This is a genomic window from Streptomyces panacea (genome assembly GCF_040560175.1).
In the GTDB taxonomy this organism is placed as follows: Bacteria; Actinomycetota; Actinomycetes; order Streptomycetales; family Streptomycetaceae; genus Streptomyces; species Streptomyces panacea.
On record NZ_JARJHW010000018.1, the window covers coordinates 1 to 57,671 of the forward strand.

Genomic DNA, 57,671 nt, shown 5'->3' on the forward strand with positions numbered 1-57,671 from the left:
GTCGGGGCGAGGCGGCCAGCTCCTCCAGCGTCATCGGCCGGGGCCCCCCCCCGGCGGCCGGGGGTGGGCCCCCGCCGTGATCGTGTGCGGACGTCTACTTGCCGAGGGGCAGCGTGCCGACCGGGAGGCCGCCCAGCAGGCCCGTGAGGGGGTTGGCGGCCGTGAGGGCGGAGAGGGCCGTGGGGGCGGTCTGCCGGACCGTACCGACGCCGCTGCCGACCGCGGCGCGGGCCTGCGTCAGGCCCTCGGAGGTCCCCTCGGGAAGGTTCTTGGTCAGGGACTCGGTCGGCAGGTTCTTGGTGACGCTGTCCAGAGCGCCGCCGGCGTCCGGAAGGGCGGGCGCGGCGGCGGATGCGCTGCCGGCGGCGGTGGCGGCGAAGGCGGCACCGAGGGCGGCGACGCCGAGAGTCTTGGCAGCGGACTGCTTCATGAGGAGTTACGTCCCTTGGGGAATGGGGAATACGAGCGGCCCTGCAAGTTAGCCACCGCCGCGCACCACCCGCAAACACCCGGAAGCGGGCCGGACGGCGTGTCCCGGCCCGCTTCCGTGGAGCGGTGATCTCTCCGCTCAGCCCAGAGACTCGCTGGTCGTGGCGGTTTGCGTGAACAGCCATTCGGATTTCAATTCGGCGTATCCGGGCTTGATCACGTCGTTGATCATGGCCAGTCGTTCATCGAAAGGAATGAATGCTGATTTCATCGCATTGACCGAGAACCACTGCATGTCGTCGAGCGTGTAGTCGAACGCCTCGGTCAGCAGCTCGAATTCACGGCTCATGCTCGTGCCGCTCATGAGCCGGTTGTCCGTGTTCACGGTCGCCCGGAAGTGCAGTTTGCGGAGCAGACCGATGGGGTGTTCGGCGATCGACGCGGCGGCGCCCGTCTGGAGGTTGGAGCTGGGGCAGAGCTCCAGCGGGATGCGCTTGTCGCGTACGTAGGAGGCGAGCCGGCCCAGGGTGACCGAGCCGTCGCCGGCGACCTCGATGTCGTCGATGATGCGCACGCCGTGGCCGAGCCGGTCGGCGCCGCACCACTGGAGGGCCTGCCAGATCGACGGGAGGCCGAAGGCCTCGCCCGCGTGGATGGTGAAGTGGTTGTTCTCGCGCTTCAGGAACTCGAACGCGTCGAGGTGGCGGGTGGGCGGGAAGCCCGCCTCCGCGCCGGCGATGTCGAAGCCGACGACGCCCGAGTCCCGGTAGCGGTTGGCCAGTTCGGCGATCTCCAGGGCGCGGGCCGCGTGCCGCATCGCGGTCAGCAGGGCGCCGACGCGGATCCGGCGGCCGGCTTGGCGGGCGCGGCGCTCGCCCTCCTTGAAGCCCTCGTTGACGGCCTCCACGACCTCTTCGAGGCTGAGGCCGCCCTCCAGGTGCTGCTCGGGGGCGTATCGCACCTCCGCGTAGACGACACCGTCCCCCGCCAGGTCCTCGGCGCACTCGGCGGCGACGCGGAAGAGGGCGTCGCGGGTCTGCATGACGGCGCAGGTGTGCGCGAAGGTCTCCAGATACCGCTCCAGCGAACCCGAGTCGGCCGCTTCGCGGAACCAGAGGCCGAGCTTGTCGGGCTCGGTCTCGGGAAGGCCCTCGTAGCCCGTCTCGCGGGCGAGTTCCACGATCGTGCCGGGGCGCAGGCCGCCGTCGAGATGGTCGTGGAGGAGCACCTTGGGGGCGCGGCGGATCTGGTCGGCCGTAGGCGGTCGGTAGGTCTGGCTCGTCATCTCCGCACCCTACTGCCTACGCGCGTAGAGCACCCCTCGCCGATACGTAACAGTGACCGTGCGTACGGGTGGCGTACACCTCACCTTCTGAGACTGTTCTGCTATGGGACAGCGGGCAGTTCCCGGCCCCGGCGGGCGCACGCCGGGGCGTGGCGCGGGGGTGCGTGGGCGTCGTACGGAGTCACAGGCACGGCTGGGGCGGGCGGTCTCCGCGCCCGCCTCCCCATCGGGGGTGAGCGGGGTGGTTCTCGTACTGCCGCCCGGCGAGCCCGTATCCGCACGTGGGCCCTCGACCGTCGCCTACGCGTCGATGCTGCCGCTGGCACGGACGCTGGCCCGCGCGGGCGCGGGCGAGGGGCTGCTGGTGCACATGGTGCGCTACCGCTCGCGCGGCTGGAACGGCGCCGACGCGCAGCTCTCGGCGGACGCCGGGTGGGCGGTGGAGGAGGTCGTACGGCGCTACGGCGACGTGCCGGTCTGTCTGGCCGGGCACGGCATGGGCGGACGCGCCGCGCTGCGTGCCGCCGGGCATCCGGCCGTCAACTCGGTGCTGGCGATGGCGCCCTGGCTCCCCGACGGGTCGGCGGGCGGCGAGCCGGAGCCGGTGACCCAGCTGGCGGGCCGGCAGGTGCTGATCGTGCACGGCACCAACGACGAGCGCAGCGACCCCCGGCTGTCCCTCCGGCTGGCGGAGCGCGCCAGGAAGGCCAACCGGCACACCTGCCGCTTCGAGGTCCACTCCGACGGGCACGCGCTTCGCCAGCATCACAGTGAAGTCCTGGCGCTGGCGGCGGACTTCGTCCTGGGCGCGCTGCTCTCCCGTACGTACTCACGGCCCGTCGCCGACGCGCTGGCCGCGCCGCCGCCGCTGGGGCTGCGGATGCCGCTCGCGGCGGGCTTCGGGCGGTCCCTGCGGCCGTAGGAGCCGCCCGTTTCCGGCGGCGACCGGCCTCAGTCGGGCAGCAGATGGCCCCGGCGGGAGAGCAGGAAGCGTTTGAAGGCCGCCACCGGCGGGGTGTCGGGGTGGCCGTCGAGCCAGGCGACGCCGACCTCGCGTACGGCGCGGGGCGCGGTGACCGTCAGCTCCACGACGCCGGGGCGGGCCACCGCCGGGGGCGGCAGCAGCGCGACGCCGAGGCCCGCCGCGACCAGTCCGCGCAGGGTCTCGGCCTCCTCGCCCTCGAAGGCGACGCGGGGCCGGAACCCGGCGGCCTCGCAGAGGGCGTCGGTGATCCGGCGGAGCCCGTAACCCGGTTCGAGGGTCACGAACGTCTCGTCGGCCGCCTCGGCGAGGCGGATCCGCCGGCGGCCGGCGAGGCGGTGGTCGTCGGGGACGACGAGACGCAGCCGCTGTTCGTCCAGGCGGCGGGCCACCAGGTCGGGGGCCTCGGGGATCGGGGAGGTGAGGCAGAGGTCCAGCTCGCCCGCGCGCAGGCCTTCCAGCATCGCCTCGCCGTAGTTCTGGACGAGTTGGAAGCGGACGCGGGGATGGTCGGCGCGGAAGGCGCGGATCAGTTCGGGGACGGTCTCGGAGCCCATCGTGTGCAGAAAGCCGAAGGCGACCTTGCCGGACGCGGGGTCGGCGTCGGCCCGCACGGATTCGGCCGCCCTCTCCACCTCGGCGAGCGCGCCTTCCACGGAGGTGAGGAAGGCACGGCCGGCGGGGGTGAGCGAGACGGTACGGCCCTTGCGGGCGAACAGGGCGACGCCCAGGTCCTGTTCGAGCCGGACCATCGCGCGCGAGAGCGTGGACTGCGGGACGTTCATGTCCTGCGCGGCGCGGGTGACGTGCTCGTGGCGGGCGACGCCGGCGAACTGGGCGAGGCGGGGGGCCAGCAGCGCGGACCAGGAATCGGGGTCGAGATCGGCGGTGGGCGGTGTGCCCGGCGGGCCGGCCGCTGCCGCGTTCGACGGTGCGATGTCCTGCGCGTAACTACTTGATGACAGCCGGGGCCTGGGCCTGCGTTGATGCGCCATGGGAACGATTATGACGATTCCATGCATTGGACGCATGAGATCGGCGTCCGTACGTTCGTCGTATGCCCCACGTCAGTACAGAGGCGCCCGTCGTGACGGGCGCCCTCGCCTCCGCGCCCGTAGAACCTCCGACCGTCGAATCCCTGGCACCCGGCCGCCCCGGCTACCGCCGTATGAGCTTCGCTCTCTTCGCCGCCGGGGTCGCGGCCTTCGCGCTGCTGTACTCCACCCAGGCGCTGCTGCCCGCCATCACCGCCGATCTCGGTGTGACGGCGGGACAGGCCAGTTGGACGGTGTCGGCGGCGACGGGCGCGCTGGCGCTGTTCGTCCTGCCGCTCAGCGCGCTGTCCGAGCGCTTCGGGCGGCGCACGCTGATGACCGTCTCGCTGACGGTCGCGGTGCTCGTCGGACTGCTCGTACCGTTCGCGCCGAACCTGGAGTGGCTGATCGCGCTGCGCGCGGTCCAGGGCGCGGCGCTGGCCGGGCTGCCCGCCTCCGCGATGGCGTATCTCGCGGAGGAGGTACGGCCCAAGGCGCTGGTCGGCGCGATCGGGCTGTTCGTCGCGGGCAACAGCATCGGCGGCATGAGCGGGCGCGTCGTGGCCGGCTGGATCAGCCAGCTGTGGGGATGGCGGGCCGCGCTCGCGGCGGTCGGGCTGATCGCCCTGGTGTGCGCGGTGGTCTTCCGCGTACTGCTCCCCAAGGCCCGCCACTTCCACCCGGGGACGCTGAATCCCCGCGCGCTGGCGAAGACGGTCGGCGGTCATCTGGCCGATCCGCTGCTGCGCAGGCTGTACGCGATCGGCGCGCTGTTCATGACCGTGTTCGGCGCGGTCTACACCGCGATCGGATTCCGGCTCGTGGAGGCGCCGTTCAACCTCCCGCAGGGCGTCATCGGTTCGATCTTCCTGGTCTATCTCGTCGGTACGGTCTCCTCGGCGGCGGCCGGGCAGCTGGTGGCCCGGCTCGGACGGCGCGGCGCGCTGTATCTGGCGGTCGGGACGACGGCGGCGGGTCTGCTGCTGTCGCTGGCGGATTCGCTCGGCGCCGTGCTGCTCGGTCTGGTCCTGATCACGGCGGGCTTCTTCGCCGGTCACGCGGTCGCCTCGTCGGCGGTGAGCCGGACGGCGAAGACGGGCCGCGCGCAGGCGTCGGCGCTCTACCAGAGCGCGTACTACCTGGGCAGCAGCGCGGGCGGCACGCTGGGCGCGGTGGCGTTCCACACGGGCGGCTGGGGCGCGACGGTGACGCTCGGACTGCTCGCGGTGCTCGGTGTGGTCTCGGTGACGCTGTACGGGACGCACGCGGCCCGCGTGGAGCGCCGGACCCTCGCGGCGGCGGCGGGGCGGTAGAGCCCGGCCGGTCGCACACCGTGGGCGGGACCAGGCAGTTTTCCCCGGAGCGCTTCGATTGTCAGTGGGCTGCGGTAGCTTCCGGTGGACTGGTTCCATAGGGGGCGACTGGGGTGACCCGATGAGTGATCTGGCGACAACACAGGATCTTGATTCCCGGCTGGAGAAGCACCGGACGGAGCTGACCGGCTACTGCTACCGGATGCTGGGCTCCGCCTTCGAGGCCGAGGACGCCGTGCAGGACACGATGGTGCGTGCCTGGCGGAGTTTCGAGAAGTTCGAGGGCCGGTCCTCGCTGCGCTCGTGGCTCTACCGCATCGCGACGAACGTGTGCCTCGACATGCTGAACGCGGGCAATCGACGGGCCAGGCCGATGGATCTCACGGAGGCGACCCCGGTGTCGCAGGCGAAGCTGAACGCACGTCCGGAGGTCACCTGGCTGGAGCCGGTCCCCGACGGCCGCGTGCTGCCTTCGGTGGTCGACCCGGCGGAGACGGCGGTCGAGCGGGAGACGATCCGGCTCGCCTTCGTCGCCGCGCTCCAGCATCTGCCACCGAAGCAGCGCGCCGTGCTGATCCTGCGCGAGGTGCTGGCGTGGAAGGCGAGCGAGGTCGCCGAGCTGCTGGAGACGACGGTCGCGTCGGTCAACAGCGCGCTCCAGCGGGCCCGCGCGACGATCGCGGAGTCGGAACCGGCTTCGACCGACGCGTCGAACGCGCTCGACGAGGAGCAGAAAGCCCTCCTGGAGCGGTATGTGGCCGCGTTCGAGGGCTATGACATGAAGGCGCTGACCGCTCTCCTCCATGAGGACGCGACGCTCTCCATGCCCCCGTACGACCTGTGGCTGCGCGGGCACGACGACATCGTGGGCTGGATGCTCGGTGTCGGCGAGGTCTGCCGCGGTTCCCGGCTGGTGCCGACGGTCGCCAACGGCACGCCCGCGTTCGCGCACTACCACCCGAGCCCCGACGGCGACGGGTACGTGCCGTGGGCGCTCATGGTCATCGAGATCGAGAAGGGCAAGGTCACGGGCATCACCTCGTTCCTGGACACCGAGCGGTGGTTCCCGCTGTTCGATCTCCCCGCCCGTCTGGGGAAGGACGGGAAGGACGGGAGCTGAGGCCCCGGCCGGAAGGGAGCCGGTCTCTCCGGCGGGCTCGGCGCCGCTTGCTCCTCGCCTCACCTCGGCCCATGGTGGAAGAATTGGGGGAAGGGACGGAAGGGGACGACGACGCGACCTGAACCCGTCGAAGACGACGAGCGGACGCCGAGGCCGGAGGATCCCGCCGCGGGCTCCCGGACGGACACGGCCCCGGGCGGCGCCCCGGCACACCCGTCGGCGCCTTCCGAGGACGACGAGCTGGTGCAGTGGGCGTTCGCCCAGTCCCCGGCCACGGCCGCGCTCTACGACACCCGGCTGCGGCTGCGGCTGGCGACCACACGCATGGAACAGGTCATCGGCCGGTCCGAGAAGGCGATGCGGGGGCTGCGGGTCTCGGAGATCCTGATCGACCCGCAGAGCGAGCGGACGGAAGAGGGCATGCGCCGGGTGCTGGCGACCGGTGAGGACGAGCAGTTGCAGGTGACCCTGCGGCTGCCGGGCCACGATCGCGAGAGCGTCTGGACGATCTCCCTCGTCCCCGTACGGGACAGCGTGGGGACGATACGGGGAGTGCTCCTCTCCGCGCAGGACGTGACCACCGAGCACCTGGCCCGGGAGCGGCTGGCCCTGCTCAACGAGGCCAGCCTCCGCATCGGCAGCACCCTGGACGTGGTCCGCTCCGCGCAGGAGCTGGCCGACGTGGCGGTCCCGCAGCTCGCCGATTTCATCACCGTCGACCTGCTCCCCTCCATCGAAAGCGGCGAAGACCCCCGCGCCGGACCGCCGAGCAGGCCCATCACGCTGCGCCGGGTCGCGTCCCGGTCCGTTCTGGAAGGCAGTCCCGAGGCCGTGGTCGCGCACGGCTCGCTGGCCACCTACCCGGACGCCTCCCCCGCGGCCGAGTGCCTGGCCACGGGCCGGCCGCTGATCCGGAAGGTGACCCCCGCCTCGATGGTCGCCTGGGAGCGGGACGCCCCGGACCGGGCCGCGCGGGTGCGGAAGTTCGGCTTCCACTCGGTGCTCGCGGTTCCGATGCGGGCCCGCGGCATCACCCTCGGCGTGGTCACCTGCTCCCGCCACCAGCGCCCCGAGCAGTTCGTACAGGACGATCTGCTCCTCGCCGAGGAGATCACCGCCAGGGCCGCGGTGTGCATCGACAACGCCCGCCGCTACAGCCGCGAGCGCCGCGTCTCCCTGGCCCTCCAGAGCAGTCTCCTGCCGGGCCGGCCGCCCCGGCAGGCAGCCGTCGAGATCGCCTCCCGCTATCTGCCCGCGAGCGCGCGGGCCGGCGTCGGCGGTGACTGGTTCGACGTGATCCCGCTCTCCGGCGCCCGCGTCGCCCTGGTCGTGGGCGACGTGGTCGGCCACGGCATCCAGGCGTCGGCCGCCATGGGACGGCTGCGTACCGCCGTCCGCACCCTGGCCGACGTCGACCTGCGGCCCGACGAACTGCTGACCCATCTGGACGATCTCGTCATCCATCTGTCCGCCGAGGCCGACAGCACGCAGGCCCCGTCCGGCGACATCGGCGCCACCTGCCTGTACGCGGTGTACGACCCGGTCTCCCGGCGCTGCACCCTGGCGCGTGCCGGGCATCCGGTACCCGCCCTGGCGACTCCCGACGGCGCCGTGGAGTTCCTCGACGTCCCGGCGGGCCCGCCGCTGGGGCTCGGCGGGCTGCCCTTCGAGTCCACCGAGCTGGAGCTGCCCGAGGGAAGCGTCCTCACGCTCTACACGGACGGTCTGGTCGGCTCCCGCGAGCAGGGCATCGACGAAGGTCTCCAGACGCTGCGCGAGGTGCTGGCCCGGCCCGCCGCGTCCCTGGAGGCCGACTGCGACGCCGTGCTGGGGGCGCTGCTCCCGAACCGCCAGGCCGACGACGTGGCGTTGCTGATGGCTCGTACCCGTGTGCTGGACACGGCCCATGTCGCCACCTGGGACGTACCGCTCGAAGCCAGCGCCGTCGCCAGGACCCGCAAGGAGGCGTGTGAGCAGCTGGACGTCTGGGGCCTGGACGAGGCGGCGTTCGTCACCGAACTGGTGGTCAGCGAACTGATCACCAATGCGATCCGATACGGCGACGCCCCCATCCGCCTGCGGCTGATCCGCGACAAGAAGCTCATCATCGAGGTCTCCGACGCCAGCAGCACCGCCCCGCATCTGCGCCGGGCCCGCAGCTCCGACGAAGGCGGCCGGGGGCTGCTCCTGGTCGCCCAGCTCACGCAGGGGTGGGGGACCCGCCAGACGTACACCGGCAAGACGATCTGGGCCGAGCAGAGCCTGGTCCCCGGCTGACGCGCGTACCGCTCACCGCGCGTGCGCCCGAAGCCCGAAGCCCGAAGCCTGAAGCCCGGCGACACAGCCCGGAGACACAGCCCGGAGTCACCGGCGGTACGGGGAGCGGGACCGGGAGGGTCGGGGCCCGTTTCGACGGGGCCGCCGCGGGACTCGTCGTGCCGGAAGATGTCCGTCAGGCCGAGGAGGTCCAGCAGCAGGAGCAGCTCGGGCCCCGCGCCCCGCAGCCGGATCCGGCACCCGCGCCCGCGGGCGACGAGTTGCAGCCTGGCCAGGGCGTTGACGGTGGCCGCGGTCGGCCGGCCGAGCGCGCCGACGTCGCAGATCGCGTCGGTGGCGTCGGTGGCGTCGCTGCCCGCCAGCCGTGCGGCCAACTGGTCGCAGAGCTGGGGGACATCGGCCGCGGTGATCGGTCCGCGCAGGGCGAGGAGGATCGTCTTGGTGGCTTCCACATCCGATGAGACCGGCGCGAGGTCCGGAACTCATCGGGGCCCCCGAACGCGGTGCGTCCGGTGGCCGGTCCGTCCTCGATCGCCGGGCGGGCTCGGTTGAGCCCGCCCGGCGATCGACGGCACGGCACGCGGTCCGTCAGGCGATACGGTCCAGCACGATCGGGGGCGCCGTGAACGCCGTTCCCGCCGGGGCGATGTCGTACGCCGCCGTCAGCGATTCCAGCGCGTAGTCGAACTTCGCGGGGGTGTCGGTGTGCAGCGTGAGCAGCGGCTGCCCCGCCGTCACGGTGTCCCCCGGCTTGGCGTGCAGCTCGACGCCGGCGCCCGCCTGCACCACGTCCTCCTTGCGGGCACGGCCCGCGCCCAGGCGCCAGGCGGCGACGCCGATGTCGTACGCGTCGAGCCGGGTCAGCACTCCGGAGGACGGCGCGGTGATCACCTGGCGCTCGCGCGCCACCGGGAGCGCCGCGTCAGGGTCGCCGCCCTGGGCCGCGATCATCCGGCGCCAGACGTCCATGGCCGAGCCGTCGGCCAGGGCCTTGGCCGGGTCGGCGTCCGGCAGACCCGCGGCGTCGAGCATCTCGCGCGCCAGGGCCAGCGTCAGCTCGACCACGTCGGCCGGGCCGCCGCCCGCGAGAACCTCGACGGACTCGCGTACCTCCAGGGCGTTGCCCGCGGTGAGACCGAGCGGGGTGGCCATGTCGGTGAGCAGCGCCACGGTGCGCACACCGTGGTCGGTGCCGAGCCCGACCATCGTCGAGGCCAGTTCGCGCGCGTCCTCGACGGTCTTCATGAAGGCGCCGGAGCCGACCTTGACGTCCAGGACCAGTGAGCCGGTGCCCTCGGCGATCTTCTTGGACATGATCGAGGAGGCGATGAGCGGGATCGCCTCGACGGTGCCGGTGACGTCGCGGAGCGCGTACAGCTTCTTGTCGGCCGGAGCGAGTCCGTCGCCGGCGGCGCAGATCACGGCGCCGACGGACTCCAGCACGTTCAGCATCTCCGCGTTGGAGATCCGGGCGCGCCAGCCGGGGATGGACTCCAGCTTGTCGAGGGTGCCGCCGGTGTGGCCGAGGCCGCGCCCGCTGAGCTGCGGAACGGCCGCGCCGCACGCGGCGACCAGCGGTGCGAGCGGCAGCGTGATCTTGTCGCCGACGCCGCCCGTGGAGTGCTTGTCGGCGGTGGGGCGGGAGAGCGACGAGAAGTCCATGCGCTCGCCGGAGGCGATCATGGCGGCGGTCCAGCGGGCGATCTCCGTGCGGTTCATGCCGTTCAGCAGGATCGCCATGGCGAGGGCCGACATCTGCTCGTCGGCGACGTCACCGCGGGTGTAGGCGTCGATGACCCAGTCGATCTGCTCGGGGCTCAGCTCACCGCGGTCCCGCTTGGTGCGGATGACGGAGATGACGTCCATGGGTTTCCTCACAGCAGGTGCGAATAGGTGGTGCGAGTGCGTGGTGTGCGTGGTGTGCGTGGGCGTTACGAGAGGTGCTGCGGGCCGAAGGCCTGGGGCAGCATCTCGGAGAGCGGGAGGACCCCCGCCGGGGTGTCGAGAAGGAGCCCGGGGCCGCCGAATTCGTACAGCAGCTGGCGGCACCGGCCGCACGGCACCAGGAGCGCGCCCGCGCCGTCCACGCAGGTGAAGTGCGTGAGCCTGCCGCCGCCCGTCGCGTGCAGCTCGGAGACGAGCCCGCACTCGGCGCACAGGCCGAGGCCGTACGAGGCGTTCTCGACGTTGCAGCCGGTGACGGTGCGGCCGTCGTCCGCCAGGGCGGCGGCGCCGACCGGGTAGCCCGAATACGGCGCGTAGGCACGGGACATGGCGTCCCGGGCCGCCGTACGCAGGGTCTCCCAGTCGACGCCGCCGCCACCGGCCGACGGCGTCACTTGCCTTGGCCCTTCCGGTAGCGCATGCCGTCCGCCTTGGGCATGCGCAGCCGCTGGGCGGACAGCGAGAGCACGAGAAGCGTGACCACGTACGGGGTGGCGCTCACGAACTCGGTGGGCACGGTGTCCGTGGCGAGGTACCAGACCAGTACGCCGACGGCGATGACCGCGCTGACGACCGCCGGGACATAGCTCTTGCGGTAGAACTTCCACAGCGCCAGACCTGCCAGCAGGACCACGAGAAGCAGCAGCAGCGCGTGCACCGACTGTCCGCCGTTGCGCAGTTGGAGCGCGTCGGCGAAGCCGAAGAGCCCCGCGCCCATGGCGAGTCCGCCGGGCCGCCAGTTACCGAAGATCATCGCGGCGAGACCGATGTAGCCCCGGCCGCCGGTCTGTCCCTCGTTGTAGATGTGCGAGGTGACCAGGGAGAGGAAGGCTCCGCCGAGGCCCGCCATACCGCCGGAGATGATGACGGCCACGTACTTGTAGCGGTAGACGTTCACACCCAGCGATTCGGCGGCGATCGGGTTCTCGCCGCAGGAGCGCAGTCGCAGTCCGAAAGACGTCTTCCAGAGGATCCAGAACGTCAGGACGAACAGCGCCACGGCCACGACGGTCAGCAGCGAGACGTTGGAGACGAGTCCGCCGAGGACCCCGGCCAGGTCCGAGAGGAAGAACCAGTGGTGTTTCTCGATCGATTGCAGCCAGTCGGACAGCCCCGGCACGGAGAACGACCCGATGTCCTCGGCCGGTGGTGACTGTTTGGGGCTGCCGCCGCGCTGGGCGGCCTCGCCCGTGTTGAACCACAGCTTGGCGAAGTAGGTGGTGAAACCGAGCGCCAGGATGTTGATCGCGATACCGGAGATGATGTGGTCGACACCGAAGGTGACCGTGGCGACCGCGTGCAGCAGGCCACCGAGCATGCCGCCCAGCACTCCGGCGAGGACGCCGAGCCAGGGATTGGTCTGCCAGCCGGCCCAGGCACCGAAGAACGTGCCCAGGATCATCATGCCTTCGAGGCCGATGTTGACCACGCCGGCCCGCTCGGCCCAGAGGCCGCCGAGTCCGGCCAGGCCGATCGGGACGGCCATGGACAGTGCGGCACTGATCTGTCCGGCCGCGGTGATGTCCTGCGCGCCGGTGATGATCCGCACCGCCGACAGGGCCACCAGCGCGCCCGCGATGATCAGCAGAACGACGGGGAACGAGAGGCGGATGCGCCCGCCCTTGCCACCGCTCACCCTGGGGGCGGCGGGCGGCGGAGTGGAAGTCGCCGTGGCGCTCACGCCGACACCTCCTGCTGGTCGGAGTGACGGGCTTGGGCGGCGAGTTTCTCGCCGACCTGTCGCTGCTGGCGCTTGAGGCCGTAGCGGCGGACCACTTCGTAGGCGATGACGACGCACAGGACGATCACGCCTTGGATCACGCCGACGATCTCCTTGTCGTAGCCCTCGAATTCGAGCTGGCCTCCGCCGCGTTCCAGGAAGGCCCAGAGGATGGCGCCGAGGGCGATCCCGATGGGGTGGTTGCGGCCGAGCAGTGCGATGGCGATACCCGTGAAGCCGATGCCGACGGGGAAGTCACCGCTGTACTCGAAGCTGTCGTTGAGCAGGGTAGGCATGCCGATGAGGCCGGCCATGCCGCCGGAGACGAGCATCGAGGTGACGACCATGCGCCGGACGTTGACGCCGCCGGCCTCGGCCGCCGAGCCGGACTGTCCGACGGTACGCAGGTCGAAGCCGAACCGGGTGCGGGCGAGTACGAACCAGTACCCCACGCCCGCGATGACGGCGATGACGATGAAGCCCCAGACCGGAGTGGGCTGGGTGGGGAACTCGAAGAAGCGTGAGGACTCGGGGAGCGGCTTGGTCGAGATCTTCGTACCGGCGGAGTCGAGGTGACCGAGGCGGCCCTCCTGGAGGAGGTAGCCGATGATCGCGGTCGCGATCGAGTTCAGCATGATCGTCGAGACGACCTCGCTGACGCCGCGGGTCACCTTGAGCACACCGGCGATCCCGGCCCACATCGCGCCGACCAGCATCGCCGCGATCATGATGAGCGGGATCTGGAGGAAGCCGGGCAGGGTCAGGGCGCCGCCGAGCGCCGCGGCGAAGAAGGCCGCGAGGCGGTACTGGCCGTCGACCCCGATGTTGAACAGGTTCATCCGGAAGCCGACAGCGACGGCGAGACCGGCGAGGTAGTACGTGGTGCCCTTGTTGAGGATGTAGACCTGGCTGTCGGACTTCAGCCCGTAGTCGAACATGATGCTGAAGGCGTCGAACGGCTGCTTCCCGGTGGCGGCCAGCACCAGCGCGGTGACCAGGAAGGCGGCCACGATGGCGAGCAGCGGGGCCGCGAGCCCGAGGAGTACCCGCTCCTTGTCGAACTTCTTCATCGGTCCTCTCCCTGGCCGGTCCCGGCGCCTGTCATGGCCGTGCCCAGCTCCTCCGGGGTGATCGTGCCAGGGTCGGCCTCGGCGACCAGACGGCCGCGGTACATGACGCGCAGCGTGTCGGAGAGGCCGATCAGCTCGTCCAGGTCGGCGGAGATCAGCAGTACGGCGAGCCCTTCACGGCGCGCCTCGTGGATCTGGTCCCAGATCTGCGCCTGCGCGCCGACATCCACGCCTCGCGTGGGGTGCGCGGCGATCAGCAGCCGCGGCAGGTGGCTCATCTCCCGGCCGACGATCAGCTTCTGCTGGTTGCCGCCGGACAGGGACGCCGCGGTCACCTCGATGCCCGGTGTACGGACGTCGTACTCGCGCACGATCCGCTCGGTGTCGGCACGAGCGGCTTTCAGGGTGAGGAACGTGCCGTTGCTGTTGGGCTTCTCGGTGACGTGGCCGAGCATGCGGTTCTCCCACAGCGGCGCTTCCAGCAGCAGGCCGTGGCGGTGGCGGTCCTCGGGGATGACGCCCATGCCGCCCTCGCGCCGTTTGCGCGTCGACTCGTGGGTGATGTCGACCGTGTCCAGGGTGAGCGTGCCGGTGTCGAGGTCGCGCATGCCCATGATCGCCTCGACCAGTTCCGACTGGCCGTTGCCCTCCACGCCCGCGATGCCCAGCACCTCACCCTTGTGGATGGTGAAGTTGATGCCGTCCAGTACGGCGCGCACGACGCCGTCGGGGTCGGTCGCGGTCAGCCGCAGGTCCGCCACCGTGAGCATGGGCGTGTCCGTGACGGTCGACTCGCGCGTCTCGGGGGACGGCAGTTCGCTGCCCACCATGAGTTCGGCGAGCTGCTTCGGCGAGGTGGCGGACGGCAGGACCGTACCCACGGTCGTGCCCCGGCGGATCACCGTGATCTCGTCGGCGACCGACAGCACCTCGCCCAGCTTGTGGGAGATGAAGATGACCGTCAGGCCCTCGGCCTTCAGCTCGCGCAGGTTGTCGAAGAGCGCGTCGACCTCCTGCGGTACGAGGACGGCGGTGGGCTCGTCGAGGATCAGGATCCGGGCGCCGCGGTAGAGGACCTTGAGGATCTCCACGCGCTGGCGGTCGGCGACACCGAGGTCCTCGACGTGGGCGTCGGGACGGACGCCGAGTCCGTAGGCGTCGGAGATCTCCTGGATCCTGGTGCGCGCCCGGTCGCCGATGCCGTGCAGCTTCTCGGAGCCGAGGACGACGTTCTCAAGGACGGTCAGGTAGTCGGCGAGCATGAAGTGCTGGTGCACCATGCCGATTCCCCGTGCGATGGCGTCGCCGGGGTTGTTGAACGAGACCTGTTCGCCGTTCACCGCGATGGTGCCCTCGTCGGGCTTCTGCATCCCGTAAAGGATCTTCATCAGGGTGGACTTGCCGGCGCCGTTCTCACCCACGAGCGCGTGGACGGTGCCCGAGCGTACGGAGACGTCGATGTCGTGGTTGGCGACCACGCCGGGAAATCGTTTGGTGATGCCGTGAAGCTCCACGGCATGGGGGCTGCTGGACGCTTTGATGACGCACTCTCCAGGACAGGAGCGGAAGAGCAGGGGCAGTGATGGCCATCGAAACTACAGTGCGTCGCTGAACGCTACGCGCGTAGTGTCGACTTGAGATCGGACTGCCCCGAGGCTGATGCGGGCCGGGGCCCGGTGAGCGGCCGAAGCCGCTCACCGGGCCCGCGGGGATCGAGGAACCAGGGCACGATCCAAACGAGGACCTTTCGGTCCTACAGGGTGGACTTCACCTTGATCGAGCCGTCCACGATCTTCTTCTTCGCCTCGTCGATCTTCGCCTGCACGTCCGTGAGGTGGTCGCCCGTGGTGGTCAGGCTGACACCGTCCTCGGCGAGCGAGTAGGCGTGGGTGCCGGTCAGCGGCTTGCCGTCGGCGACGGACTTGGCCAGGTCGTAGACACCGGTGTCGACGTTCTTCACGACGGAGGTGAGGATCGACGCCTTGTACTTCGCGAGAGCCGGGTCGAGCGCCTGGTCGGAGTCGACGCCGATGGCCCACGCGCCCGTCTGGGCGGACACGGCCTCGATCGCGCCGGCGCCGGAACCGCCGGCCGCCGCGAAGATGACGTCGATGCCCTTGTCGAGCATGCCCTTGGCCGCCGCCTTGCCCTTGTCCGGGCTGCCGAAGCCGGAGAGGTCGGAACCGGAGGAGAGGTACTGGATCTGCACGGAGGCGCTCGGCTCGGTGTCCTTGACACCCTGCTGGAAGCCGGCCGCGAACTTCTTGATCAGCGGAAGGTCCACACCGCCGATGAAGCCGATCTTGCCGTCCTTCGACTTCAACGCGGCGGCCACACCGGCGAGATAGGAGCCCTGCTCCTCGGTGAAGATGATGCTGTCGACGTTCTTCGCCTCCGAGACGGAGTCGATGAGGCCGAAGGTGGTCTCCGGGAACTTGGCCGCGACCTTGTCGATCGCGTCCTTGTAGGCGAAGCCCACGCCGATGACCGGGTTGAAGCCGCCCTCGGCGAGCGAGGCGAGACGGGTCTCGCGGTCCGCGGGGGTCTCGCCGTTCTTGGCCGTGAGTTCCTTCGTCGTGGCCTTCAGGTCGGCCTTGGCCTTGTCGAGTCCGCGGGCGGCGGAGTCGTTGAAGGAGTTGTCACCCCGGCCACCGACGTCGTATGCCATACCGATCTTGAGCTCGTCCTTGTCGGAGCCGGAACTCTCGGTGGACGACTCGCCACACGCGGTGGCGGTGAGCGCGAGTGCCACGGTGGCGGCGCTCACGGCGGCGAATTTCTGTACGCGGCGCAAGGGAGGCTCCTTCAAAAGCGACCTAGGGCGCCTCTTCCGGCGCTGGTTTCGCCGCGATCGTAACGCGCGTAGATGTCAGTTAAAGCCCTGTACGGAAGCCGTTATCGGATCGTCGCGAACAGGAGCTGCGACGTCCGATTACGAGAAGGGGCACGGCCGGTTACGAACGGTCGCCGTCGATCAGCGCAGCGGCGGTGAAAAGCTCTACACCGACCTGAATCGCCCGTTCGTCCGCGTCGAAATCCCCCCGGTGCAGATCGCGCCGGGAGGTGTCGCCCGGAGTCCGTACGCCGAGTCGCGCCATCGCGCCGGGGACCTGCTCCAGATACCAGGAGAAGTCCTCGCCGCCGAGGCTCTGCTCGGTGTCCTCGATCGACTGGGCGCCCCGGCGCGCGGTCTGCGCGTCGCGCAGCAGCTCGGCCATCACCAGGTCGTTGACGACCGGCGGCACCCCGCGCACGTAGTTGATCTGCGACTTGGCGTGGTAGAGCGCGGAGATCTCGTCGATCGCTGCGTGCACCAGGTCCGGTGCCTCGCGCCAGGCCTTCAGGTCCAGGCAGCGGACGGTGCCGGACAGTTCGGCGTGCTGCGGGATGACGTTGCAGGCGTGGCCGGCGGCGATACGGCCCCAGGTGAGCGCGAGCCCGGACCGGGCGTCGACGCGGCGGGCCAGCAGCGCGGGCACCTCGGTGGCGACCTTCGCGGCGGCGGTGACCAGGTCGGTGGTCAGGTGCGGGCGGGCGGTGTGGCCGCCGGGGCCGTCGAGGGAGACTTCCAGCCGGTCGCAGGCGGAGGTGATCGGGCCGGTGCGCAGGCCGATGGTGCCGACGTCCACGCGCGGGTCGCAGTGCACCGCGATGATCCTGCCGACGCCCTCCAGGACACCGGACTCGATCGCGTCGAGCGCGCCGCCGGGCAGCACCTCCTCGGCGGGCTGGAAGATCAGCCGCACCGGCTGGGGCAGCAGGCCCTGGCGGTCGAGTTCGGCCAGGACCAGGCCGGCGCCGAGGACGGCGGTGGTGTGGACGTCGTGGCCGCAGGCGTGCGCGCGGTCGGGCACGGTCGAGCGGTAGGCCACACCGGCCTTGGTGTCCGGGATGGGGAGGGCGTCGATGTCCGCGCGGAGGGCGAGCATGGGCCTGGCGGGCGCGACGCCCTCACGTACGCCGATGTCACAGAAGAGTCCGGTGCCGGTGTTGAGTACCTGCGGCGCGAGGCCGGCCGCCTCCAGGCGGTGCTTGAGCGCCGCGGTGGTACGGAACTCCTGGTTGCCGAGCTCCGGGTGCATGTGCATGTCTCTGCGGAAGGCGATCAGCTCGGTACGCAGCGTTTCGGGCAGCGTGCCGGGCAGCGCGGAGGCGCTGGGCTCACCGGAGAGGTCGGCTTCGGACTCGCGGGACATCAACTGGTTCACCTGTTGAAGGGTAGGCCCCCGGAGGGGGCAACTGCCCGACGATCAACAAAACCTAGGCCCGAAAGGCGTAAGAAAGTGGGCCGGGAGGCGAGTGACGTATCGCCGTGGCGGGTAAACTCGCCGATCCGTCGCGCTGAGGTGACGGAGAGTGTCGAATCCGTCCAGAATCCGGACGCCCTTCGCTCAGGGGTGCACGCCCTCGGAGCGGGCTCCCCCACTCCGGTGAACCACCGCATCGCGTCCTGCGGCTTCGGCGACGCCCTGCCCGCGCACGGACCGCGTCCCGGCCCCCCACGCACACGGAGCACCGCGCACCCGCCGACCGGCGCCGATGCCAACTGCCGCCCAGGCGCAGGCACTTGTCTGCGACGGGGTCGATACACTGTGTGAGCGCGTGGCCGGTCCAGTTCGGAGGGTCGGCCGAGACAGGTACGGGGGATTTCATGTCGTTCGACGAGGAATGGGCCCAGCTCCGTGACGCGGCGGCCCAGCGTCACTCGATGCGGCTCAACAGCCTTCCGGCCGAGGGCGGCGGCGGGAATCTTGTCGTCAACCGGGACGACCTCGGCCGTATCGGGAACGACGCGTACGACCTGCGGGACCGGCTCTCAAAGGACGGCGACCACGCGCGTCCCGCCACCCACGACGCGGCGATCGCGCTGACCAACGGGCAGTTCACCAGCGGTTCCGCGCTGCTCAAGGTGAACGACCGGTGGCAGACCCATCTCAAGACGCTGCTGGACTCCTGCGCGCGGATCTCGAACCATCTGGACTTCACCAAGGCGCAGCATGCCAAGGACGACGTGAAGATCGAGGGTGACATCGCCCCGATCTCGGCACTGACGGATTACATGAAGTAGCGCACCACACGCGGGGAACGACGGGGGAGGTTCGGCATGCTGACGTACGAGGACATCATCAACGCCCCGGTGGCGAAGCTGAGGGCCGCCGCCGACCGCTGGTCGGAGATGACGCGCAGCGCAAAGACGCCGGGCAGTCTGTTCCAACTGGCGCAGGACGCCCAGGACATGAAGACCGCGGCGGACAAGGCCGCGTGGCAGGGCGTCAACGCGGGCGTCACGAAAGAGTTCATCGCCAAGACGGCCAGGGAGTTCACGGACGCCGCCGCCGAGGCCAAGGGCGTGATGCAGATCCTTGAGGACGGCTACGCCGCCATCAAGAAGGCCAGGGACGACCTGCTGAACATCCGCGATCACGAAGGGCCGGCGGCCGGCATCCACGTGGACGCCAAGGGCAAGGTCACCGCCCGGAACTCGATCCAGGAGCTCACGCCGTACCAGCGCGCCCATGAACCGGACTACGCCGCCATTCTCCAACAGGAGAACAAGAACGTGGCCGCCTGGCAGGCGAAGATCGACCGCATCGTCGACAACTGCGACGACACCGACGTGGCGTTCAAGAACGCCCTTGAGGCCAACGTCACCGACCGCAAGGACTTCAGCGGGCCGACGTACACCACGCTGGACCAGGAGGAGGCCGCACGGGCCGCGGCCCTGGCCGGCAAGGGCCGTGACCTCACCCACACCGAACTCCAGGCTCTCAACGCACTGCTGAAGGACAACAGCAAGTCCGTCGAGTTCTCCAAGAACTTCTACGAGAAGCTCGGCCCGGAGAAGTCCCTCGCATTCTTCGGCCAGCTCTCCACCGACACGTCCAACTTCGGCGGCGAGGTCGACAAGCAACGGCTCAAGGACGTACAGGAACTCCAGCGAAACCTGGGGCTCAACCTGGCCAACGCCTCCCACGACTCGAAGTTCACCGCCGAGTGGGGCCCGGAGCTCCGCAAGGCGGGCACGGAACGCATCCCGTTGTACAAGGGCGACTACAACGGGGCCTTCGGGTACCAACTCCTCGGCGGCATCATGCGGAGCGGGAACTACGACCCGAAGTTCCTCAACCCGATGGCCGAACACGTGGCACAGCTCCACCAGAAGGACCCGACCCTGTTCAGTTCCAGGGGAGCGGGCACGTTCACGAACCCGTTCAACCCCTCCGGCGTCAACGGCGCGGGCTACGACCCGATGACCGCCATGCTGGAGGCCCTCGGCAACAGCCCGGACGCGGCGAAGCAGTTCTTCACCGACCCGCCGACCGCGTACAACGAGGACGGCACGGTCAAGGGCGGCGCGACGGCCGACCTCGGGAAGACCGATGGCACCGCGATCGGCAACTACCTCGACTTCTTCGGCAACGAGAAGTGGGAAGGCTTCCCCGACACCAACGAGCACAACGCGGGTGACGACTCCAAGGCGCGCAATCACATGCCCGACGCCCTGGGCAGGGCACTGGAGGCCGCGACCCTCGGCTACCCGGCGGGACATCCGGACGGCGATGTCGTCCGGGACGCGGACAACGCGGCGATCATGCGGCAGGTCATGGAGAAGTACGGCTCTGACCCGGAACTGCTCAAGGAGCAGGAGGCGCTGGCGGACAGCCTCGGCACCATGGGCGCGGGGTACATCAACGACATCAACTGGGCCCTGGCCGGCACCGGCCCGGGCAGTGTCTTCAGCGGGGGGCCGACGGAAGGCCGCATCGACTTCGACAATGCCCCCGGCGGCGACGGCGAGAGCACCGTCCGCGATTTCCTCAGCGCCGTGGGTCAGCACCCCGACGCTTATGCCACGCTCTCCACCGCCGAGCAGGTCTACACCCGCAGCGTGCTGGAGGCTCAGGTCGGACAGGACGGCACGGTCGATGAAGGAGGTGCCAGGACCGCCATCCGTGTCGGCTCCGAGGTACAGGGCATGCTCGACCAGACACGCGCCGACCAGGTGATAGCCGACAACCTCGACAGCCATGAGGAATTCGAGAAAGCGGTTGCCAAACGCGCTGGTTCGATCGAATTCGCGACGGCTGTCGGGGCGGGCGCTGCTGTCGCCTTCCTGCCCGCCGCTCCAGCGGTGGGCGCGGCTGCGGTCCTCATCCCGCTCGCGTCGGACGTCGGCCCACCCCTGGTCGAAGGGACCGTCAGCCAGATCGTCGGTGCGATCTCCGAGAAATCGGTGGACGAGAACGAGGACAAGGTCAAGGAATTGAACGAAGACGAAAGGCGCACGATCTATGCCTCCGGTGAAGGTCGGGCCATGGCGCCGATGGACGAATTCTTGGCACGGAATGAAATAAACCCCGAGGGCAAGTTCGGCGCTGATCTCATTGAATCCCAACTGGCCGGCTACCAAAAGGGCAACAGTCGCGCCAAACAGCAGGGCCACGACCCGGATACCGGCTGAAGGCACCCGTCCACCGTCCCCACTACGTCCACGGAGAAAGATGCTGATGATGACCACCCGCCGGAGGACGTACGGGCTCCTCTGTGTGGCCGTGGCCGTTTCCCTGGGATTCGGGGCCGTGGGCTGCGGCGGATCCGACGTCACGGACACGAACGCGGCCGACGCGTCCGTGACGGCCGACAAACTGTGCGCCGTGGGAGCCGTGAACAAGGCCGCGGTCGGAGCACTCGAAGTCATCACCGGTGCAACCTTGTTCGCTCCCACCGGCGGGGAATCCGCCGTCGCCGCCGCAGCCGTGGAGTTGACCCGCGAGGCCGCACCCGTGGGCTCCGGAACCGGAGATGTCTGCAGCATTTATCCGCGTCCCGAATCCGGTGGCCCGGCCGATGAGATTCGCGTCGTCTGGAGACTGAGCAGCACCCCTCCGAAGGAAGACACCGCCCGGAAATTCACCAGGCTTACCATGGGCGAGAAAGCCGGTGCGGCTCACGATTCCGCGTTCGTCACGTTCCCTTGCTCGCCGAAGGACGAGCCTCTCGCATCGCCCGACCATGTCAGTGTCTGGGCGCAATCACGGGCACTGCCCACGGAGGCCGAGGGGGATGTGCGACCCCTCAAGAACGCTTATGCCACCCTCGCCCACTCCTTCGCCCTGGCCATGGCCAAGGAGCTCAAGTGCGACGACGGCGGCGGGCTCAAGCCCGAGCCGGCCCAGATCCCCGCCACGTAGGACCTGACACACCGCTGCGGCCCGCACCCTCAGGGGCTCGGGCCGCAGCGGTGTGTCAGGTCCTAAGCCGACGCCGCCACGCTCGGCAGCCGGTGTACGTCCCTGGCCGTGCCCGTGACGCCCGACAGGAAGCCGTGCGCGCGCGGCGAGGCGTTGTCCTTCAGCCATTCCGGGGCGATGTCCCAGACCGCCACCCGTACCCCCGTGCCGGCGAGTGCGAGTGGCAGCGTGTGGACGACCGTCGAGGGGAAGCTCAGCACGGTCGAGCCGATCGGGCCGCGGCGGGCGATCAGTTCCAGCGGGAGGTCGGGGCGGACGATCTCCAGACCCGTCTCCGTGGCGAGCCGGTGCAGCTTCTCCACGCTCTCCCTGCGGTGCGCGAAGTACCGCTTCGCGCCGTGGCTGCGGGCGAGCGAGCCGACCGCCGTCACGTACTGCTCCAGGTCGACCACGCCCGTCTCGACGAGCGAGGTGCCGACCATGTCGGCGCCCTTGGCGATCCGGGGCGGCCCGAAGGTGGCCTTGGTCCACTCGAACGTGTTGGCCGTGACCGTGATGCCCGGCGGCGCCTCCACGGGCATCGAGGTGAAGACCTCGACGCTGCGGGTGCGCGAGGGCGTGAGCCGGCGCCGCGCGACGGCGGAGACCGGCGCGAGCACCAGCTCGCGCGGCCCGCGCCTGCCGCCCCGCCGGTGCCAGCGCACCAGCGGTTCACCGTGCACGAGCTGCGCGATGAACTCCATCGTCGCCGTCCCGTCGTCCACGACGGTCAGCTCCTTGCTGCTGACGAGGGTCAGCAGCAGCTGTACGTAGCGGGAGAACGGGTCGCCGATGACGATCCGCTCCGCCTTGCGCAGCATCGGAGCCAGCTCCCGTATCGTCCGCAGCGGCGCGCTCGCGCCGCCGCGGGCCTCCTGCCAGCGCACGGTGAAGCCCGCGTCGCGGGCCAGCTCGGCCATCCGCCGGAGCTGGCCGCGCGACATGGGGTCGGTGGGCGACAGGACGACCACGGTGAGTTCCGCACCGGTCACGCTCGCCCGCGCCCACTCCAGCACGTTCAGGAGTTGGACCGGGCTCTCCACGAATGCGATGGCGCGAGGGGACGGGGTGCGCACCCCGGAGGGACGGCTCATGGCTGTCAGACCGCCACGGGCTGTGCGCCGTCCGCGGCCTCGGCGACGACACCGGTGACGCGGCGGAGCTTCTTCATCGGGCCCAGCTCCGACTCGTACACCTTCTTGACGCCGTCACCGAGGGAGGCCTCGATGGTGCGGATGTCGCGGACGAGACGGGTCAGGCCGCCGGGCTCGACGGAGGCGGCCTGGTCGGAGCCCCACATGGCGCGGTCGAGGGTGATGTGACGCTCGACGAAGGCGGCGCCGAGGGCGACGGCGGCGAGGGTGGTCTGGAGACCGGTCTCGTGGCCGCTGTAGCCGATCGGCACGTTCGGGAACTCGGCCTGGAGGGTGTTGATGACCCGCAGGTTCAGCTCCTCGGCCTTGGCCGGGTACGTCGAAGTGGCGTGGCAGAGAAGGATGTTCTCGCTGCCGAGCACCTCGACCGCGTGGCGGATCTGCTTCGGCGTCGACATGCCCGTCGAGAGGATGACGGTGCGGCCGGTGGCGCGCAGGGAGCGCAGCAGCTCGTCGTCGGTGAGGGAGGCGGAGGCCACCTTGTGGGCGGGCACGTCGAACTTCTCCAGGAACGCGACGGCCTCGGTGTCCCACGGGGAGGCGAACCAGTCGATGCCGCGCTTCTTGCAGTGCGCGTCGATCGTGGCGTACTCGGCCTCGCCGAACTCCACGCGGTGGCGGTAGTCGATGTACGTCATCCGGCCCCAGGGGGTGTCCCGCTCGATGTCCCACTGGTCGCGCGGGGTGCAGATCTCGGGGGTGCGCTTCTGGAACTTGACGGCGTCGCAGCCGGCCTCGGCGGCGGCGTCGACCAGCGCGAGCGCGTTGTCGATGTCGCCGTTGTGGTTGATGCCGATCTCACCGGTCACGTAGACCGGGCGGCCGGGGCCGGCGGTACGGGTGCCGAGGGTACGCAGGCGGGAGTTGGTGCTCATGGGAGGGTTCCTAACTGGTCGAGATGTCGGCGGTGGTGCCGTGGGGGGTCGAGGGGGTGTTGACGTCCAGAGCGGGACCGAGGAGCCAGGTGGCGATCTCGCGGATCGCGCCGGCGCCGCCGGGGGTCGTCGTGACGGCGCGCGCCGCCGCGCGTACCGCGTCGTGGGCGCTCGCGACGGCCACCGGCCAGCCCGCGAGCGCGAAGCACGGAAGGTCGTTGACGTCGTTGCCGACGTACAGCACCCGCTCGGGTGTGACCCCGTGCTCGTCGCACCACTGCTTCAGTGCGAGGTCCTTGCGGTCGATGCCGTGGAGCACCGGCACGCGCAACTTGCGGGCGCGTGCGGCGACGACCGGGTTCTGCTCGGTGGAGAGGATGAGCAGTTCCAGGCCGGCGCGGCGGAGGGCGGCGATGCCGAGGCCGTCACCGCGGTGTACGGCGACGGTCTCGCGGCCCTCCGAGTCGACGAGCACCCGGTCGTCGGTCTGGGTGCCGTCGAAGTCCAGGACGACCGCGTCGATGTCGGCGCGGCCGGGGAGCGCGGGGGTGTCCAGGAGCGGCGCGAGGGCGCGGGCCCGCTCCAGGTCGTGCGGGTCGTCGATCTCCAGCACGCGCTCGGGGTCGGTGCTCACCAGTTCGGTGCGCCCGAAGAATCGGTGTCCGGCCTCGCGGAAGCCGTCGGCGCGCATCGCGTAGGCGGCGCCGGTCTCCAGGAACTCCTGGGGCCGGTCCTGCCTGCGGGGCCGGTTCGACTTGTCGTGGTTGACGCCGAAGCCGTCGTTCTCGGAGCGCCAGATGAAGCCGTGGGTCGGCGCGACGGTCAGCGCGCTGTCGGCGCCGCCCTCGGTGACGGCGGACACGACGCCGTCGAGGTCGCCGGGGGTGATGAAGGGGCTGGTGCACTGCACGAGCAGGACCACGTCGGTGTGGTGCGTGGCGCCGCGCATCGCGCCGTAGGCGTCCATCGCGTGCAGGACGGCGGCCTCGCTGGTCGCGGTGTCGCCCGCGATGGCGGCCGGGCGAAGTACGACCTCGGCCCCGGCGGCGCGGGCGGCGTCGGCGATGGCCGCGTCGTCCGTGGAGACGACGACGTCGGTCACCTGCCGGGCGGCCCGGCAGGCGAGCACGGCGCGTACGACGAGCGGGACACCGCCGACCTGGGCGAGGTTCTTGGCGGGGACGCCCTTGGATCCACCGCGGGCGGGGATCACGGCGAGGACGGTCATGGACGGGTCTCCTTGGTTCACTGCGTGCTGCTGCTGCCGCGCCGGGTGGTCGGCCACCGCGCCGTGCGGCGCGGGCGCGGCGGCCGGCGGGGGCGGCGTCACAGGTCGCCCATCCGGCGGATGACCGGGGCCACGCGCTGGACCCCGTGGCGGTAGGCGCCGCGGGCCGCCGCGCGGACGGTGTCGCGGACCACGCGTCGGACGCCGGTCGCGCCGGCCGTCGTGGTGCGGTTCGACGCCGTCAGCGGGTGGCCGTCGGGCGCCAGGTGGTAGCGGGCGAGGAGGCCCGGCAGATAGCCGGGCGCGGTGGTCGCCGTGTAGTACGGGGTGATGGGCGGCAGGTCGCCGTCGGCCAGCAGCTTCTCGACGCGCTCACGGGCCGCGTCGAAGGCGGAGGCGTAACCGCCGTCGGCGGCGACGCCCTGCCGGTCCGCCCAGACGGGGTCGGCCTTCGGCCGCTGTCCGCCGTCGAGCCGGTCCCAGGAGGCGAGGCAGCCGGAGCCGATGAAGTGGTGGTTGCCGAGCGGTTCGCGGATCCCGAGGTCGGTGAGGATCGCGGTGGGGATGCGGCGGTGCAGGGACTCCAGCGCGGCCGTGGAGGAGACGGTGACCAGCAGGTCGGTGCCGTCCAGGATCTCGCCCATGTTCCCGTACACGAGGCGGAAGTTGGGCGGCAGGCCGCCGGGTACCTTCTCGGCGAGGCGCTGGTACGGAAACTCCTCGACGTGCGTGGTCTGCTCCCCCACGCGGCTGCGCAGCTTGAGCAGGACCTCGCGGCGCGGGTGCAGCCTCGCGTGCTCGATCAGCCGCCGCAGCAGGTACGCGCGGTCGGCGCGGGTCAGCGGGACGGACGGCTGGGCCGCGAAGACGACCGTGTCCCTGCCCTCTTCGGGGGTGTACCGCGCGCCGCCGAGGAAGGGCAGCGCGGCCTCGGTCACCGAGTCGGACCCGGCGCCCACGCCCTCGTACACCGCGCGGAAACGCTGGGCGTCGTGGCGGGAGTTGGCGAGGACGATGTCCGCGCCGTGGCGCAGCAGGAGTCCGTCGGAGAGCTTCTCGTAGACGACACCGACGTAGCCGGTGACGAGCACCGGCCGGTCGGGCAGGTCCAGCGCGGATATCCCGTGCAGCATCGCCTGGACGGCGCCGCCGACCAGGGCGAGGACGACGACGTCGTACGTCTCCTCGCGCAGGACGTCCAGGAACTCCGTGCCGGTCATCTCGCGCAGCGCGTCGGCCTCGGCCCCCACCTCCTCCAGCTGACGGGCGGTGGGCGTCGCTCGTCCGCGCAGCAGGAATCCGCTGAGCTCGATGTCGCGGTCGTCGGGTGCGATGCGGCGCGCGGTCAGCGCGCCCCACTTCCACCGTGTGTCGGAGTCGGCGAGCACGGCGACCCGGACCGCTTTGCTGGTACGTGATGGCACGTGTTGGACGTTAGGAAGGCATTCCGTTTGGCGGCCCAACGCAACAGCAATAAAGGGTTAACAGAGGGTCGACAGAGAGCGAAATGGCCCGGGAACGGCCTGGGAATGGTCTGGGTTAACCATTCCGCCATCCGTCGTTCACCTCTCATCCTCGCGGATGTCGGAACGAATGACGGGCCGCCGCCTAGCGTCACCGGGGTGGTCAAGCTCTCTGTCGTCGTGCCGTTCTTCAACGTGCAGACATACGTCCCCGAAACCCTTCGAAGCCTCGCCGCGAACACCCGGGAGGATTTCGAGTTCCTGCTCGTCGACGACTGCTCGACCGACGGGACCCCGGAACTCCTGCGGCACGCGGAGCGCGAGCTGCCCGGCGCGGTCCTGCTGAGACACGAGAAGAACGGCGGACTGGCCACCGCGCGCAACACCGGCCTCGACGCCGCCCGCGGTGAGTACATCACCTATCTCGACGGCGACGACTGGGTGGTGCCGGGCTACTACGAGCAGTTGCTGGCCACCATCGAGGGGCTGGGCTGCGACTTCGTCCGCACCGACCATGTCCAGTTCACGGGCCGGGCCCGGACGGTGCACCGCGTCCCGGTCGGCCCCCGCGGCGAGGTCCTGAAGCCGCGCGGGACGATCCTGCCCGCCGACAGGACGACGTCGGTGGACTACGCGTACGCCTGGGCCGGCATCTACCACCAGCGCCTCAAAGACCGGGGGCTGCTGCACTTCACGGACGGGCTGCGGACCGCCGAGGACCGCCCGTGGATCTGGCGGCTGCACCGCGAGGCCGAGTCCTTCGCCGCCGTGGGACTGCTCGGGATCTTCTACCGGCGCGGCGTCGCCTCCTCGCTCACGCAGATCGGTGACGTACGCCAGCTGGACTTCATCCGCGCATTCGACCAGGTGATCGAGGAAACAGCGGCGGATCCCGAGGGCGAGCGTTTTCTCCTGAAGGCCGTAAGGACCTATCTGGCCATCATTTCGCACCACCTGGGGGCGAAGGAACGGTTCGAACCGGCCGTGGCGAAGAAATTGCGCACGATGAGCGCCGCCGCCATGAAACGGCTGCCGCAGGACGTACTGAAAGAAGCGCTGAACTCGATGGACCTGGACCGCTCGACCCAATTGCGCAGGCTGCGCAGGCGCCAGGGCGCGACCGGGAAGGCGGCGGCCTGATGACGACTCCCTCCCCCGGCCGTACGACGCGCGTCTTCTACGCCTCCACCCTGTACGGCGCCGCCACCCTGGCCGCCGCGCTCGACGCCGGGCTGTTCCCGGCCGTCGACCGGACCGTCCTGGTCGTGAGCAACAACGCCGGTACGCCCGAACTGACCCCGGCCGTCCACGAGATGCCCGGATTCGCGCGGCTGCGCCACCGCTTCGACGACGTGCTGTCGTGGAACGAGACCATCGCGCCGTTCCATCCCGGCGGCTGGGTCCCCCGCGAGGACGACCTGCCGATCTGGGAGCGCCATCTGCGGCTCGCCTGGGGTCTGGGCGACGACACGGTCGAGCTGGTCCTCGAATCGATCCAGGTCAGCCCCGCGCTCACGCTCGCGGAGATCTTCACGGCCGCCCGGATCGAGGTGTACGCGGACGGGCTGATGAGCTACGGCCCCACCCGCAACCGGCTCGACCTCCAGGTCGGCGCGCGCGTACGCAGGCTGCTGCACCTCGATCTCGTACCGGGTCTGGTGCCGCTGCTGCTCACCGAGTTCGGCGTCCCGTCCCGGACGGTGCCGACGGCGGACTTCCTGCGGGTCCTGGACCAGCTCGCCGACGCGGCGGAGGAGTTCGAGGCTCCGGACGAACCGCCCGCGCTGCTGCTCGGGCAGTACCTCTCCACGCTCGGCCTCATCACCGAGCGCGAGGAGGAGGAACTGCACCTGCGGATGGTGCGGGGCGTGGTCGAACTCGGTCACACGCGGGTGGTGTTCAAGCCGCACCCCACCGCTCCGGCCGTCCGGTCGCGGCGGCTGGAGGAGGAGGCGGCGAGGCTCGGCGCCCGACTGACCGTGCTGGACAGCCCGGTACTCGCCGAGGTGCTGTACCGGCGGCTGAAGCCCGCCCTGGTCGTCGGCTGCTTCTCGACGGCGCTGTTCACGGCGTCGGCGTTCTTCGGCATCCCGGTGGCCCGCACCGGCACCGGCCTGCTGCTCGACCGGCTCACCCCGTTCCAGAACAGCAACCGGGTGCCGGTCACGCTCGTGGACGCGCTCGTCCCGCCGCTGGACGACGACGGTACCTACCGGCCCGAGCCGCACCCCGCCGAGCTGGTCACGGCCGTCGGTTTCACGATGCAGCCGCAGATGCACCCGGAACTGCGCCCGGCAGCCGAGAGTTTCCTGGCCGCGCGCCTGGACCCGCACACGCTGCGGTACTTCAAGCGGCGCCGGCTGACCACGCTCGGACTGCCCGGCGCGGTCGGCCCGCAGCTCGTCCGCATCCCGCAGAACGCGGCGGCGCAGCGCGTGGTGCGCCGCGCGAGGCGGCTGCGGCGTGCGGTGCTGCGGCTGCGCGCGTAGGTGTCCCCGGTCGCCGGACGGGCCGAGGGCTGCCCGGCAACCGATGCTCAAGTCATCCTTTCAGGCGATAGTGACCCTTTGGTCCATTTGGCGGAAATTATCGTAACGTGGCGTGCGCTTCGGCCTCGCGCGCGTTGAAGTTCACGTGGAACCACGTGAACTCTGGGACAGGAACAGCGTGCTCGCCGAAGCCTTCTGCGCCAGCGACGAGCAGGTGCGGCAGGCCCAGGCCGTACTGGACGAGGCACAGGCGGAGCGGAGCCGGACGCTCGCCGCGTTCGCCGTCACCGTCGGCAACGACGGGGCCGTCGCGGACCTGATGGGGCTGAACGAGCGCGAGGTGCGGCTGGCGCGGCGCACCGTCGGCAAGAGCGACGCGCGCAACGTCGCCGAAGGACTGCTGGAGCGTTACCCGCAGGCGAGCACGCAGCCGATCCCGCACGCGCAGACGCCCGCCGCGACGCCACCCGCACAGCCGTCGGAGGAGCCCTTCTCCGAGCAGGCGTACCAGCAGCAGGCACCCCAGGCCGTTCCGGCGGAGGTGCACGTGCCGCACCCCCGCGGCGAGAGCGCCCCGTACCAGGAGATGGCACAGCACCAGGACGCCGCCCCGGTGCTCCACACCACCGAGGCCGAGGCCAACCCGGTGGTCTGGTCCTCCAGCATGGACTCGGTGCTGGTCTGGAGCTGGCAGTCCGGCCTCGACCTCCAGACGGTGGCGGGCGAACTGGGCCTGGACATCAGGACGTTGCTACTGCGCGTCCAGGCCCTGGCGGACAACGGGATGCTGACCCCGTCGTCCACCTCGACCACCGACGCGAACCGGGCGGGCCGGCACCGCAGACATCACGAAGAGGCGTACGCGGCGCTGTTCAGCCCCACGGCCACGTTCCCCACGCAGGTCCACTACTGACGGGTGCCGGCCCGCGCCGGACGGGCTTCCCGACCCGTCCGGCGCGGGCCGGCGAGCCGGTCAGTTCCCCAGGATCGCCCGCAGGTCGGCCGCGTTCGACTGGGTCACCTTCCACAGCTCCTGCTGCCTGCCGTGCACATCGGCCACCGACCCGGCGTGGTCGTCCAGCAGCCCCAGCGCCCGCTCCGTGAGCAGCGCCCCGAGGTTCTTGTCGTGGACCGAGACACCCCACTCGGGGCGGTCGATGTCGCTGAGGAAGTACGCCATCTTCGGGTGCGAGATCAGCGAGATGATCGGCGTGCCGCAACCGAACGGGATCATCCCCGCGTGGCCGCGCATCCCGATGACCAGCTTCGTACGGGCGTAGGTGTCCCTGATCGCGTCGTTGTCGAAGTCGTACATCGGGATGACCGGCAGCGAGACATTGTGCTCGCGCCGCAGGTCGAACGCGATCTTCTCGTCGTCCAGCGAGTGCGCGACGCACTGGACCTCGGTGTGCGCGCCCAGCGCCCGGACCGCCTTCGCCATCTCGGCGAGGAAGTGGTCGTAGTCGTGGCCGAAGCGCAGGCCCGCCCGGTCGTAGGCGGCGTTGATCATGACGGTGTTCTCGCGCTGCCCGGGGGCGGGGTCGGTCCAGCCGTCGACCAGTTGTCGGGTGACCGTGGTCGGGCAGGGCTGGAAGCGCACCTTGTCGTGGAGCGAGGCCGGCAGCAGGGCGCGGACCTTCTGGATGGAGCCGTGGTTGCGGAGCGCGAAGAAGGCGCTGCGCTCCACCAGTTGGCGCAGGGAGGAGTTGAAACGCCCGGCCCGGTAGGACTGGCCGTCGAAGGCGTTGAAGCCGACCGCGTAGACGACGATCGGTACGTCGATGCCGTTCAGGTGCTCGTCGGGGACGTTCCACTGCCAGGCGCTGTTGCCGTTCGGCGCGGTGTCCGGGATGAAGAGTCCGCCGCCGCCGATGACCAGGCCGCGCCGCTCGTTGACGCGCTGAAGCGCGGCCTTGTCGAAGAGGCGGTGGGCGTGGATCGAGTGCCAGCGGGCCGGGCCCGTCTCGGTGTCGGCCCCGCCGTTCGCGCCGGTGCTGGTGCCCACCGCGAGCCGTACGGACTCGGGCAGCAGCTTGTCGCCCGCGTTGCCCTGCTGCGGCATGTAGAAGGCCACGTGGGCCAGTTGGTCCTCGGGCGCGCCCTCGCGCGGCGCCGGCAGGTCGTCGCCCCGCGTCCGCAGCCGCATCAGCCGGTTGGGCCGGTGCGTGGGGTCGACGGCCAGGCCCCGCATCGCGAACTCGTGCGCCGCCGTGTCGTCGCCGTGGATCCAGGCGATCTGCGCCAGCCGCCCGAAGGACGTCGCGGCGCGGGCAGGCGAGCCCGCCGCGAGATGCAGCTGGATCTTGGCCTCCTCGTAGCGGGAGACACTCATCAGGGCGTGTCCCAGCACCTCGTGCGGCCAGGTGTCGTCGACCGGGATGTGCACGCTGCCGAGGATGTCGGCGGCTTCCTGGAACCCGCCCGCGTTGATGTGCGCGTGGGCGACCTTGCGGGCGCTCTCGACGTCCCCGGTGAGCGCGACGTGCTCGGTGCCGTACTTGACGACCAGATCGTGGTGCATGGAGCCGGACACGGCCATGTACGCGGCGTAGAACTCCGCGTCCGTCAGCTCGAATTCACGCCAGCGGTCCTCGGCCTGCGTGTATCCGGCCTCGCCGCCCTGCCACGGCTTGTGGCGGCCGGTGAAGTGCAGGATCGCGGTGTCGTCGGGGACGGGCTTGTCGCCGGAGAGCCGCCGCTTGACGAAGTTGTAGCGCGAGTCGAGCTGTACGAAGTCGCCGTCGAGCACGGAGTTGAGGATGCCCTGGTCGTGCTTGTCCAGCTCGTAGTCGCCGCTGCGTCCGGTGGCGTCGATCCGCGCGCAGAACTCGTCGCTCAGATACTCGCGCTGGATGACCAGCAGTCCGCTGTTGAGCTTGTGCTGCCCGTAGAAGAACTGCGGTACGGCGGCGAGTCCCTCGCGCAGCTGGAGCAGTTCGGCGAGGTCACCGAGGACGACCATGTCGGTGTCCAGGGTGATGATCGTGTCGTAGTCGCGGAGCCGGAAGACGTCGAGGATGAAGTACGCCTTGCGGACCAGATAGTTGTCCTGGTCGCCCTTCTCGTAACTGTCGTACCGAGCGGCGTCGACGCGATGGAACCGCGCCCGCGGGTGCAGCGCCCGGATCGAGGCGACCGACTGGGGCCGCAGGTCGTCGTGGAGGACGATGAAGTCCTCGCACACATCGGGGTTGGACAGCGCGAGGCTGCGCAGCAGCGCCAGGAAGCCGGGCAGATAGTTCTCGTCGACGAAGGACGCGAAGGCCAGGCGTCGTTTGCCGGTGAGGGCGTTGGCGGACAGCGGCGCGGTCGCGGCGGCGGCCGAGGCGGGCCCGACCGGGGCGTGGGAGGTGGCGGTCATCGCAGGGAGATCCTCGTGTCGGTCACGCTCTGGGCGCGTTCCATGACCCACGCCTTTTCGCTGGTGTACTCGTGCACGGACGTGATGGGCATCCGCATCGCTTCCTTGAGGCGGTAGGCGCCGCTCTCGTAGAAGTCGAAGCCGATCAGGTCGAGCTTCGGGCTGGCGTCCAGGAAATCCAGCAGCCAGAGCATGTTGAAGCCGCTGGTCGGGATGGCGGCCCACTCGTCGTTGCTGACGCGGCCGATGTTGCGCAGCGGCCAGCGCAGCGACTCGTCGTTGACATACGTCTGGGCGCCGGGCACGAGGCGGTTGCGCAGCGAGTTCTTCCAGTCGCCGCTGAGGCCGCCGAATATCAGCCGGGTGGTGACCTTCTGGTCCCAGTTGAAGCCGTGCTTGTGGATGGTGGCGTGGATGTCGGTCCGCCTGCCGGTGGCCGCCGCGTCGATCTTGTACGAGTTGAAGCGGACCACCAGGTCGTACGCGTCGATCTCGGACCCGAGCGAACCGCGGCCGACACTCTGCGAGTTGGCGATCAGGCAGATGGACTTGCCCGCGATCTGGTTGCGGAACTCGCCGAGGGTGAGCCACTGGACGTCGCCGAAGGTCGGGTCGGGGACCGGGCCGCGCTGCCGGTTGCGGCGCATCTCGCCGTAGAGGGCGGCGAGTTGACGGGTCTCCTCGACCGGCCCGCCATGGGCGAGGCGCAGATCGAGGTACTGCCCGATGGACACCTGGAGGTCCGTCACCGGGCTGCCGTCGCCGCGCATCGCGAGGAGCGCGCCGATCAGCCGCGCCTCGGCGCCGGCGCGGTCGCCCGCGTCGTGCAGCGCCACGCCGTCGGCCCAGATGTCGGTGGCGGGGCCGTCCGCGTACACCGACGCCTGCGGGCAGCCGCGTTCGAGCAGCCGCAGCAGTTCGTCCTGCTGCTCGCCGCCGGTGCGCAGACCGGCGATCCGGGGAGCGACGCCGAAGCCGTCCTCCTCGGTCAGTTCGAGATAGCGCTCGTACGCGGCGATGGTCGCGGGCTCGTCGCCCATGGCCTCCAGCGTGCGGGCGCGCAGCCGCCAGCCGGCGCGCGAGTTCTTGCGCTGGGTCAGCACGGCGTCGCTGATGAGCAGCGACAGCCTCAGCTCGTCGCCGTATCCGCACTCCAGGGCCTTGTTGCCGACGGCCAGCAGCGCGTCCAGCAGCTCACCGCTCAGCGAGCCGGTCGCCCCGGCGACCACTTTCTTGGCCGCCCGCCGGATGAGCGGCGTGGTGGCGGGCGCGGCCTGGGCGCTCTCGGCGGAGCCGGTGGCGTGGGCGGCGAGCACCAGGCGCAGCTTCTCGGCGAGCTCGGCGCGCTTGCGGTCGAGGCTGCCGACCATCTTCCCGCTGTGTACGGCGCAGGCGCGCAGACACACGTCAAGCTCAGTCGGCGTGATCCGGTCCCCCCGACCCGGGACTTGCCCGGCCCCGTCGGGCGGCCCGGCAGGGCTGTCCCCGTCGCGCGGCCTGAGCCATCGGTTGCGGACCTTCGTCATGGTGCTCCCAGCGTCTGTCTGCCCGCGATCAGGTTGCGGGTCGGCGACAGGCTAGGAAACCCGCGCGACGGGAAGGTGAACTGACCGCGTCGACAGGAGGAACGGGTGGAGCCCGAAAAATGGGTGCGGGGAATCGCGCGGGATATGGCCCGGTGGATACGGATTCAGGCCCGCCGGGGTCGGGGGGCGGGGGCCGGGGCGCGCGGCTCGTGGGCCGCGCCTGTCCTTGATCGCCGGACCGGCTCGTTGCCGAGCCGGTCCGGCGATCAAGGACGGACCGGGCCACCGGACTGACCGGTGGTCCTTCCCGGTCGCAGCGCTAACTCTTCACGTACGGCGACTCCGCGACGGGCTGCTCGGGCTCTGCCCGCTCGGCAGCGGGCGCGGGCCCGCCCTCACTGAGGCCGTACCGCCCGTGGAACTTCCGCAGCAGGGGCGGCGCGTACCAGGCCGAACGGCCGAGCAGGCGCATCGCCGCGGGCACCAGGACACCGCGTACGGCGACGGCGTCGATGAGGATCGCCAGCCCGCTGCCCAGGCCGAACATCTGCATGAAGCTGACCTTGGCCGTGCCGAAGGCGAAGAAGCTCACCGCGAGCAGGCAGGCCGCCGCGGTGACGATACGTCCCGTGTGGCCCAGGCCGTTGGTGACGGCGGACTCGTTGTCCTCGCCCTCGTCGTGGAGTTCCTTGATCCGGCTGGTGACGAACACCTCGTAGTCCATCGAGAGCCCGAAGGCGATGACGAACATCAGCACCGTCATCGACGCTTCCATCGGCTGCGGTGTGACACCGAGCAGGGAGGCGAGGTTGCCGTCCTGGAAGATCCAGGTCATGACGCCGAGGGTCGCGCCCAGGCTGATCACGTTCAGGACCAGTGCGCGCAGCGGCTGCACGACGCTGCCGGTGAACAGGAAGAGCAGGACGAAGGTGGAGACGGCGACCAGGGCGAGGGCGATCGGGATCTGGCCGCTGATGGAGTCCTTGGAGTCGATCAGTTCGGCGTCGGTACCGCCCACCAGGGGCTCCGCACCGGCGGGTGCCGCGACCGCCCGCACGTCCTCGACCAGGCTCTGGGCCTCGTCGGACTTCGGTTCCAGCTCGCTCACCACATTCAGCCGCTGAGCGTCGGGGCGGCTGAGGGCGGCGTTGCCGGGGCCCGGGGCCGCGGACTTTCCGCCGACGTAGGTTCCCGTGCCCGCCTCGACCCGGACGACACCGCCGAGCCCGGACAGTTCGGCCGCGTACGACTCCAGCGGGGCCTTGTCCACGGCCTTGTCGAGGACCACGTGGATGGCCGCGTCGTCGTTGCCGTTGAACTTCTCCCGCAGGACCGACGAGACCTGGCGGCTCTCCGCGTCCTCGGGCAGCACACGTTCGTCCGGCGTGCCGAGGGTGATGCCCAGCAGCGGGCTCGCCGCCAGCAGCAGCACCGCGAGCACGGGCAGCGCGGTGATCGCGGGGCGCCGCATGACGGTGCGGGCCAGCCGTCCCCACAGGGGGGTACGGGTGTCGACGCGCGCCCTCTTCGCCCACGGCAGCCGCCCGTTGTTGACCTTGTGGCCCAGGACGACGAACAGGGCCGGCATCACGAACAGGGTGCTGACGGCCGCGATGGCGACGACACCGACCCCGGCGTAGCCGAACGAGCGCAGGAAGTACTGCGGGAACACCAGGAGCGCCGCGAGCGCGACGGCCACCGTCGCGGCGGAGAACGCGACCGTACGGCCGGCGGTGCGCACCGTGTGCCGTACGGCGTCGTCGACGCTCGCCCCCGTCGCGAGCTGCTCCCGGAACCGGCTGATCATCAACAGGGCGTAGTCGATGCCCAGTCCGAGGCCCAGCGCGGTGGTGAGGTTGGTCGCGGAGTTGGAGACGTCGGTGGCGCCGCCGATGAGGGCCAGCTCGGCGAACGTACCCGCGATGGCGATGGTTCCGATGACCAGCGGCAGCAGGGCGGCGACGACGCTGCCGAAGACGACGAGCAGCAGGATGAGCGTCAGCGGGACGGCGATGGCCTCGGCGAGGAGGAGGTCCTTGGGCACCTGGGTCGACAGGTCGGCGCCGACCGCGGTGCCGCCGCCGGCCTGGATGGTGAGCCCGCCCTCGTACTCCCCGCTGTACTTGTCGATGATGCTCGTGGCGTGCTTCTCCTGCTCCGTGGCGTCGCCCTTCACATGGGCGAGCACCATGGCCTCGCGGCCGTCCTCGGAGCGGAGGTCGGGGCTGTCCGTCTCCCAGTACGAGATGAGGTTGTCAAGATCCTTCTCCGCCTTGAGGTCGGCCACCAGCGCCTGGCCGCTCTTGTCGGCGGCCGGGCTGTCGACACGGCCCTTCCCGGCTCGGACCAGCAGGATCAGGTTCGTCTCCCCGCCGAACTCCTCCTCGATGACCTTCGCGGCCCGGCTGGACTGGGAGGCCGGGTCGTCGTAGCCGCCCCCCTTCAGCACACTGAACGCGCCGGCGCCGACGGCGCCCATGAGGACCACGGCCACGGCGGCGACGACGAGTACGAGCCGGGCCCGGCGAATCGCCAGTTCGGCTATGCGTTCAAACACGCGCACGTTCTCCTTCTGGATGTTCCTGGTGAAAAAGGCGAAGACGGCATGGGGCAGCCGGGGTTGGCACGGGGGTGACCGACGCGGTGCTCCGGAGGGGCTCGTGGCCCTCGCGGGAGGAGGCGCGGTGTCGCGCCCTTCATCGCCGCAGGAGACGTTAGCGGGGAGAGGAAAGATTTGGCAGTGTTAGATTTTCCTCACACTTCATGACTTCCCGGTGCCCGGCGGGGGTCATCGCCGTACGGTCGCCGTATGCCCACAGACGAACGCGCACCGGCACCGTCGCCGACCGCCTCCCCGCCCTCCCTGCGCGAGCGGCGCAGGGCCGCCGCGACCCGGGAGATCGTGGACGCCGCCGAGTCCCAGGTCACCGAACACGGCCCCGCGGCCCTGTCCCTGCGAGCGGTCGCCCGGAGCCTGGGCATGACCGTGCAGGCGCTCTACCACTACTTCCCGAGCCGGGACGCTCTGATCACCGCGCTCATCACCAAGGCGTACGGCGACCTGGCCGACGCCGTCCAGACCGCCGTCGACACCGTGGCGGACGGATCGGACACACCGCGCCTGGTGGCCGGGGCCGAGGGCTACCGCCGCTGGGCCATCGACCACCCCGAGCTGTTCCAGCTCCTCTACGGCACACCACTGCGGCACTACGAGGCTCCCCTCGACGGGCCGACCACCCTGGCCATGCGCCGGATGAGCGTGATCTTCCAGCGCGAGCTGTTCGACGGCTTCACCCCGGCCCAACTGGCCGCGGCGGACGCCGCCACCTCCCCCTCACTCCGGGCCCATCCCGACCACCTGCCACCTGGCGGCCCGGGAGACCTGCCGCCCCCCGCGATCGCGCTTCTCATGAGCTCGTGGGGCCATATGCACGGCCTGGTCGTCCTGGAGGTGTTCGGCCACACCGCCTTCCTCGGCGACAACCAGGCCGGGATCTTCCACACGGCGATGCGCAACCTGCTCAAGGACGTCCACAGCCGGGTCCCGGCGGTGGGGGACCTCACGAACTAGCGCGCGTCCGGGCGGAGTTCGCGCGGGACGCGGGAGGTGGGGTGGTGGGCGTCGGCGCCGTGGACGGGCGATCGGTGGGCCGGGGCGTTCCGGATGACTCCGTGGGGCTTCGAAGCGGCGGCCGGCGGAGGCGGCCCGCCCACCTCGGGGATGCGGCCCTTCTCGAATCCGGCCCCGGAGGCGATCCGCTCCGCGGCCACCACACGGGCAGGCGGCGGAGCCAGGTGCGCACCCTCCGCCGTTCCGGGCGGTCGGAGTCGTTGACGCGGTCGGTCACGGCGGCGACGACGAGCATCTGTCCGCTGACCGCCAGCAGCATCGGGGCGGGCGCCAAGGGGCGGGCAGGCCGGGCGAGTTCGTAGTGGGGCATGCCCTCTACGCTCGCCGCGGCGGCGCCTGCGGTCCAACACCTGTCCCGTCCGCATTCACGCATCCGTGTTGTCAGTGCCGTACGCGACGGTAGATTGCCCCGGGTGCCTCGCGACTTCGATCCCCGCCTCCTGCGCGCCTTCGTCACCACCGCCGAGGAGCTCCACTTCACGCGCGCCGCCACCCGGCTGTACGTGGCCCAGCAGGCACTGAGCCGGGACATCCGCCGTCTCGAAGGCGACCTGCGCGCCGAGCTGTTCGTACGCACCACCCGCCACGTCCGCCTCACCGCGGAGGGCACCCGGCTGCTGCCGTACGCCCGCCGGGTGCTCGCCGCGCACGAGGCGTTCTCCGCCGCGGCCTCGGCGCGCGAGCAACGGCCACTGCTCGTCGACGTCGCGGACCGGGCGGCCACCGGGCACGAAGTGCTGGAGGAGACACGGCGCGCCCGCCCCGAACTCGAACTCGTCGCCCGCTTCCACAGCGGCCTCACCGGCGCCGCCCAGGAGATCCTCGACGGCAGTCTCGACGCCTCCTTCGGGCGGTTCGCCGGACTCGCCCCCGCCGTGGCCGCGCGGCTCACCCACCTCCCGGTCCGATACGAGCGGATGGCCGTGCTCCTGCCCGAGGACCACGATCTGTGCGCCAACGACCGCATCCCGCTGAAGGCCCTGGCCGGCCGGACGCTCTACGCGGCGGCGGGCAACCAGTCCGCCGCCGAGTGGACCGACCTCGCCACCCGGCTGTTCGCCGGACACGGCATCCAACTCGCCGACCCCTTCCCGGAGATCGAGGGCCCGGAGGAGTTCATGCGTGTCGTACGCAAACGGGGCTGGTGGGTGCTGGCGAGCACGGAATTCATCGACGTCCCCGGCATGACCCTGCGCCGGCTGAGCGACCCCGTACCCCTCTCACCCCTCTCCCTGGTCTGGCGCACCGGCCTCGACCACCCGGCCCTCGACGCCCTCACCACCACCGCACGGCGCCTCGCGCGAGAACACCACTGGCTCGACCTGCCCCCGGACGCGTGGCTGCCGCCGGAGGACAGGGCGGCGATGCGGGAGGCCGGCCGGGCCGGCCCCGCCGAAGGGTCGCCCGGACCTTGAGGTCGAACGAACCGGGCGCGGCGGCGAGCCCTTCGAGATCCCGCGGCGCCCGAGCGCGTAACGCCCCCGCCCGCCGCTGCCACTCGCCCTACGCGCCGCTGAGCGACAGCTTCGCCGCGAAGCCCAGGAACAGCGCGCCGACCGCCGAAGTCGCCGCGGCCGAGAGGCGTTTGCGGCGGCGGAAGGCGGCGGAGAGCCAGGTGCCTCCGAAGATCAGCGCCGTGAGGTAGAGGAGGCTGACCACCTGCGCTATCACGCCGAGCACCAGGAACGACAGCGCGGGATAGGCGTAGGCCGGGTCGACGAACTGCACGAAGAAGGAGATGAAGAAGAGGATCGCCTTCGGGTTGAACAGGCAGATCACGAAGGCGCGCCGGAACGGCCGCTCGTCCTCGGCCGAGGCCGGGTCCGAGACCGAGGCCGGGTCCGAGACCGAGGCCGCGGGCGCCCCGGCCACCGGCTGCTCCTCCGGAACGCTCTCGTGCCGCGACCGCCACATCGACCAGGCCGCGCGCAGCATGCCCACGGCCAGATAGGTCAGATAGCCCGCGCCCGCGTACTTGACCACGGAGAACGCCAATTCGTTGGCCTGGAGCAGCGAGGCGACGCCCGCCGCCGACAGCACCATCAGCACGGTGTCGCCGCAGAAGACACCGGCGGCCCCTCGGTAGCCCTCGCGCACGCCCCGTCGGGCGGCCAGCGAGAGCACGTAGATCGAGTTCGGCCCCGGCAACAGAATGATCATGATGACGCCGACGAGGTAGGTCGGCAGATCTATCGCACCCAGCATGCGGCGGAGTATGGCACGCGCCGATGAGGGGAAACGAGGCGGTTTCGCCCCTCGGACGGAGCCGGGATCCAACGGGCGCGGGAGCCGTCGGAACGCGCCCACCGGAACGCGTCCGTCAGAACGTGTCCGTCAGAACGTGTCCGTCGGCACATACGCGCCCCACACGTCCCGCAGCGCGTCGCACACCTCCCCCACCGTCGCCCGCGCCTTGAGCGCCCGCTTCATCGGGTGGAGCACGTTGCTCCCGCTCCCCGCCGCCGCCCGCCGCAGCTCCGCCAGCGCCGCGTCCACCTCGCCCTGGTCGCGCTCCGCGCGCAACGTCGCCAGCCGCGCCGCCTGTTGGGCCTCGATCGCCGGGTCGACACGCAGCGGCTCGTACGGGTCCTCCTCGTCCAGCCGGTAGCGGTTCACACCGACGACCACACGCTCCCCGCTGTCCGTCTCACGCGCGACGGCGTACGCGCTCCGCTCGATCTCGCCCTTCTGGAAGCCGCGTTCGATCGCCTCGACCGCGCCGCCCATGTCCTCGACGCGCGTCATCAGCGCCAGCGCCGCCTCCTCCACGTCGTCCGTCATCCTCTCGACGGCGTACGAACCGGCGAACGGGTCGACGGTCGCGGTGACATCGGTCTCGTAGGCCAGCACCTGCTGCGTACGCAGCGCGAGGCGCGCCGACTTGTCCGTCGGGAGCGCGAGCGCCTCGTCGAAGGAGTTCGTGTGCAGCGACTGCGTACCGCCGAGGACGGCGGCCAGCCCCTGCACCGCCACCCGTACGAGGTTCACCTCGGGCTGCTGCGCGGTGAGCTGCACACCCGCCGTCTGGGTGTGGAAGCGGAGCATCAGGGACTTGGGATTCCGCGCGCCGAATTCCTCGCGCATCACCCTGGCCCAAATGCGGCGCGCGGCACGGAATTTGGCCACTTCTTCGAGAATCGTCGTACGCGCGACGAAGAAGAAGGAGAGCCGCGGCGCGAAGTCGTCCACGTCCATTCCGGCGGAGATCGCGGTACGGACGTATTCGATGCCGTCCGCCAGCGTGAACGCGATCTCCTGCGCGGGCGTCGCCCCCGCCTCGGCCATGTGATAGCCGGAGATCGAGATCGTGTTCCAGCGGGGAATCTCCGTCCGGCAGTACTGGAAAATGTCCGCGATCAGCCGCAGTGAGGGTTTCGGCGGGAAAATGTAAGTACCGCGCGCGATGTACTCCTTGAGCACGTCGTTCTGCACCGTGCCCGTGAGCGCGGCGGCCGGTACGCCCTGCTCCTCCGCGACCAGTTGGTAGAGCAGCAGCAGGAGCGCGGCCGGCGCGTTGATCGTCATCGACGTGGAGACCTGGTCCAGCGGGATCCCGTCGAAGAGGATCCGCATGTCGTCGATGGAGTCGATGGCGACCCCGACCTTGCCCACCTCACCGCTCGCGATCGGCGCGTCGCTGTCGTGGCCCATCTGGGTCGGCAGGTCGAAGGCGACGGAGAGCCCGGTCGTGCCATGGCCGATCAGCTGCCGGTAGCGGGCGTTGGACTCGGCGGCGGTGCCGAAGCCCGCGTACTGGCGCATCGTCCACGGCCGGCCGGTGTACATCGACGGGTAGACCCCTCGGGTGTACGGGTAGGAGCCCGGCTCGCCGAGCCGCTCGGCCGGGTCCCAGCCGGCCAGTGCGTCGGGGCCGTAGACCGGCTCGACCGGCACACCGCTCTCCGTACGCCGCGTCGCTCCCTCGTCACCGGGCTCGTGCGCCATCCGCTCCGCCTCCGTCGCTCGCCGTGTCAGCTGGTCAACTCGTCCCATCATGCGGGCGCCGTCGTCCTGGCGATATGAGCCTCCGGGAGTGTCGCGCCCGCTTCTCCGGGGTTTCCGCCTGGGCCTTCCGGCTGCCGGTTCCGCGTTTCCGGTTTCGCGTGGTTGCGCGCGACGGTGTCCGTCAGGAAGGCTCTCCGGTCGAGACGTGCTTTCCATTGGCTGAGCACCGAGGTGGAATTCGGCCGCGGTTTCGGGCGCGGTTGAGTTTTTACCCGAAGACGGGGTCGTCCGGGCAACCGGAACGGGCTCTCAGCTGTCTCAGGAGATACGTGCCGGTTCCAACGGCTCATCCATGCCCGGATACTCGGATACTCGCCATCGGACAGCTCAGTGGCAGACAGGGGGACGAAGTTGCCCAGAACATCAACGCGGCCCGGGACCCGGACGCCGACAGGGACGCGACAGTCGCGTACCGCCGCGCTCCGCGTCGCACTCGCCACCGGTGCCGTGCTCGCCGTCACCGTCGGCTGCTCGGCGCAGGTGGTGAACGATCCGGCGGGTGGCGCCGACGACAAACCGGGCAGCGGCGTCAGGATCGACCCGGCGGGACCCGCGTCGAGCAGCCCCTCGGCCGAGCCGGTCGCCGCGTCGAAGCCGCCGGCCACCCCGTCCGCACCGGCCACCCCGTCCGCGAAACCGTCGAAGAGCGCGACGGAGAAGCCCGCGCCGCCGAAGCCGAAGACCGTGCTGGCGAGCGGCGCCCAGGGCGACCAGGTACGCGAACTCCAGGCCAGACTCCGGCAGATCGCCCATTTCAACCGCACCCCCACCGGCTACTACGGCTCGGTGACGGCCACGGCCGTCTCGTCGTTTCAGGCCAAGCGCGGACTACCGCAAACCGGTACAACCGACACCGTCACCTGGCAGAAGCTGCTCGGGATGACGAAGAAGCCGACCGCCGCCCAGCTGCGCCCGCCGGCCGCCGTCAAGCCGGCGCCGAAGCCGGATCCGCGGTGCATGACGGGCCGGGTGCTGTGCATCAGCAAGAACAGCCGGTCGCTGTCCTGGATGATCGACGGCAAGGTGATGTCGACGATGGACGTCCGGTTCGGCTCGCAGTACACGCCGACCCGTGAGGGCACGTTCAAGGTGGGCTGGAAGTCCCGGCACCACGTCTCGACGCTGTACGACACCCCGATGCCGTACGCGATGTTCTTCAGCGGCGGCCAGGCGGTGCACTACTCGGCGGACTTCGCGGCCAGGGGCTACAGCGGGGCCTCGCACGGCTGCGTCAACGTACGGGACGAGAAGAAGATCGCGTCGCTCTTCGACCAGGTGCGGACCGGCGACAAGGTCGTCGTCTACAAGTAGCGACGAGGCGACGGGTTGAGAGGCGCGGGCGGGACCGGGGGAACGTATCCCGCCCGCGCCAATTGTGCGTCGAGCCGAAGGTACGGGGGGAACCCCGGCTCTGACGCGGCCGATGACCAGTCGGCACACTCTTTACTGCGTCGGAGGGCGAAAAAACGTCACACCCAAACCCGGGGCGGTGATCGTGGCCGAAAATCGTGCCGTCGCAGGGGGACGACGTTCGGTGTCGGCGCGAGGGCTACGGCGCGGAGGGGCCGGGGTCCGGCACCGCGGGAGCGGCCGGTGCGTCCGTGCCGGGGGCCTCCGGAGCGGGGCCCGAGCTGGAGCCCGTGTCCGAGCCGGGTGTCGCGGGGAGTTGGGGCGGCAGGGTCGTCCCGCCGGACTCCGGCGGGTTCATCCCGATGGTCTCGCCGTGCTCGCCACCCGGCCATCCGCTCGGCGGATCCTCGGACCTGCCGGGGGTACCGTCCGTGCCACCGCCCGTATCGCCGGGGGTACCGCCCTCGGCCGGGCCGCTGGGGGTACCGCCCTCGATCGGGCCGCCGATCTGCGGGCCTTCGCCGCCGCCACCGCCGGTACTGTCCCCGTCATCCCCGCCGTCGCCGTCGCCGCCGTTGCCGCCGTTGCCGTGGGCGCCGTCGTGATGACCGTCGCGGTCCGAGCCGCCGCTCAGCAACTGGTTGCAGAAGTGGGTCACACCCTGCGGGGTCTTGGCCGCGTCCTCCAGCAGCTTCTTCTTGCCGGGGGCGATCGTGCCGTCCCGGTACGCGTGGCACGCCTGAACGAGCTTGGCGTACCACTTCTCGCCGTCCTTGCCCGGCCGGCCGTCGCCCGTCGCCCGGCTGTTCCTGTCCTTCGGATCGCCGGCCCCCGCGTCGGAACCCGTGGCCCCGGGCGGGACCGGGTCCTTACCGGTCGTCGTATCGGCCGGCGGGGGCGGCGGGTCGAGGCTGCTGCTCGGCGATTCGGACACCAGGGGCTCCGGTGTGAGCGCGTCCGAGATGGAGTTCGCCGGCCGTGGCGGGCTCTCGCCCGCCGACGGCGCGTACAGAAAACCGGCTCCCGCGGCCACCCCACTGAGCGCGCATCCGGCCATGGCCGCGGCCAGGCCCAGCCGCAGCGGGCGCCCGAAGCTCGGCAGCCGTACCCCACGGCGCTCGGGATCCAGGCGTACGGTCCCGATCCCGTCGTCGCCCGCGCCCGCGTCGGCGTCCCAGCTCCGCGAGGCGGTTCGCCCCGCCGTCCCGGCCGTCTGCCGGAACGCGGCGAGCGCGGCGGCCTCGCCGGGCAGCTCGGCCGGGCCCGCCTGCGCGTCGTCCGCGGCTTCCTCAAGGACCCTGGCGAGCCGATCGGCCTGCGCCTGGGCGTGTACGTCGGCGGTCTCGACCGGCCTGCCGCGCAGCAGAAGCTCCGCGACTCCGTGGTCGAGCCACGTCTCACGCTCGTGCGCCATCACATGTCCTTCTGCGTCCCCGGCGGCGAATGCGTCACACCGGCCGGTTCGGGAGCGCCCTGGTGACGGGCGCGCTGCGGCGGTACGGATCCCAGCTCCAGGCCGGTCCGGCCGCCGTGCGAGCCACCGGTCGGGCCGCCTTTCGCCGCGCCACTGTGCGCGACGCGGTCCGCACCGTCCATACCGTCCATGCCCTCAAGAGGTTCCGGGTCTTCGGCACCCAGCAGCTCGGCCAGCCGCTTGAGCCCGCGGTGCGCCGCCGTCCGTACGGCGCCGGGCCGCTTGCCGAGCGTCCTCGCCGCGCTCTTCGCGTCGAGTCCTACCACGACGCGCAGCACGACGGCCTCCGCCTGGTCCTGCGGCAGTTGCGCGATCAACGCCATCGTCGTGCCGGTGGACAGGGCCTCCATCGCCTCGTCGGCGGTGTCCGAATCGGCGGCCTTGCCGGCCAGCTCCGTCTCGTCACTGCCGGCCGCCGGGCGCCTGCCGCGCATCCGTATGTGGTCGAGGGCGCGGTTACGGGCTATCCGCGCGGTCCAGCCACGGAAGCGGTCGGCGTCGCCGCTGAAGCGTTCGAGGTCGCGGGCTATCTGGAGCCAGGCCTCAGAAGCCACGTCCTCGGCATCAGGCTCGCCGACGAGCGTTCGTATGTAGGCCAACAACCGCGGGTGCACGGCGCGGTACACAGTCCGGAACGCAGTCTCGTTCCCGTCCTGTGCCGCGAGCACCGCGGCGGTGAGCTCCGCGTCGTCCCCCAGCACTCCACACAACCTGTCTTGAATCACGGCTGGTCACTGCCGCGCGCCCCCACGCGCTCCTGCACGCTACGGCCTCTCGGATGCCCAAGTCCATAATTTGTACAACCCGCAACAACCTGCCGACAGACCTCGGTGTGACAGAAAACGCTCTCCTGACGCTGACATGAGTACGGGGCCGCACAGCGTCCCCGCCGGACGACGACCGGGGCCTCTCCTGTGGGGGGTGGCGGCCCCGGTCGTCCTCTCCAACTCCCTCACTCTGAACAGGCAAGATGCAGAGTAGGGGGCCTCGGCATGACCAACACGTGCCCAACGCAGCCGGGCCCGCCCTCCGCGATCGGTGCGCTGCGTCACTCTCGACGCGAACTGCAGGGCATGCTCCCTCAGCGCCTTCCGTACCGGCGAAAGTTGAGGCGCTGCATCGCAGGACGCAAAGCGTGCGTCCTGCGGGACCCACGGCAACGGACCCAAACGTTGGGCAGATGTCCGTCGAGGTCGATCGCGAGTCTAGGCAACCAAGTAACCGTTGCGAGTGCCGCGACCTAACAGACCCGCTTGTGTTTTCCCGCGTCGTAAGGGATGTCTGCGGCGACCCGGTCGATCTGTAGCAGGACGCCGTCGGGGATGACACGCCTTCGCCGCTGCAGTGCAGCCGGCCGGGCGGCGCCCCCGTACCCCGATCTCTCGCGCCGGGCGGAGGGCTGCCCGTCCAGGTATCTCGGTACGGATGGGCAGACGGACGCGTAGACAAACAGCAAAGCTCCTGGCGGAGATGGGTGGTCTTGGTCGAGAACCCGTCCACCAGAAGCTTCGTCGGTCCGCAGCCCCTACTCGTCAACACCAGGTCGTTATCGTCAAGTCAGGCAGCCGCACTACTGTTAATTCATATGCGCTGGATGGGACCCACGGAACCCGGCCTATTGATCACCGTTTGCCAGCAAGTGGCACACAGTGCTCGCGCCGCAGGTGGCACACCCTGTTCCTCCGACATGGAGTGCGACAGTTGTCCGACGAGCCTTTGAGTCCAGGCACGGACCCCGGTCGACTCCAGATGTCACCACCCTCATCCGGGCCAAAAGGCCCCACTCGTTCGGTCTCGGAAGGTGTGTCACGAACACCGGCACGACATAGCTAGAGCGGCTCCAGCAGTCTCCTCGACTCGACGGCTCGATGCCCCGCATAAGTGATCCAAACGGTCTCATCCGTCACGTGGACAAGTGCTTTTGCATCGAGAGTGCGCACGGTGCGCCTGAGGTTTGAGCGCATGCTGCTCGGCATCCACTGGAGCAAGTCAGGGTAGGCAACCCCTTGTGCGCCCCGGCGGTACAGCAGGACGAGCACTCGATCACTCGCCCGCATGTCCGCTCGGAGAATCTTCTGAAAATTCCCGAAATCCTGAACTCCCGGCACCTGCCTCGTCACCAGGTCCACGATGAGTCTCTGGGCTTCCTCCGGTGTGGTCCCCTTGCCGAGCCGAACCAGCTCTGCGACCACCCAGTCCAACACCGATGTCACAAGTGTCGCGTCCTGTAGATTCGCGTCGATTTCGTCCGAGAGGTGGGCGGCGTTTCGGCTGTTGCGAATGTCATAGACGACCCGTAGCGCCCGAGGGATGTAGATTCGGACAGACTTCGGATGTCGATCTTTTGGTTGAGCGGCCGCCCTGGAAATGACGTTCTGCGTGTCAAGAGATTCTCCCAGCGGCGTGTGGGAACCAGAGGTAATCTGCTCCAGGATTCGGAAGGCAGCCTCGCAAAACCTTCCCCCTTCGACAGCACTGAGCCTGTGCCCACCGCGGTAGAAGTTCATCTTCGCTTCCCGATAGGACGCGATCAATTCATCAACGAGATGGGTCGGGTAGGTAGAGTTGAGTACCGCCCTGGCGCTGTCGCTCACTGGTCGCCTTTGTTCCGGTCAGACGACCGCTTCGGTGATGCGTCACGGGGCCTGCGCGCCCTATACGGGTTTTCTCGTAGGGCTGCACTCACCGCCTCTCGATCGGGGAGCGCCTGAACTACAGCTTCGCCGCGTGGCGTGATCTGCTTCAGCCCTCTTCCTGCCGTAACGAGATAACCATTCTGGCGATCTGCGTTGTCACTGTCCCTCGAAGGATTACCAAACTTGGGCGCGGCCGCCTCAGTGTTCAAAGACACCAGATCACTGGTCTTGAAATGTGGCGTGTCGCGATAAGTACTCAGATAGTACGCGAGGCACGCAATGCGCTCGACCAGCGAGTTCGGCTTCTTCTGACTCATGAACGACCGAGGAGTCGGAGTGTCTTCTACCCCTTTCTGGGGGAAACTCGAACCACCAGGCGGAAAGTTCACGTGCACCGATTCCGGGAGATCCGACTGGAGGTCACGGCTATCCATTTCCAGTACGTCCAGAAGCCACCGAACAGCACGATTTCGCGCTTGGTTCCCCAGCGGACTGAGCATCTCGAACAAGGCGTGCATCGCCTTCAATTCGGCACTGGTGTCGATCACCTCAAGATCTGGCGTGACGATTTTCGGATAGATGTTCGAGTTGTTGTCGGAAGTGCCCTGCGGGATCCCCGTGGAGGTTTCATCGAGCACAAGCTTCTCCTGCCAGGTGAGGGTCTATGCGCACTTGACGCATTGACGTAGCGGGTTCAATCTCACAGGGTGTGTGTCGCAGTTGTGTCGCATGGCTACCTGAGCCTCGCACCCTGCTAGGTGAAGATGCAGATCAGCGAACGTGCCGCGCGCGGCCCTCAGGCAGGGCGAGTGATACTTGCGCGCTACATTCCCGGCACGAGGGCGGAGGAGTTGGGTGTCGGTCATCAGGAAACAGGGAGCCTTCATCACGAGCCGCAGATTGAGAGAGATCCTTACCGCGCACCCGAGGTATCGCCAGCGGTGGCGGGAGCGAGTCAAGCGCGCGAGAGAGGATCTTCATCAAGCGGCCATCGCGGAGGTCATTGCGCTCTATCTGTGGGATTGTGGAGAGCTAGCAGAGAATATTACGCCCCGCAGCCTGAAGGACAGGGTCTCCCGCGCCTTGAATGGATCGATCGTCTCCGCGGAGACTCTGAGATGGTTCATTGAGGCGTTTGAGATGGATGATAACCACCGGGAAGATCTGTGGAGCACACCATTTGGGGAGAATAGTCCCGATCTCGGTGTCGCACATACGCTGCGAAATCGACGCACGATGGCGAAGCCACAAAGGCATCGCACAATTAACCTCGTCGAGCGGTACTCCGTCGGACTTAATCGGTCGCTGATTTGGCGGAAAACATTTCACGCGATCCGGGCCATCGAGGATGACGTCGATGCATATTTTTTCAACCACGATCCCCGGGCGTCCCAAATTGAGGTTTTGCACGGTGGGACGCTTGGCGCTCGATACCTTTATGGCAACGGATTGACTGGGGTCGACATCCTATTATCGACGCCCTTGGCAAAGATGCAGGCCACCGCGCTCGAATATCAAGCATTTTTCACCCCTGGCTACTCTGCCACGGAATTAAGGCGCCCGGCATTTGCACGAGTAGAGAACGTCGACATAGCGGTCGATTTCGCATCGAATGAAACTCCAAGAAGTCTATGGTGGTGCATCTGGGACGACCACTTCGAGGGAAATCCTGTTTGGGAACAGGAATGGATGATTCGCAACCAGGTGGCCCGAAAATATATTCCATTCATCGAAGAGGCCGTTGTCGGATTTCGCTGGGAGTGGTAGGTGTCGCTGTCGCCGAAGTACAGACTGCCGGGGGACAGCCCCCTAAGGGGAAGCCGGACGGAGAAGTCAGAGAAAAGTTCCGCGGTTGGCGAGCTAGCCCCGAATCGGGGTTAGCCGGACAATGTCCCCGTCTACAACCCTTGAAGTAATTTTCTTCACTGGACACACGTCGCTTCCTCCAAGGATTAGCGAAGCGGGCCGAATCGACCGCCGATGCAACGGCCCCCTCTGCAAGAGCTTCGACGGGAGCGAGCAGGTGGTGAGGGGCCCTGCGGAAGAGGTAGTCGGCGCCCCTTGCCTGCTACTCGCGGGACCTTTGGAAAACCTGATCTGCAAGGACCTCTACGGTCGAAGTCGGCCACGTACCCATCGTGATGCCTGAAGACCTGACGGGAAGCGGCTTCAGCACGACGAGCGTCCGGCCTATGTGTGAGGAGCTGACGCGGAGACTGAAGGGCTTCCACCTCCACCCTGGCAATGTCGCCCTGACCCGGCGCAGAGCTGGGCCGAGCCTCTGTCCCGCAAGGGACAGGGTGGGTGTGCGCACGAGGGTGTCTCCCTGCTGGGCTCGACGCCTACTAGTTAATCCCGCGACTGCGCGGCCCCGAGGCACGCACGTGGCTGGAAGAGCCCCCTCCACGAAAATGAAGACGACATCCTTTGACGTCTTCGGTGATCTGCCCGTAGCACCCCCGGCCCGGCAAGGCAGTCGGCGATAGCCGACACGATGAAGCGACTGGAAAACACGAGCGCCGACTGCGCGAAACAGCTGGCCCTATACACAACAAATCCGTCTTGACGCGCCGGGCCGAGGCATCAACCCCGCACCGTAGTCACACGCGGTGGGGAGCCGGGTCCGGGAGCACTCGGCTCCCCACCGCGGCAGCCGCTACCGTGAGGGCATGACCGCACTGCCCGACTGGATGCGCCCGCCCCGCGCGGAAGGCTGGTTCGCGGAGGATCTGGACCACCTCCCCGAGGCCCCGCGCCACACCGAGCTGATCGACGGAGCCCTCGTATTCATGATGTCGCCCCAGCGGTCCTGGCACGGCCGTCTCATCACCGCCCTGACCACGACGCTCATGGCGCAGGCACCGATCGGCACTGAGGTCGAGCGGGAAATGACGATTCGCCTCGATGCCCGAAACCGCCCCGAGCCTGACCTCTTGCTGACGGACCTGCCATACGACCCCGACCGCACCTGGTACAGCCCGGAGGACGTGAAGCTTGTTGTCGAAGTCGTCTCCCCCGAGTCCGCCCACCGGGACCGCACGGTCAAGCTTCGGAAATACGCGGATGCCCGCATCCCGCACTACTGGTGCATCGAAGACGAGAATGGCGCACCCGCCGTTCACGTGTACGAGCTCGACGAACCAACGGGCGTGTATGCGCCCGCCGGCATCTTCCGGGGCTCCCTTCAGCGCCTGGTGCCCTTCGAAGTCAGTCTCGACCTTGACAAGCTCACGCCTCCCCAAAACAGGTGAAGAGCCATAAGAGGGAACACCTTCAGATGCAAGAAGCGGGATTCACGGGGTCCGGCCTCTTCCAGAGCCACATGCCTGACCGTCCGGCATAACGTACTTTTGACCTTTCGGGCTGGCCTGACGGTAGGACTCGCGACCAACGCGTGACCAGCCAGCAGCCAGAAATGGTTAGAAACACCCGGGTCAGGGCGGAACTAGACAGTAAGCAGAGCCTCTACTCAGTCGACAAACTTCTGATCATGCCCCCTCACGGTTCAGTCAGGCCAGAGGTGGCGGCCCCGGTCGTCCTCTCCAGGCCCCGTGCGCACAGCCGTGACCCGCCCGTTCGCCCATCCCGGAGAGCGCGTTCGGACAGCCTGCGCGGACAGCGCGGCGCCGCCCCCGACGTGCGTCCGGGTTCCTGTGGACGCCCACCCCTCCCTGCCGCCGGCGTCAGTTCCCGGCCCTCGCCCGCCGCGAGACGACGGCACGCAGCACGCGCCGGCCCTCGATCGAAAGGTCCAGCGCCTGGCGCAGTCCCGCCGCGCCGGCGGTTTCGGACAGGATCTCCAGGATCTGGATCTGCCGGCGCAGTTCACCGGAGACCATCGGCCCGGCGATGAACGGCCCGATGCCGGGTTTCCCCTCGGCGCCGTCGGCCACTCCCGTACGGCAGCGCTCCACCCAGTCGCTGTACGCGCCGCTCTCGACGGTGCCGGGCGCGCCGATGACCCGGTCGCCGACCACGTCGAACTGCTGGTGGATCTCCAGCGCCACGACCGAGCAGCTGTCGGACCAGCCGCGCAGGGGCTCCGCCGCCCACTCGGAGGGCGCGGCAGCGAGCATCTTCCGTACGAGGACGGCCGTTTCGTCGTTGCTGACGGCCTCCTCCATGGCTTCCCTGGCCGCCGCGAGTCGCGGGGCCCAGGTTGTCTCGCCGTCGGCGATGCCCGACCAGAGCGGGCGCAGCACCTCGCCCTCGTCGGCGAGGAGGGGCAGGCAGCGGTCGAGGCAGGCGACCCCGCTCGCGGCGAGACCTCGCTCATCCGCCCGAACGATCAGTTCCACCAGGCTCATTCACGTCTCCTGTCGCGGGCAGAATACTGCTCATTAAAGCGCCCAGCGGCTGAAAAACGTCACTTGTGGCTCAGAAAGCAGGCTCGGTACGCGAGGAAGACCCGTCCACGACCGCTACGTCCCCAATCGCCGGACGGAACGGAACCAGCCCGTCAGGCGATTGAGGACATAACGCGTGGCCCGGCAAGATCCGGACGGAGTGTCTAGCCGGCCACCTTGTTCGCCAGCGCCTTGAACTGCGCCCAGGTGAGGTCGGGTTTCACCGGGTTCCACACCTTCTGCGACAGTGCCGCCAGGGGCAGCTGGATCCCGTTGGCGACCTGGTCCTGTGTCTGCGCGCTCGCGATGTCGCCCCACACCGCGAACCGCGCGCCGAGGATCTGCTTCGAGTACTTCTGGGGCACCGGCTTCGTGCCGCGCAGCACGAACGGGGTCCACTGCTCGTAGATCCGTTGGCCGGTCGGGTAGACGAAGTCGTTGGGCTGGCCCAGCACGTAGTAGAGGAACTCGTCGTTGAGGTTCACCACCCGCCGGCCCTCGCGCAGATAGTCAAGCGGGGGCCGTGCGCCGATCTCCTTGCCGGTCCAGTAGTCGACCTGGAGGTTCTGGTCGGCCTTGACCACGCCGCCGGAGAAGAAGCCGTCGTTCCAGGCCGAGACCTCCTCCTTCTTCGGCCGGACCACCGCCGCGCGGTCGTTCATCCAACCCGTCGCGAGGTCCTGGACCTTGGCGTCGGCGCCGTACTTCTTCCGTGCGGCGGCGGCCAGTTGCGGGAACGACGCCTCGGGATCACTGACCACGAGCGCCTGGTACTCGTCGGCGCCGATGTGCCAGAAACGCCCGGGGAACAACGTGTCGTACTCGCGGAGCAGTTCGTCCACGATCTTCGCGGCGGCGGGCTTCGAGATGTCGATGGCGCCGCGGGTGGGCTGTCCGTTCACATTCCGGAGCTGGAGCTCGGGGTGGGGTGCCATGACGGCGCCCAGATGTCCCGGTGAGTCGATCTCGGGGACGATCTCGATGTGCAGTTGACCGGCGAGGACGACGATCCCCCGGACCTCGGCCTTGGTGAGGTGCTGCTGGGAGACGATCTCGGGGTGGGTGTCCGACGCGATGCGGAAGCCCTGGTCGTCGGAGAAGTGCAGGCCCAGCTGGTTGAGTTTGAGGTCGGCCATCTCACGCAGCCGGTTCTCGATCCAGCCGGCGGTGTAGTACTTGCGCGCGATGTCCAGGTTGAGTCCGCGCTGCGGGCGGTCGGGCTGGTCGCGTACGACGCCCTCGGGTATCGCGCCGTCGGCGCGTACCGACTGCTTCAGCGTGCGCGTGCCGTAGAAGACCCCGGCCTCGTCGGGTCCGGCGATCCGGACGCCTCCGTCGCGCGCGGTGAGGGTGTACGACTCGGGGCCCGCCTGCTTGCCCGACTCCAGGGCCAGCTCGATGTCACCGGCCTTGGCCGCGACGGCGCCCCGGTAGTCGATCTTCAGCTCCTTGGCGATGAGCTTTCCCTCGTCGGCCAGCTGCCCGCTGTTCTTCGCGATGACGACACCGCTGCCGCCACCGGGCCGCCAGCCGGGACCGCGGGCCGCCTCGTGCTGCCGTACGGAGGGCACGGTGCGCGGCGCCTTGGAGAGCGCGAAGCTGCGCGAGGGGGTTGGCGCGGCCGGGCGGGTGTCGGAGCGTGCCGACGACGCGTCGGAGGTGGCGGCCGTTGGGGTGGTGGCCGTACCCGCCGCCGCGCTGTGGTCGGGCGGGGTGGCGTCGGGCCAGGCCACCGCTGTGAGGGTGACGGCGGCCGCGACTATCGCCGCGCCGCCCACCAGTGTCGCTGGGGAGTTCCACCGCATCCGTGATCATCCCTTGCATGGAGACAGAGGAAGGAAGTAGGGCGAACGTCCCATGTCCCTGTCCATCGCGCGAGCCGAGGGTGTCCCGTCCGAGTGAAATTCGCGCATCTGTCGGGCAACGGTCACTCACCGTCGATAGCTTTACGAAACATCCGTCTCGCCTCTATCTTCCTTCGCTTCTGCCACCCCAATGACCACCACTGATCACAACCGACCATCGCGACCGACCACAACCGACCACCCACTGCCGCCAGGAGCCCACGCTGTCCAGCGATTCCCACGCCGGCCTGGCGCGCTTCAACACCGCCCCGGCCGACACCGTCGAGCACGCGCTGCTGGCCTGCTGCGGAAACCGCCGCTGGGCCCGCCGGCTCGCCGACCACCGGCCGTATCCGACGGTCGACGCGCTCCTCGCCGCCGCCGACGAGGCGAGCTACGACCTCTCCCCGGCCGACCTCACCGAAGCGCTCGCCGACGAGACCTCCGCCGACCCGCACCACGAGGCGCCGCTCGCCGCCCGGACCGCGCTGCGGGCCGCGCACGCCGCGTACGAGAGCAGCTTCGGCCACGCGTTCGTCATCAGCCTCGACCACTGCCGACCTGAGGAGCGCCTGAACCAGGTGCTGACCGGAATCCGCGAGAGGCTCACCCACGACCCCGACGAGGAGCGCGCCGTCGCCGCCGACGAACTGCGCCGGCTCGCACGCTCCCGGGTCTCACGCCTCGTCGCCGACCACCCGGCGGACAGGACGACGGACGGGACGACGGACGGACAGAACGGCAGACCGGCCGACAGACCGGCCGGCAGACCGTCGGACAGGCCGGCCGGCCGCCAACCGGAACCGCCCGCTCCCCGCGTTTCGCAGGAATCGAACGACTACGGCCGTCCGGATAGCCCGTCCGTGGCCGTTTGACTGCCTGTTTGATCACACCGAAGGGCCCCCGGGCAATCGAACCGACAAAGCGTCGCTACGATGGCCAGCGGCCGGTGGACCGTACCCGGCCGGGCGCGACCGACACCACTGTGCTTCATCGAGTAGAAGATGGCGGCCGGCCCCGATCCCCGCTCCCGGAGGGCTTTTCCGTGCCGGCAGGAACGCTGTACCGCGGCCGGGAAGGAATGTGGTCATGGGTGGCTCATCGAGTCACCGGCGTCACCATCTTCTTCTTCCTGTTCGTCCATGTACTGGACACCGCACTCGTCCGCGTCTCCCCCGAGGCCTACGACGACGTCGTAGCCACCTACAAGACGCCCCTCGTCGGCGTGATGGAGTACGGCCTGGTGGCCGCCGTCCTCTTCCACGCGCTCAACGGACTGCGTGTGATCGCCGTGGACTTCTGGTCCAAGGGCCCGCGCTACCAGAAGCAGATGCTCTGGAGCGTCGTGGGTGTCTGGCTCGTCCTCATGCTGGGCGCCATCTACCCCGTGCTCGGCCACGCCGCACGCGAACTCTGGGGGAACTGACCCGATGTCCGCAGACACCACCGCGACCGGTTCCACCGCCGCGATCAGTCCCGTCGAGAGCGTGAGCGTCTTCGACGTCGACCACCCGGCCCCGCTCATCGAGCCGCCGCGCAAGCGCACCGCGAGGACCCCCAAGTCGACGCGCGGCAACTTCGAGATGGCCGCCTGGCTGTTCATGCGCCTGTCCGGCGTCGTCCTCGTCGTCCTGGTCATCGGCCACCTGCTCATCCAGCTGGTCCTCGACGGCGGCGTCACCAAGATCGGCTTCGCCTTCGTGGCCGGCCGCTGGGCGTCCCCGTTCTGGCAGGCCTGGGATCTGCTGATGCTGTGGCTGGCGATGCTGCACGGCGCCAACGGCATGCGCACGATCATCAACGACTACGCGGAGCGTGCCAACACGCGCCTGTGGCTCAAGGGCCTGCTGTACACCGCCACGGTGTTCACCATCCTTCTGGGCACGCTGGTGATCTTCACCTTCGACCCGAACATCCGCTAAAGCCGGGGCTGACGAGAGCAATGAAGATCCATAAGTACGACACCGTCATCGTCGGCGCCGGTGGCGCCGGTATGCGCGCGGCCATCGAGTCGACCAAGCGCAGCCGTACCGCCGTGCTGACGAAGCTGTATCCCACCAGGTCCCACACGGGCGCCGCGCAGGGCGGCATGGCCGCCGCGCTCGCCAACGTGGAGGAGGACAACTGGGAGTGGCACACCTTCGACACGATCAAGGGCGGCGACTACCTGGTCGACCAGGACGCCGCGGAGATCCTGGCGAAGGAGGCCATCGACGCGGTCCTGGACCTGGAGAAGATGGGCCTGCCGTTCAACAGGACGCCGAACGGCACCATCGACCAGCGCCGCTTCGGCGGCCACTCCCGCAACCACGGCGAGGCCCCGGTCCGCCGGTCCTGCTACGCGGCGGACCGCACCGGCCACATGATCCTCCAGACGCTCTACCAGAACTGCGTCAAGGAGGGCGTGGAGTTCTTCAACGAGTTCTACGTCCTGGACCAGTTGATCGTGGAGATCGACGGCGTCAAGACGTCGGCCGGCGTGGTCGCGTACGAGCTGGCCACCGGCGAGATCCATGTCTTCCAGGCCAAGTCGGTCATCTACGCCTCCGGCGGCACCGGCAAGTTCTTCAAGGTGACGTCCAACGCGCACACGCTCACCGGTGACGGCCAGGCGGCCTGCTACCGGCGCGGACTGCCCCTGGAGGACATGGAGTTCTTCCAGTTCCACCCCACGGGCATCTGGCGCATGGGCATCCTCCTCACGGAGGGCGCCCGCGGTGAGGGCGGCATCCTCCGTAACAAGGACGGTGAGCGCTTCATGGAGAAGTACGCGCCCGTCATGAAGGACCTCGCGTCGCGCGACGTGGTCTCGCGGTCGATCTACACCGAGATCCGCGAGGGCCGCGGCTGCGGCCCCGAGGGCGACCACGTCTACCTCGACCTGACGCACCTGCCGCCGGAGCAGCTGGACGCCAAGCTCCCGGACATCACCGAATTCGCGCGTACGTACCTGGGCATCGAGCCGTACACGGACCCGATCCCGATCCAGCCCACCGCGCACTACGCGATGGGCGGCATCCCGACCAACGTCCAGGGCGAGGTGCTGCGCGACAACACGACCGTCGTGCCCGGTCTGTACGCGGCCGGCGAGGTCGCGTGCGTGTCGGTGCACGGCGCCAACCGGCTGGGCACCAACTCGCTGCTCGACATCAACGTCTTCGGCAAGCGCTCCGGGATCGCCGCCGCCGAGTACGCGGCCAAGCACGACCACGTCGAACTCCCGGAGAACCCGGCCGAGCTGGTCCAGGCGCAGGTCGAGCGGCTGCGTACGGCGACGGGCCACGAGCGGGTGGCGGACATCCGCCGCGAGCTCCAGGAGACCATGGACGCGAACGTCATGGTGTTCCGCACCGAGCAGACGATTCTGACGGCCGTCGAGAAGATCGCCGAGCTGCGCGACCGCTATCTGCGCGTGTCCATCCAGGACAAGGGCCGGCGCTTCAACACGGATCTGCTGGAGGCCGTCGAGCTGGGCAACCTGCTCGACCTGGCCGAGGTGATGGCCGTGTCGGCGCTCGCCCGCAAGGAGTCGCGCGGCGGTCACTACCGCGAGGACTTCCCCAACCGGGACGACGTGAACTTCATGCGCCACACCATGGCGTACCGCGAGGTCGGCGACGACGGCACGGAGTCCATCCGTCTCGACTACAAGCCGGTCGTCCAGACCCGCTACCAGCCGATGGAGCGTAAGTACTGATGGCAACTCCCCTACTGGACAAGGCCGAGGCCGAGTCCGCGGCATCGCCGTACATCACGGTCACGCTGCGGATCCGCCGCTTCAACCCGGAGATCTCCGACGAGTCCCGCTGGGAGGACTTCTCGATCGAGATCGACCCCAAGGAGCGCGTGCTCGACGCCCTCCACAAGATCAAGTGGGACGTCGACGGCTCGCTGACCTTCCGGCGCTCCTGCGCGCACGGGATCTGCGGCTCGGACGCGATGCGGATCAACGGCAAGAACCGCCTCGCGTGCAAGACGCTGATCAAGGACATCACGTCGCTCGACAAGAAGACGGGCGTCGCGAAGCCGATCACGGTCGAGGCCATCAAGGGGCTCACGGTCCTCAAGGACCTGGTCGTGGACATGGACCCGTTCTTCCAGGCGTACCGCGACGTGATGCCGTTCCTGGTCACCACCGGCAACGAACCGACGCGCGAGCGGCTCCAGTCGGCGGAGGACCGCGAGCGGTTCGACGACACGACGAAGTGCATCCTGTGCGCGGCGTGCACGTCGTCGTGCCCGGTGTTCTGGAACGACGGGCAGTACTTCGGCCCGGCGGCGATCGTCAACGCGCACCGGTTCATCTTCGACTCGCGTGACGAGGCCGGCGAGCAGCGCCTGGAGATCCTCAACGACAAGGACGGGGTGTGGCGTTGCCGCACGACGTTCAACTGCACGGACGCCTGCCCGCGCGGTATCGAGGTCACCAAGGCGATCCAGGAGGTCAAGCGCGCGCTGATCACCCGGCGCTTCTGAGCGCGCGGCGCGCCAGTGGAGTGGGGCCCGTTTTCCGTACGAAGCCGTGACGGCCCGTACGGAGCGGGCCCTTTCTGTGCCAGGATTCGGTCAGGGCCTGATCCGAACAACAGGCCCTGGACCAAGCGGTACCAGGGGAAGCGGGGAGACATGAGCCAGGCGAATCCGAACCCGAGTCCGGACGGCTCGGACGGGGCATATGGATGGGGCCCCGCCCAGCCGGGCTACGGCTATCCGAACCCGGCGCCGGGTTACGGCTATCTCGGCCAGGGCGGTCCGGGGTACGACCCGACGCTGGGGGCTGGCCTGCCCATGCACGCGCCGCAGGGCGGCGGAGCGCCGCTGGTGTCGATCGGGGACATCACCGTCATGAACCACGGGATCGTGACGCCCTCCGGCACGCTGCCC

47 protein-coding genes and 1 pseudogene (1 of these 48 running past the window's edge) are annotated in these 57,671 nt (G+C 69.6%); 21 read left to right on the forward strand and 27 right to left on the reverse strand.

The features are described from left to right. Positions 1–94: 94 nt before the first annotated feature. Positions 95–430, reverse strand: a complete 336-nt coding sequence (locus P3L51_RS06975) for an ATP-binding protein (protein WP_354604188.1) — start codon at positions 428–430, stop codon at positions 95–97. A gap of 138 nt (positions 431–568) precedes the next feature. Continuing rightward, a complete protein-coding gene (locus tag P3L51_RS06980) occupies positions 569–1,714 on the reverse strand; it encodes an adenosine deaminase (protein WP_354604189.1) in 1,146 nt (381 codons plus the stop codon). Positions 1,715–1,955: 241 nt separating this feature from the next. On the opposite strand from P3L51_RS06980, the gene P3L51_RS06985 reads away from it, so the two are divergent. After that, positions 1,956–2,636, forward strand: a complete 681-nt coding sequence (locus P3L51_RS06985) for an alpha/beta hydrolase (protein WP_354604190.1) — start codon at positions 1,956–1,958, stop codon at positions 2,634–2,636. Between the two features lie 29 nt (positions 2,637–2,665). Here the strand turns inward: P3L51_RS06985 and P3L51_RS06990 are convergent, their stop codons facing one another. Then, positions 2,666–3,691, reverse strand: a complete 1,026-nt coding sequence (locus P3L51_RS06990; protein WP_354604191.1) for a LysR family transcriptional regulator — start codon at positions 3,689–3,691, stop codon at positions 2,666–2,668. A gap of 62 nt (positions 3,692–3,753) precedes the next feature. On the opposite strand from P3L51_RS06990, the gene P3L51_RS06995 reads away from it, so the two are divergent. The 3 genes from P3L51_RS06995 to P3L51_RS07005 all read left to right on the forward strand — a co-directional run bounded on the left by P3L51_RS06995 (position 3,754) and on the right by P3L51_RS07005 (position 8,440). Further along, positions 3,754–5,043 (forward strand): MFS transporter, encoded by a 1,290-nt coding sequence (locus tag P3L51_RS06995; protein WP_354604192.1) that lies wholly within the window; start codon positions 3,754–3,756, stop codon positions 5,041–5,043. A 121-nt stretch (positions 5,044–5,164) separates the two neighbouring features. Then, positions 5,165–6,163 (forward strand): sigma-70 family RNA polymerase sigma factor, encoded by a 999-nt coding sequence (locus tag P3L51_RS07000; protein ID WP_354604193.1) that lies wholly within the window; start codon positions 5,165–5,167, stop codon positions 6,161–6,163. Positions 6,164–6,406: 243 nt separating this feature from the next. Next, on the forward strand, positions 6,407–8,440 hold the full coding sequence (locus tag P3L51_RS07005; RefSeq protein WP_354604194.1) for a SpoIIE family protein phosphatase: 2,034 nt from the start codon (positions 6,407–6,409) through the stop codon (positions 8,438–8,440). Positions 8,441–8,670: 230 nt separating this feature from the next. Here the strand turns inward: P3L51_RS07005 and P3L51_RS07010 are convergent. The 8 genes and pseudogenes from P3L51_RS07010 to P3L51_RS07045 all read right to left on the reverse strand — a co-directional run. Beyond that, positions 8,671–8,892 (reverse strand): annotated as a pseudogene (locus P3L51_RS07010) (STAS domain-containing protein); the annotation flags it as partial. Positions 8,893–9,028: 136 nt separating this feature from the next. After that, positions 9,029–10,306 carry a thymidine phosphorylase gene (locus tag P3L51_RS07015; protein WP_354604195.1) on the reverse strand — a complete coding sequence of 426 codons (1,278 nt, stop codon included), beginning with the start codon at positions 10,304–10,306 and terminating at the stop codon, positions 9,029–9,031. 65 nt (positions 10,307–10,371) lie between these two features. Beyond that, positions 10,372–10,779, reverse strand: a complete 408-nt coding sequence (locus P3L51_RS07020) for a cytidine deaminase (RefSeq protein WP_354604196.1) — start codon at positions 10,777–10,779, stop codon at positions 10,372–10,374. Continuing rightward, positions 10,776–12,065, reverse strand: coding sequence for an ABC transporter permease (locus P3L51_RS07025; RefSeq protein WP_354604197.1), 1,290 nt, complete (start codon positions 12,063–12,065; stop codon positions 10,776–10,778). Before P3L51_RS07025 ends, P3L51_RS07020 begins: the two co-directional genes overlap by 4 nt. Continuing rightward, positions 12,062–13,174 carry an ABC transporter permease gene (locus P3L51_RS07030; RefSeq protein ID WP_354604198.1) on the reverse strand — a complete coding sequence of 371 codons (1,113 nt, stop codon included), beginning with the start codon at positions 13,172–13,174 and terminating at the stop codon, positions 12,062–12,064. Before P3L51_RS07030 ends, P3L51_RS07025 begins: the two co-directional genes overlap by 4 nt. Continuing rightward, entirely contained in the window at positions 13,171–14,688 is a 1,518-nt protein-coding gene (locus P3L51_RS07035) for an ABC transporter ATP-binding protein (RefSeq protein ID WP_354604199.1), read from the reverse strand. The genes P3L51_RS07030 and P3L51_RS07035 overlap by 4 nt, the downstream gene beginning before the upstream one ends. Positions 14,689–14,927: 239 nt before the next feature. After that, on the reverse strand, positions 14,928–15,968 hold the full coding sequence (locus P3L51_RS07040) for a BMP family lipoprotein (protein WP_354604200.1): 1,041 nt from the start codon (positions 15,966–15,968) through the stop codon (positions 14,928–14,930). Between the two features lie 160 nt (positions 15,969–16,128). Then, positions 16,129–17,370 carry an amidohydrolase gene (locus P3L51_RS07045; protein ID WP_354604238.1) on the reverse strand — a complete coding sequence of 414 codons (1,242 nt, stop codon included), beginning with the start codon at positions 17,368–17,370 and terminating at the stop codon, positions 16,129–16,131. 455 nt (positions 17,371–17,825) lie between these two features. Here P3L51_RS07045 and P3L51_RS07050 point away from each other — a divergent pair, with 455 nt between their 5' ends. From P3L51_RS07050 to P3L51_RS07060, 3 genes are read left to right on the forward strand one after another with little or no spacing between them, the layout of a single operon-like run. Beyond that, complete coding sequence (locus P3L51_RS07050) at positions 17,826–18,242, forward strand: hypothetical protein (RefSeq protein ID WP_354604201.1); 417 nt, start codon at positions 17,826–17,828, stop codon at positions 18,240–18,242. 36 nt (positions 18,243–18,278) lie between these two features. Continuing rightward, positions 18,279–20,636 carry a hypothetical protein gene (locus tag P3L51_RS07055; RefSeq protein WP_354604202.1) on the forward strand — a complete coding sequence of 786 codons (2,358 nt, stop codon included), beginning with the start codon at positions 18,279–18,281 and terminating at the stop codon, positions 20,634–20,636. Positions 20,637–20,676: 40 nt separating this feature from the next. Next, complete coding sequence (locus tag P3L51_RS07060) at positions 20,677–21,366, forward strand: hypothetical protein (protein WP_354604203.1); 690 nt, start codon at positions 20,677–20,679, stop codon at positions 21,364–21,366. A gap of 62 nt (positions 21,367–21,428) precedes the next feature. Here P3L51_RS07060 and P3L51_RS07065 read toward each other — a convergent pair whose 3' ends face one another. The 4 genes from P3L51_RS07065 to P3L51_RS07080 form a co-directional block, all read right to left on the reverse strand. Beyond that, positions 21,429–22,499 (reverse strand): hypothetical protein, encoded by a 1,071-nt coding sequence (locus tag P3L51_RS07065; protein ID WP_354604204.1) that lies wholly within the window; start codon positions 22,497–22,499, stop codon positions 21,429–21,431. A gap of 5 nt (positions 22,500–22,504) precedes the next feature. Continuing rightward, positions 22,505–23,434, reverse strand: coding sequence for an N-acetylneuraminate synthase family protein (locus tag P3L51_RS07070; protein ID WP_354604205.1), 930 nt, complete (start codon positions 23,432–23,434; stop codon positions 22,505–22,507). Positions 23,435–23,444: 10 nt separating this feature from the next. Further along, the gene (locus tag P3L51_RS07075) at positions 23,445–24,662 is read right to left on the reverse strand and encodes a cytidylyltransferase domain-containing protein (RefSeq protein ID WP_354604206.1); all 1,218 of its coding nucleotides are present in this window, start codon (positions 24,660–24,662) and stop codon (positions 23,445–23,447) included. Positions 24,663–24,760: 98 nt separating this feature from the next. Continuing rightward, positions 24,761–26,086 (reverse strand): DUF6716 putative glycosyltransferase, encoded by a 1,326-nt coding sequence (locus tag P3L51_RS07080; RefSeq protein WP_354604207.1) that lies wholly within the window; start codon positions 26,084–26,086, stop codon positions 24,761–24,763. 198 nt (positions 26,087–26,284) lie between these two features. On the opposite strand from P3L51_RS07080, the gene P3L51_RS07085 reads away from it, so the two are divergent. From P3L51_RS07085 to P3L51_RS07095, 3 genes are all read left to right on the forward strand, one after another. Next, a complete protein-coding gene (locus P3L51_RS07085; protein ID WP_354604208.1) occupies positions 26,285–27,265 on the forward strand; it encodes a glycosyltransferase family 2 protein in 981 nt (326 codons plus the stop codon). Continuing rightward, positions 27,265–28,614, forward strand: a complete 1,350-nt coding sequence (locus P3L51_RS07090; RefSeq protein WP_354604209.1) for a polysialyltransferase family glycosyltransferase — start codon at positions 27,265–27,267, stop codon at positions 28,612–28,614. Before P3L51_RS07085 ends, P3L51_RS07090 begins: the two co-directional genes overlap by 1 nt. Before the next feature lie 145 nt (positions 28,615–28,759). After that, positions 28,760–29,527 carry a hypothetical protein gene (locus P3L51_RS07095; RefSeq protein ID WP_354604210.1) on the forward strand — a complete coding sequence of 256 codons (768 nt, stop codon included), beginning with the start codon at positions 28,760–28,762 and terminating at the stop codon, positions 29,525–29,527. Positions 29,528–29,587: 60 nt separating this feature from the next. Here P3L51_RS07095 and P3L51_RS07100 read toward each other — a convergent pair whose 3' ends face one another. The 3 genes from P3L51_RS07100 to P3L51_RS07110 form a co-directional block, all read right to left on the reverse strand. Further along, complete coding sequence (locus P3L51_RS07100; protein WP_354604211.1) at positions 29,588–31,975, reverse strand: glycosyltransferase; 2,388 nt, start codon at positions 31,973–31,975, stop codon at positions 29,588–29,590. Next, complete coding sequence (locus tag P3L51_RS07105; RefSeq protein ID WP_354604212.1) at positions 31,972–33,381, reverse strand: glycosyltransferase family 29 protein; 1,410 nt, start codon at positions 33,379–33,381, stop codon at positions 31,972–31,974. The genes P3L51_RS07100 and P3L51_RS07105 overlap by 4 nt, the downstream gene beginning before the upstream one ends. 439 nt (positions 33,382–33,820) lie before the next feature. Beyond that, complete coding sequence (locus tag P3L51_RS07110) at positions 33,821–36,058, reverse strand: MMPL family transporter (RefSeq protein WP_354604213.1); 2,238 nt, start codon at positions 36,056–36,058, stop codon at positions 33,821–33,823. A 252-nt stretch (positions 36,059–36,310) separates the two neighbouring features. Here P3L51_RS07110 and P3L51_RS07115 point away from each other — a divergent pair, with 252 nt between their 5' ends. Next, positions 36,311–37,072 (forward strand): TetR/AcrR family transcriptional regulator, encoded by a 762-nt coding sequence (locus P3L51_RS07115; protein WP_354604214.1) that lies wholly within the window; start codon positions 36,311–36,313, stop codon positions 37,070–37,072. Here the strand turns inward: P3L51_RS07115 and P3L51_RS07120 are convergent. After that, positions 37,069–37,275, reverse strand: coding sequence for a hypothetical protein (locus P3L51_RS07120; RefSeq protein ID WP_354604215.1), 207 nt, complete (start codon positions 37,273–37,275; stop codon positions 37,069–37,071). The genes P3L51_RS07115 and P3L51_RS07120 overlap by 4 nt on opposite strands. 270 nt (positions 37,276–37,545) lie before the next feature. On the opposite strand from P3L51_RS07120, the gene P3L51_RS07125 reads away from it, so the two are divergent. Then, positions 37,546–38,547 carry a LysR family transcriptional regulator gene (locus P3L51_RS07125; protein ID WP_354604216.1) on the forward strand — a complete coding sequence of 334 codons (1,002 nt, stop codon included), beginning with the start codon at positions 37,546–37,548 and terminating at the stop codon, positions 38,545–38,547. Positions 38,548–38,635: 88 nt separating this feature from the next. Here the strand turns inward: P3L51_RS07125 and leuE are convergent, their stop codons facing one another. Together leuE and P3L51_RS07135 are read right to left on the reverse strand one after the other, a co-directional pair. Next, positions 38,636–39,337, reverse strand: coding sequence for a leucine efflux protein LeuE (gene leuE, locus P3L51_RS07130; protein WP_354604217.1), 702 nt, complete (start codon positions 39,335–39,337; stop codon positions 38,636–38,638). Between the two features lie 129 nt (positions 39,338–39,466). After that, a complete protein-coding gene (locus tag P3L51_RS07135; protein WP_354604218.1) occupies positions 39,467–41,077 on the reverse strand; it encodes an acyl-CoA mutase large subunit family protein in 1,611 nt (536 codons plus the stop codon). Between the two features lie 411 nt (positions 41,078–41,488). Between P3L51_RS07135 and P3L51_RS07140 the strand changes: the two genes are divergently transcribed. Further along, positions 41,489–42,448 (forward strand): L,D-transpeptidase family protein, encoded by a 960-nt coding sequence (locus tag P3L51_RS07140; RefSeq protein WP_435594396.1) that lies wholly within the window; start codon positions 41,489–41,491, stop codon positions 42,446–42,448. A 238-nt stretch (positions 42,449–42,686) separates the two neighbouring features. On the opposite strand, the gene P3L51_RS07145 is transcribed toward P3L51_RS07140, so the two are convergent. From P3L51_RS07145 to P3L51_RS07160, 4 genes are all read right to left on the reverse strand, one after another. Then, on the reverse strand, positions 42,687–43,901 hold the full coding sequence (locus tag P3L51_RS07145) for a hypothetical protein (protein ID WP_354604219.1): 1,215 nt from the start codon (positions 43,899–43,901) through the stop codon (positions 42,687–42,689). Then, positions 43,901–44,662 (reverse strand): RNA polymerase sigma factor, encoded by a 762-nt coding sequence (locus tag P3L51_RS07150; RefSeq protein WP_354604220.1) that lies wholly within the window; start codon positions 44,660–44,662, stop codon positions 43,901–43,903. Before P3L51_RS07150 ends, P3L51_RS07145 begins: the two co-directional genes overlap by 1 nt. A 1,128-nt stretch (positions 44,663–45,790) precedes the next feature. Beyond that, complete coding sequence (locus P3L51_RS07155) at positions 45,791–46,555, reverse strand: hypothetical protein (protein WP_354604221.1); 765 nt, start codon at positions 46,553–46,555, stop codon at positions 45,791–45,793. Next, positions 46,552–47,235 (reverse strand): hypothetical protein, encoded by a 684-nt coding sequence (locus P3L51_RS07160; protein ID WP_354604222.1) that lies wholly within the window; start codon positions 47,233–47,235, stop codon positions 46,552–46,554. The genes P3L51_RS07155 and P3L51_RS07160 overlap by 4 nt, the downstream gene beginning before the upstream one ends. Before the next feature lie 217 nt (positions 47,236–47,452). Between P3L51_RS07160 and P3L51_RS07165 the strand changes: the two genes are divergently transcribed. Beyond that, positions 47,453–48,364 carry a hypothetical protein gene (locus tag P3L51_RS07165; RefSeq protein ID WP_354604223.1) on the forward strand — a complete coding sequence of 304 codons (912 nt, stop codon included), beginning with the start codon at positions 47,453–47,455 and terminating at the stop codon, positions 48,362–48,364. A gap of 902 nt (positions 48,365–49,266) precedes the next feature. Continuing rightward, a complete protein-coding gene (locus P3L51_RS07170) occupies positions 49,267–49,848 on the forward strand; it encodes a Uma2 family endonuclease (RefSeq protein WP_354604224.1) in 582 nt (193 codons plus the stop codon). A gap of 432 nt (positions 49,849–50,280) precedes the next feature. Here the strand turns inward: P3L51_RS07170 and P3L51_RS07175 are convergent, their stop codons facing one another. Together P3L51_RS07175 and P3L51_RS07180 are read right to left on the reverse strand one after the other, a co-directional pair. Continuing rightward, positions 50,281–50,904, reverse strand: coding sequence for a hypothetical protein (locus P3L51_RS07175; protein ID WP_354604225.1), 624 nt, complete (start codon positions 50,902–50,904; stop codon positions 50,281–50,283). 203 nt (positions 50,905–51,107) lie between these two features. Continuing rightward, the gene (locus tag P3L51_RS07180) at positions 51,108–52,748 is read right to left on the reverse strand and encodes a beta-N-acetylhexosaminidase (protein WP_354604226.1); all 1,641 of its coding nucleotides are present in this window, start codon (positions 52,746–52,748) and stop codon (positions 51,108–51,110) included. Between the two features lie 332 nt (positions 52,749–53,080). Between P3L51_RS07180 and P3L51_RS07185 the strand changes: the two genes are divergently transcribed. From P3L51_RS07185 to P3L51_RS07210, 6 genes are all read left to right on the forward strand, one after another. Further along, positions 53,081–53,662 carry a 2-oxo-4-hydroxy-4-carboxy-5-ureidoimidazoline decarboxylase gene (locus P3L51_RS07185; RefSeq protein WP_435594397.1) on the forward strand — a complete coding sequence of 194 codons (582 nt, stop codon included), beginning with the start codon at positions 53,081–53,083 and terminating at the stop codon, positions 53,660–53,662. Between the two features lie 170 nt (positions 53,663–53,832). Beyond that, positions 53,833–54,213 carry a succinate dehydrogenase, cytochrome b556 subunit gene (gene sdhC, locus P3L51_RS07190; RefSeq protein WP_354604227.1) on the forward strand — a complete coding sequence of 127 codons (381 nt, stop codon included), beginning with the start codon at positions 53,833–53,835 and terminating at the stop codon, positions 54,211–54,213. 4 nt (positions 54,214–54,217) lie between these two features. Continuing rightward, positions 54,218–54,709: a succinate dehydrogenase hydrophobic membrane anchor subunit gene (locus P3L51_RS07195; protein ID WP_354604228.1), complete on the forward strand. Its 492-nt coding sequence runs from the start codon at positions 54,218–54,220 to the stop codon at positions 54,707–54,709. 20 nt (positions 54,710–54,729) lie between these two features. Continuing rightward, positions 54,730–56,484 carry a succinate dehydrogenase flavoprotein subunit gene (gene sdhA / locus P3L51_RS07200; protein ID WP_354604229.1) on the forward strand — a complete coding sequence of 585 codons (1,755 nt, stop codon included), beginning with the start codon at positions 54,730–54,732 and terminating at the stop codon, positions 56,482–56,484. Beyond that, on the forward strand, positions 56,484–57,263 hold the full coding sequence (locus P3L51_RS07205) for a succinate dehydrogenase iron-sulfur subunit (RefSeq protein WP_354604230.1): 780 nt from the start codon (positions 56,484–56,486) through the stop codon (positions 57,261–57,263). Before sdhA ends, P3L51_RS07205 begins: the two co-directional genes overlap by 1 nt. A 150-nt stretch (positions 57,264–57,413) precedes the next feature. Next, positions 57,414–57,671, forward strand: partial view of a hypothetical protein gene (locus P3L51_RS07210; RefSeq protein WP_354604231.1) — the start only. 273 nt of this gene lie beyond the right edge of the window; 258 of the gene's 531 nt are visible here — the first part of the coding sequence; it begins with the start codon at positions 57,414–57,416; the stop codon falls past the right edge of the window.

What these genes read in the sequence shown, in the direction of transcription:
- P3L51_RS07205 (WP_354604230.1), top strand. Translation starts at nt 56,484, where the DNA reads ATGGCAACTCCCCTACTGGACAAGGCCGAGGCCGAGTCCGCGGCATCG.
- P3L51_RS07145 (WP_354604219.1), bottom strand. Translation starts at nt 43,901, where the DNA reads ATGGCGCACGAGCGTGAGACGTGGCTCGACCACGGAGTCGCGGAGCTT.
- P3L51_RS07015 (WP_354604195.1), bottom strand. Translation starts at nt 10,306, where the DNA reads ATGGACGTCATCTCCGTCATCCGCACCAAGCGGGACCGCGGTGAGCTG.
- P3L51_RS07115 (WP_354604214.1), top strand. Translation starts at nt 36,311, where the DNA reads ATGCCCACAGACGAACGCGCACCGGCACCGTCGCCGACCGCCTCCCCG.
- P3L51_RS07060 (WP_354604203.1), top strand. Translation starts at nt 20,677, where the DNA reads ATGCTGATGATGACCACCCGCCGGAGGACGTACGGGCTCCTCTGTGTG.
- P3L51_RS07050 (WP_354604201.1), top strand. Translation starts at nt 17,826, where the DNA reads ATGTCGTTCGACGAGGAATGGGCCCAGCTCCGTGACGCGGCGGCCCAG.
- P3L51_RS06995 (WP_354604192.1), top strand. Translation starts at nt 3,754, where the DNA reads ATGCCCCACGTCAGTACAGAGGCGCCCGTCGTGACGGGCGCCCTCGCC.
- P3L51_RS06980 (WP_354604189.1), bottom strand. Translation starts at nt 1,714, where the DNA reads ATGACGAGCCAGACCTACCGACCGCCTACGGCCGACCAGATCCGCCGC.
- P3L51_RS07175 (WP_354604225.1), bottom strand. Translation starts at nt 50,904, where the DNA reads ATGAGCCTGGTGGAACTGATCGTTCGGGCGGATGAGCGAGGTCTCGCC.
- P3L51_RS07075 (WP_354604206.1), bottom strand. Translation starts at nt 24,662, where the DNA reads ATGACCGTCCTCGCCGTGATCCCCGCCCGCGGTGGATCCAAGGGCGTC.
- P3L51_RS07030 (WP_354604198.1), bottom strand. Translation starts at nt 13,174, where the DNA reads ATGAAGAAGTTCGACAAGGAGCGGGTACTCCTCGGGCTCGCGGCCCCG.
- P3L51_RS07100 (WP_354604211.1), bottom strand. Translation starts at nt 31,975, where the DNA reads ATGACCGCCACCTCCCACGCCCCGGTCGGGCCCGCCTCGGCCGCCGCC.
- P3L51_RS07180 (WP_354604226.1), bottom strand. Translation starts at nt 52,748, where the DNA reads ATGCGGTGGAACTCCCCAGCGACACTGGTGGGCGGCGCGGCGATAGTC.
- leuE (WP_354604217.1), bottom strand. Translation starts at nt 39,337, where the DNA reads ATGCTGGGTGCGATAGATCTGCCGACCTACCTCGTCGGCGTCATCATG.
- P3L51_RS06975 (WP_354604188.1), bottom strand. Translation starts at nt 430, where the DNA reads ATGAAGCAGTCCGCTGCCAAGACTCTCGGCGTCGCCGCCCTCGGTGCC.
- P3L51_RS07000 (WP_354604193.1), top strand. Translation starts at nt 5,165, where the DNA reads ATGAGTGATCTGGCGACAACACAGGATCTTGATTCCCGGCTGGAGAAG.
- P3L51_RS07170 (WP_354604224.1), top strand. Translation starts at nt 49,267, where the DNA reads ATGACCGCACTGCCCGACTGGATGCGCCCGCCCCGCGCGGAAGGCTGG.
- P3L51_RS07090 (WP_354604209.1), top strand. Translation starts at nt 27,265, where the DNA reads ATGACGACTCCCTCCCCCGGCCGTACGACGCGCGTCTTCTACGCCTCC.
- P3L51_RS06990 (WP_354604191.1), bottom strand. Translation starts at nt 3,691, where the DNA reads ATGGCGCATCAACGCAGGCCCAGGCCCCGGCTGTCATCAAGTAGTTAC.
- P3L51_RS07065 (WP_354604204.1), bottom strand. Translation starts at nt 22,499, where the DNA reads ATGAGCCGTCCCTCCGGGGTGCGCACCCCGTCCCCTCGCGCCATCGCA.
- sdhA (WP_354604229.1), top strand. Translation starts at nt 54,730, where the DNA reads ATGAAGATCCATAAGTACGACACCGTCATCGTCGGCGCCGGTGGCGCC.
- P3L51_RS07055 (WP_354604202.1), top strand. Translation starts at nt 18,279, where the DNA reads ATGCTGACGTACGAGGACATCATCAACGCCCCGGTGGCGAAGCTGAGG.
- P3L51_RS07045 (WP_354604238.1), bottom strand. Translation starts at nt 17,370, where the DNA reads ATGTCCCGCGAGTCCGAAGCCGACCTCTCCGGTGAGCCCAGCGCCTCC.
- P3L51_RS07135 (WP_354604218.1), bottom strand. Translation starts at nt 41,077, where the DNA reads ATGGCGCACGAGCCCGGTGACGAGGGAGCGACGCGGCGTACGGAGAGC.
- P3L51_RS07195 (WP_354604228.1), top strand. Translation starts at nt 54,218, where the DNA reads ATGTCCGCAGACACCACCGCGACCGGTTCCACCGCCGCGATCAGTCCC.
- P3L51_RS07070 (WP_354604205.1), bottom strand. Translation starts at nt 23,434, where the DNA reads ATGAGCACCAACTCCCGCCTGCGTACCCTCGGCACCCGTACCGCCGGC.